The 55674-nt window shown below is 66.1% G+C and carries 59 protein-coding genes and 1 tRNA gene (2 of these 60 running past the window's edge); 36 read left to right on the top strand and 24 right to left on the bottom strand.

The annotated features are described in order from the left end of the window. Window positions 1-961, bottom strand: the 5' portion of a protein-coding gene (hflK, locus tag WC729_RS02775; RefSeq protein ID WP_372849292.1) for a protease modulator HflK. The gene continues 194 nt to the left of window position 1, outside the view; 961 of the gene's 1155 nt are visible here — the first part of the coding sequence; it begins with the start codon at window positions 959-961; its stop codon lies beyond the left edge, outside the window. Window positions 962-1031: 70 nt separating this feature from the next. On the opposite strand from hflK, the gene WC729_RS02770 reads away from it, so the two are divergent. The 5 genes from WC729_RS02770 to WC729_RS02750 all read left to right on the top strand — a co-directional run bounded on the left by WC729_RS02770 (window position 1032) and on the right by WC729_RS02750 (window position 3746). Then, a complete protein-coding gene (locus WC729_RS02770; protein ID WP_372849290.1) occupies window positions 1032-1994 on the top strand; it encodes an Mrp/NBP35 family ATP-binding protein in 963 nt (320 codons plus the stop codon). Between the two features lies 1 nt (window position 1995). Beyond that, a complete protein-coding gene (locus tag WC729_RS02765; protein ID WP_372849288.1) occupies window positions 1996-2427 on the top strand; it encodes a CoA-binding protein in 432 nt (143 codons plus the stop codon). Window positions 2428-2484: 57 nt separating this feature from the next. Next, the gene (locus WC729_RS02760) at window positions 2485-2958 is read left to right on the top strand and encodes a hypothetical protein (protein ID WP_372849286.1); all 474 of its coding nucleotides are present in this window, start codon (window positions 2485-2487) and stop codon (window positions 2956-2958) included. After that, window positions 2955-3299 carry a hypothetical protein gene (locus WC729_RS02755; RefSeq protein ID WP_372849284.1) on the top strand — a complete coding sequence of 115 codons (345 nt, stop codon included), beginning with the start codon at window positions 2955-2957 and terminating at the stop codon, window positions 3297-3299. The genes WC729_RS02760 and WC729_RS02755 overlap by 4 nt, the downstream gene beginning before the upstream one ends. Window positions 3300-3365: 66 nt before the next feature. Continuing rightward, window positions 3366-3746 (top strand): hypothetical protein, encoded by a 381-nt coding sequence (locus WC729_RS02750; protein WP_372849282.1) that lies wholly within the window; start codon window positions 3366-3368, stop codon window positions 3744-3746. Between the two features lie 7 nt (window positions 3747-3753). On the opposite strand, the gene WC729_RS02745 is transcribed toward WC729_RS02750, so the two are convergent. Further along, on the bottom strand, window positions 3754-5043 hold the full coding sequence (locus WC729_RS02745) for a homoserine dehydrogenase (protein WP_372849280.1): 1290 nt from the start codon (window positions 5041-5043) through the stop codon (window positions 3754-3756). Between the two features lie 250 nt (window positions 5044-5293). After that, a complete protein-coding gene (locus WC729_RS02740; protein WP_372849278.1) occupies window positions 5294-6247 on the bottom strand; it encodes an isopenicillin N synthase family dioxygenase in 954 nt (317 codons plus the stop codon). A 215-nt stretch (window positions 6248-6462) separates the two neighbouring features. On the opposite strand from WC729_RS02740, the gene WC729_RS02735 reads away from it, so the two are divergent. Next, window positions 6463-7176: a carbonic anhydrase gene (locus WC729_RS02735; RefSeq protein ID WP_372849276.1), complete on the top strand. Its 714-nt coding sequence runs from the start codon at window positions 6463-6465 to the stop codon at window positions 7174-7176. 40 nt (window positions 7177-7216) lie between these two features. Here the strand turns inward: WC729_RS02735 and WC729_RS02730 are convergent, their stop codons facing one another. Further along, the gene (locus WC729_RS02730; protein WP_372849274.1) at window positions 7217-7726 is read right to left on the bottom strand and encodes a hypothetical protein; all 510 of its coding nucleotides are present in this window, start codon (window positions 7724-7726) and stop codon (window positions 7217-7219) included. Window positions 7727-7846: 120 nt separating this feature from the next. Between WC729_RS02730 and WC729_RS02725 the strand changes: the two genes are divergently transcribed. From WC729_RS02725 to WC729_RS02690, 8 genes are all read left to right on the top strand, one after another. Further along, entirely contained in the window at window positions 7847-9073 is a 1227-nt protein-coding gene (locus tag WC729_RS02725) for a multidrug effflux MFS transporter (RefSeq protein WP_372849272.1), read from the top strand. A 121-nt stretch (window positions 9074-9194) separates the two neighbouring features. Then, window positions 9195-9524 (top strand): DNA primase, encoded by a 330-nt coding sequence (locus WC729_RS02720; RefSeq protein ID WP_372850981.1) that lies wholly within the window; start codon window positions 9195-9197, stop codon window positions 9522-9524. A 71-nt stretch (window positions 9525-9595) separates the two neighbouring features. Next, a complete protein-coding gene (locus WC729_RS02715) occupies window positions 9596-10189 on the top strand; it encodes a YdeI family protein (RefSeq protein ID WP_372849270.1) in 594 nt (197 codons plus the stop codon). A gap of 124 nt (window positions 10190-10313) precedes the next feature. After that, complete coding sequence (locus WC729_RS02710; RefSeq protein ID WP_372849268.1) at window positions 10314-11738, top strand: hypothetical protein; 1425 nt, start codon at window positions 10314-10316, stop codon at window positions 11736-11738. 41 nt (window positions 11739-11779) lie between these two features. Next, window positions 11780-12184: a hypothetical protein gene (locus tag WC729_RS02705; RefSeq protein ID WP_372849267.1), complete on the top strand. Its 405-nt coding sequence runs from the start codon at window positions 11780-11782 to the stop codon at window positions 12182-12184. Window positions 12185-12250: 66 nt separating this feature from the next. Continuing rightward, window positions 12251-12694, top strand: coding sequence for an ExbD/TolR family protein (locus WC729_RS02700; RefSeq protein ID WP_372849265.1), 444 nt, complete (start codon window positions 12251-12253; stop codon window positions 12692-12694). Between the two features lie 85 nt (window positions 12695-12779). Further along, a complete protein-coding gene (locus WC729_RS02695) occupies window positions 12780-13703 on the top strand; it encodes an MliC family protein (RefSeq protein WP_372849263.1) in 924 nt (307 codons plus the stop codon). Window positions 13704-13906: 203 nt separating this feature from the next. After that, entirely contained in the window at window positions 13907-14242 is a 336-nt protein-coding gene (locus tag WC729_RS02690) for a DMT family protein (protein ID WP_372849261.1), read from the top strand. Here the strand turns inward: WC729_RS02690 and WC729_RS02685 are convergent. Both WC729_RS02685 and WC729_RS02680 read right to left on the bottom strand, forming a co-directional pair. Continuing rightward, the gene (locus WC729_RS02685) at window positions 14239-14385 is read right to left on the bottom strand and encodes a hypothetical protein (RefSeq protein WP_372849259.1); all 147 of its coding nucleotides are present in this window, start codon (window positions 14383-14385) and stop codon (window positions 14239-14241) included. The genes WC729_RS02690 and WC729_RS02685 overlap by 4 nt on opposite strands. Window positions 14386-14507: 122 nt before the next feature. After that, on the bottom strand, window positions 14508-14693 hold the full coding sequence (locus WC729_RS02680) for a hypothetical protein (protein ID WP_372849257.1): 186 nt from the start codon (window positions 14691-14693) through the stop codon (window positions 14508-14510). 69 nt (window positions 14694-14762) lie between these two features. On the opposite strand from WC729_RS02680, the gene WC729_RS02675 reads away from it, so the two are divergent. Beyond that, the gene (locus WC729_RS02675; protein WP_372849255.1) at window positions 14763-15470 is read left to right on the top strand and encodes a Crp/Fnr family transcriptional regulator; all 708 of its coding nucleotides are present in this window, start codon (window positions 14763-14765) and stop codon (window positions 15468-15470) included. A gap of 36 nt (window positions 15471-15506) precedes the next feature. Here the strand turns inward: WC729_RS02675 and WC729_RS02670 are convergent, their stop codons facing one another. Next, the gene (locus WC729_RS02670; protein ID WP_372849253.1) at window positions 15507-16187 is read right to left on the bottom strand and encodes an RBBP9/YdeN family alpha/beta hydrolase; all 681 of its coding nucleotides are present in this window, start codon (window positions 16185-16187) and stop codon (window positions 15507-15509) included. A gap of 264 nt (window positions 16188-16451) precedes the next feature. Between WC729_RS02670 and WC729_RS02665 the strand changes: the two genes are divergently transcribed. The 6 genes from WC729_RS02665 (at window position 16452) to WC729_RS02640 (ending at window position 21533) form a co-directional block, all read left to right on the top strand. Then, window positions 16452-17201, top strand: a complete 750-nt coding sequence (locus tag WC729_RS02665) for a TlyA family RNA methyltransferase (RefSeq protein ID WP_372849251.1) — start codon at window positions 16452-16454, stop codon at window positions 17199-17201. 139 nt (window positions 17202-17340) lie between these two features. Continuing rightward, a complete protein-coding gene (locus WC729_RS02660) occupies window positions 17341-17898 on the top strand; it encodes a TspO/MBR family protein (RefSeq protein WP_372849249.1) in 558 nt (185 codons plus the stop codon). Window positions 17899-17920: 22 nt separating this feature from the next. Next, window positions 17921-18199 carry an accessory factor UbiK family protein gene (locus WC729_RS02655; protein ID WP_372849247.1) on the top strand — a complete coding sequence of 93 codons (279 nt, stop codon included), beginning with the start codon at window positions 17921-17923 and terminating at the stop codon, window positions 18197-18199. Between the two features lie 113 nt (window positions 18200-18312). After that, complete coding sequence (locus WC729_RS02650; RefSeq protein WP_301087995.1) at window positions 18313-18813, top strand: YbjN domain-containing protein; 501 nt, start codon at window positions 18313-18315, stop codon at window positions 18811-18813. A gap of 4 nt (window positions 18814-18817) precedes the next feature. Continuing rightward, complete coding sequence (proC, locus tag WC729_RS02645; RefSeq protein WP_372849245.1) at window positions 18818-19618, top strand: pyrroline-5-carboxylate reductase; 801 nt, start codon at window positions 18818-18820, stop codon at window positions 19616-19618. 178 nt (window positions 19619-19796) lie between these two features. Then, window positions 19797-21533: a di-heme-cytochrome C peroxidase gene (locus tag WC729_RS02640; protein WP_372849243.1), complete on the top strand. Its 1737-nt coding sequence runs from the start codon at window positions 19797-19799 to the stop codon at window positions 21531-21533. 14 nt (window positions 21534-21547) lie between these two features. Here the strand turns inward: WC729_RS02640 and WC729_RS02635 are convergent, their stop codons facing one another. Beyond that, entirely contained in the window at window positions 21548-22036 is a 489-nt protein-coding gene (locus WC729_RS02635) for a MarR family winged helix-turn-helix transcriptional regulator (RefSeq protein WP_372849241.1), read from the bottom strand. Between the two features lie 72 nt (window positions 22037-22108). On the opposite strand from WC729_RS02635, the gene WC729_RS02630 reads away from it, so the two are divergent. Next, entirely contained in the window at window positions 22109-23227 is a 1119-nt protein-coding gene (locus tag WC729_RS02630) for a branched-chain amino acid aminotransferase (protein WP_372849239.1), read from the top strand. 91 nt (window positions 23228-23318) lie between these two features. Further along, window positions 23319-23393 (top strand) — tRNA-Gln (locus WC729_RS02625). A gap of 30 nt (window positions 23394-23423) precedes the next feature. On the opposite strand, the gene WC729_RS02620 is transcribed toward WC729_RS02625, so the two are convergent. Both WC729_RS02620 and WC729_RS02615 read right to left on the bottom strand, forming a co-directional pair. Continuing rightward, window positions 23424-24167, bottom strand: coding sequence for a 2OG-Fe dioxygenase family protein (locus WC729_RS02620; RefSeq protein WP_372849237.1), 744 nt, complete (start codon window positions 24165-24167; stop codon window positions 23424-23426). Between the two features lie 97 nt (window positions 24168-24264). After that, on the bottom strand, window positions 24265-26913 hold the full coding sequence (locus WC729_RS02615; RefSeq protein WP_372849235.1) for a PAS domain S-box protein: 2649 nt from the start codon (window positions 26911-26913) through the stop codon (window positions 24265-24267). Window positions 26914-27196: 283 nt separating this feature from the next. Between WC729_RS02615 and WC729_RS02610 the strand changes: the two genes are divergently transcribed. The 7 genes from WC729_RS02610 to WC729_RS02580 all read left to right on the top strand — a co-directional run bounded on the left by WC729_RS02610 (window position 27197) and on the right by WC729_RS02580 (window position 35420). Further along, a complete protein-coding gene (locus WC729_RS02610) occupies window positions 27197-27817 on the top strand; it encodes a CerR family C-terminal domain-containing protein (RefSeq protein ID WP_372849233.1) in 621 nt (206 codons plus the stop codon). Continuing rightward, a complete protein-coding gene (locus tag WC729_RS02605; protein ID WP_372849231.1) occupies window positions 27814-28821 on the top strand; it encodes an HlyD family efflux transporter periplasmic adaptor subunit in 1008 nt (335 codons plus the stop codon). Before WC729_RS02610 ends, WC729_RS02605 begins: the two co-directional genes overlap by 4 nt. Window positions 28822-28826: 5 nt before the next feature. After that, entirely contained in the window at window positions 28827-30563 is a 1737-nt protein-coding gene (locus WC729_RS02600; protein WP_372849229.1) for an ATP-binding cassette domain-containing protein, read from the top strand. Beyond that, complete coding sequence (locus WC729_RS02595; RefSeq protein WP_372849227.1) at window positions 30560-31693, top strand: ABC transporter permease; 1134 nt, start codon at window positions 30560-30562, stop codon at window positions 31691-31693. Before WC729_RS02600 ends, WC729_RS02595 begins: the two co-directional genes overlap by 4 nt. Continuing rightward, window positions 31693-32799: an ABC transporter permease gene (locus WC729_RS02590; RefSeq protein ID WP_372849225.1), complete on the top strand. Its 1107-nt coding sequence runs from the start codon at window positions 31693-31695 to the stop codon at window positions 32797-32799. The genes WC729_RS02595 and WC729_RS02590 overlap by 1 nt, the downstream gene beginning before the upstream one ends. Window positions 32800-32804: 5 nt before the next feature. Next, entirely contained in the window at window positions 32805-34202 is a 1398-nt protein-coding gene (locus WC729_RS02585) for an efflux transporter outer membrane subunit (protein WP_372849223.1), read from the top strand. A gap of 135 nt (window positions 34203-34337) precedes the next feature. Beyond that, entirely contained in the window at window positions 34338-35420 is a 1083-nt protein-coding gene (locus WC729_RS02580; RefSeq protein ID WP_372849221.1) for a serine hydrolase domain-containing protein, read from the top strand. Window positions 35421-35429: 9 nt separating this feature from the next. Here the strand turns inward: WC729_RS02580 and WC729_RS02575 are convergent, their stop codons facing one another. Beyond that, window positions 35430-37019 (bottom strand): DHA2 family efflux MFS transporter permease subunit, encoded by a 1590-nt coding sequence (locus WC729_RS02575; RefSeq protein ID WP_372849219.1) that lies wholly within the window; start codon window positions 37017-37019, stop codon window positions 35430-35432. A 61-nt stretch (window positions 37020-37080) separates the two neighbouring features. Between WC729_RS02575 and WC729_RS02570 the strand changes: the two genes are divergently transcribed. The 3 genes from WC729_RS02570 to WC729_RS02560 are packed head-to-tail and all read left to right on the top strand — an operon-like array spanning window position 37081 to window position 39223. After that, entirely contained in the window at window positions 37081-37674 is a 594-nt protein-coding gene (locus tag WC729_RS02570) for a TetR/AcrR family transcriptional regulator (RefSeq protein WP_372849217.1), read from the top strand. Continuing rightward, window positions 37671-38117: a PaaI family thioesterase gene (locus tag WC729_RS02565; RefSeq protein ID WP_372849215.1), complete on the top strand. Its 447-nt coding sequence runs from the start codon at window positions 37671-37673 to the stop codon at window positions 38115-38117. Before WC729_RS02570 ends, WC729_RS02565 begins: the two co-directional genes overlap by 4 nt. A 2-nt stretch (window positions 38118-38119) precedes the next feature. Further along, window positions 38120-39223, top strand: a complete 1104-nt coding sequence (locus tag WC729_RS02560; RefSeq protein WP_372849213.1) for an HlyD family secretion protein — start codon at window positions 38120-38122, stop codon at window positions 39221-39223. Between the two features lie 35 nt (window positions 39224-39258). On the opposite strand, the gene WC729_RS02555 is transcribed toward WC729_RS02560, so the two are convergent. Continuing rightward, on the bottom strand, window positions 39259-40407 hold the full coding sequence (locus tag WC729_RS02555) for an isovaleryl-CoA dehydrogenase (protein ID WP_372849211.1): 1149 nt from the start codon (window positions 40405-40407) through the stop codon (window positions 39259-39261). Window positions 40408-40523: 116 nt separating this feature from the next. Between WC729_RS02555 and WC729_RS02550 the strand changes: the two genes are divergently transcribed. After that, window positions 40524-41960: an amino acid permease gene (locus WC729_RS02550; RefSeq protein WP_372849209.1), complete on the top strand. Its 1437-nt coding sequence runs from the start codon at window positions 40524-40526 to the stop codon at window positions 41958-41960. 15 nt (window positions 41961-41975) lie between these two features. On the opposite strand, the gene WC729_RS02545 is transcribed toward WC729_RS02550, so the two are convergent. From WC729_RS02545 to acnA, 8 genes are all read right to left on the bottom strand, one after another. Beyond that, entirely contained in the window at window positions 41976-42254 is a 279-nt protein-coding gene (locus tag WC729_RS02545; protein WP_372849208.1) for a response regulator transcription factor, read from the bottom strand. A gap of 59 nt (window positions 42255-42313) precedes the next feature. After that, window positions 42314-43453 carry a hypothetical protein gene (locus WC729_RS02540; RefSeq protein WP_372849206.1) on the bottom strand — a complete coding sequence of 380 codons (1140 nt, stop codon included), beginning with the start codon at window positions 43451-43453 and terminating at the stop codon, window positions 42314-42316. Window positions 43454-43480: 27 nt separating this feature from the next. Next, window positions 43481-45199, bottom strand: a complete 1719-nt coding sequence (locus WC729_RS02535; RefSeq protein ID WP_372849204.1) for a hypothetical protein — start codon at window positions 45197-45199, stop codon at window positions 43481-43483. A gap of 2 nt (window positions 45200-45201) precedes the next feature. Continuing rightward, a complete protein-coding gene (locus WC729_RS02530) occupies window positions 45202-46530 on the bottom strand; it encodes a hypothetical protein (protein WP_372849202.1) in 1329 nt (442 codons plus the stop codon). 5 nt (window positions 46531-46535) lie between these two features. Continuing rightward, a complete protein-coding gene (locus WC729_RS02525; protein ID WP_372849200.1) occupies window positions 46536-47636 on the bottom strand; it encodes a hypothetical protein in 1101 nt (366 codons plus the stop codon). Window positions 47637-47702: 66 nt separating this feature from the next. Further along, the gene (locus WC729_RS02520; protein ID WP_372849198.1) at window positions 47703-48629 is read right to left on the bottom strand and encodes a hypothetical protein; all 927 of its coding nucleotides are present in this window, start codon (window positions 48627-48629) and stop codon (window positions 47703-47705) included. Between the two features lie 240 nt (window positions 48630-48869). Continuing rightward, a complete protein-coding gene (locus WC729_RS02515; protein WP_372849196.1) occupies window positions 48870-49241 on the bottom strand; it encodes a hypothetical protein in 372 nt (123 codons plus the stop codon). A gap of 11 nt (window positions 49242-49252) precedes the next feature. Beyond that, complete coding sequence (acnA, locus tag WC729_RS02510) at window positions 49253-51937, bottom strand: aconitate hydratase AcnA (RefSeq protein ID WP_372849194.1); 2685 nt, start codon at window positions 51935-51937, stop codon at window positions 49253-49255. Between the two features lie 137 nt (window positions 51938-52074). Here acnA and WC729_RS02505 point away from each other — a divergent pair, with 137 nt between their 5' ends. Continuing rightward, window positions 52075-52212: a hypothetical protein gene (locus tag WC729_RS02505; protein WP_372849192.1), complete on the top strand. Its 138-nt coding sequence runs from the start codon at window positions 52075-52077 to the stop codon at window positions 52210-52212. A gap of 194 nt (window positions 52213-52406) precedes the next feature. Here the strand turns inward: WC729_RS02505 and WC729_RS02500 are convergent, their stop codons facing one another. The 4 genes from WC729_RS02500 to WC729_RS02485 form a co-directional block, all read right to left on the bottom strand. Continuing rightward, window positions 52407-52607, bottom strand: a complete 201-nt coding sequence (locus tag WC729_RS02500) for a hypothetical protein (protein WP_372849190.1) — start codon at window positions 52605-52607, stop codon at window positions 52407-52409. Window positions 52608-52695: 88 nt separating this feature from the next. Beyond that, complete coding sequence (locus tag WC729_RS02495; RefSeq protein WP_372849188.1) at window positions 52696-53004, bottom strand: hypothetical protein; 309 nt, start codon at window positions 53002-53004, stop codon at window positions 52696-52698. Beyond that, the gene (locus WC729_RS02490) at window positions 53001-54539 is read right to left on the bottom strand and encodes a murein L,D-transpeptidase (RefSeq protein WP_372850979.1); all 1539 of its coding nucleotides are present in this window, start codon (window positions 54537-54539) and stop codon (window positions 53001-53003) included. Before WC729_RS02490 ends, WC729_RS02495 begins: the two co-directional genes overlap by 4 nt. A gap of 121 nt (window positions 54540-54660) precedes the next feature. Further along, a complete protein-coding gene (locus tag WC729_RS02485; protein WP_372849186.1) occupies window positions 54661-55425 on the bottom strand; it encodes an energy transducer TonB in 765 nt (254 codons plus the stop codon). A 152-nt stretch (window positions 55426-55577) separates the two neighbouring features. Between WC729_RS02485 and WC729_RS02480 the strand changes: the two genes are divergently transcribed. Continuing rightward, on the top strand, window positions 55578-55674 hold the start of the coding sequence (locus WC729_RS02480) for an HAD family hydrolase (protein ID WP_372849184.1). It continues 2279 nt past the right edge of the window; only the first 97 of its 2376 coding nucleotides appear in the window; the start codon lies at window positions 55578-55580; the stop codon falls past the right edge of the window.

The raw sequence follows: 55674 nt of genomic DNA, 5'->3' as shown, positions 1-55674 counted from the left end.
GCTTGTACTGTTCGTACACCTTGTCGAACGCAGCGGCTTCGCCCTGGGCATGCGCCAGCACTTGCTGGGCATAGCCGCGCGCCTGGTTGGTCATGCCCTGTGCTTCCTGCTGGGCGGCCGAGACCGACTTGAAGTCGTCCATCACCTGCGACGGGGGCGCAGCCTGCTTGATCGCGACGCCCTGGATGCGGATGCCGGCATTATAGCTGTCGAGGATCTGCTGCATCGTGTCCTGCACGCGTAGCTCGATCGCATTGCGGCCCGATCCGATCGCGTCGTCAAGCGCGGTCGTCGCGATCACGGCGCGCATCGCACTTTCGGCGGTAGCGCGCACCGTCTCGACCGGCTTGGCGATCTGGAAGGCGTAGTCCTGCGGATTGCTGATGTCCCAGCGAACCGAATAGTTGAGATCGACGATGTTCTGGTCTGCGGTGAGCATCAGATTCTCGCCTCCACCGCCATCGGCCGGGAAGGTCTCGGTGTTGATCTTGCGCACATCGACCTTGGTGACGCTGGCGAACGGCGCGGGCGGGGTCAGGCGGATGCCCGGCTCGATCGTGCCGGCATAGCGGCCGAGATAGGTGACGACGCCGCGCTGCTGCGGGCCGATCGCGTGGAAGCTCGTGAAGACCAGCCAGACGAGCACGATCAGGCCGACGCCGATCATCCACAGGGTCCGGGCATTGGGTGTGCCGGGGAGGTGCGGGCGACCGCCGCCCGATCCGTTGCCGCCGCCACCGCCGCGGGCACGGCGCAGGAACTCGTCGAGCGCGCTCGGCCCGGCGCCGCGCGGGCGGCCCTGCGGGGGCACCGACCAGGGGTTGCGCGGGCCGCCGTCATTGCCGTCGCCGGAGCCGCCTCCGGAGCCAGCCTTGTCCGGACCACCGCCGCCCCAGGGGCCTTTGGGATTGTCGGACTGAAGGATGGTGAAGCGCTGTAGCCAGCGGGGAAGGGTCGTCATGACTCCTTTATAGGACCGTAGCGGCGGAAAAACAGTGGCAAGCACCGTTAACCGCCCTATCTGCGCAACGATGACCGATATTGCCGCACTGAACGCCGCCCTCGACCCCATCGCCGGAAAGCGCGCGACCGCGCGGATCGAGGGCGACAAGGCCAGTATCTTCCTCGACGTGACCGGGTTGGACGAGGCCGGACGCGAGGCGATGGAGGCCGATGTGCGCGCCGCAGCCGAGGGTATTCCTGGGATTGCGACCGTCCGGATCGCGCTGACCAGCCAGCGCACACGGCGCCTGCTCATCGCGGTGGCGAGCGGCAAGGGCGGGGTGGGCAAATCGACCGTATCGGCCAATCTCGCCATCGGCCTGCAGGCGCTCGGGCGGCGCGTCGGGCTGGTCGATGCCGATATCTATGGGCCGTCGCAGCCGACGCTGATGGGTGTGCAGGGATCGCGGCCGACCGCGAAGGATAAATTGCTCGAGCCGGTGGCGACGCCGTACGGCGTGCCGCTGCTCTCCATGGGGCAGCTCGTCGCGCCCGACCAGGCGATCGCGTGGCGGGGGCCGATGGCGGCGAATGCGCTCGGCCAGCTGATCGACGCCGACTGGGCCGCGCAAGATACGCTGGTGATCGACCTGCCGCCCGGCACCGGCGACGTGCAGCTCTCGATGATCCAGAAGCACAAGCCGGCGGGTGCGGTGATCGTCTCCACCCCGCAGGACCTGGCGCTGATCGATGCGCGCCGGGCGATCGACCTGTTCGCCAAGGCCGGCGTGCCGGTGATCGGCATCATCGAGAATATGGCGGGTTATATCTGTCCGCATTGCGGCGAGGTATCCGATCCGTTCGGCCGGGGCGGCGCCGAGGCGGCGGCAGAAGAGCTGGGGATCGAGTTCCTCGGCCGGATTCCGCTCGACATGGCGATCCGTTCGGCGTCCGACGCGGGCGTACCGCCGGCCAGCGGGAACGGTGTCGAGTCCCTCGCGTTCTCGGGGATCGCACAGCGTGTGTTCCACTGGATCGAACAGGGAAGATAGGATGCCACTTACCAGCGATGCGGATATCAAGGCGCTGCTCGAAGGGGTGCGCACCATCGCCCTGGTCGGCGCGTCGGACCGGCCCGATCGGCCTTCCTACCGGGTGATGCAGTCGCTGCAGGCGCATGGGTACCGCGTGATTCCGGTCAATCCGCAGATCACCGGCGAGCATATTCACGGCGAGTTCGTGTTCCGTGAGCTGTCGCAGCTCGGTGATCCGATCGACATGGTCGATATCTTCCGCAATTCCGCGGCCGCCGGCGAGGCAGTCGACCAGGCGATCGCGGTTGGCGCCAAATCGGTATGGATGCAGCTTGGTGTGATCAACGAGGAAGCCGCGGCGCGGGCCGAGGCGGCGGGGTTGAAGGTGGTGATGAACCGCTGCCCGGCGATCGAAATTCCCCGGCTCGGCGTGGCGCCGATCACCGACTGAACTTGCGTGAGGGTTGGTGGCACTGCATGATGACCGGGACTTCGGGAGTCGCGGATCATGCTGGCATTGCTCACGATTCTGGCGCTCCAGGCGGCGCCGGCCACCAAGGCCGAGCCTGAACGTTGGTCGATCCTCGTACCCGTTCCGGACGAACCGTGCCGGCCGTCCCGTAAAAACGACAATGCGACCGGAAGCGACACCGCCCAGACCAGCAGCAACGGCGATGTGGTGGTGTGCGGCGACGCGCTGCCGAGCCAGCGGCTGCCGCTCCCCGGGGAAGCCGTGTCCGAGGGGCCGGTGCCCTCCAATCGGGAATTGACCGGCCGTGGCGCGCTTGCGGCGGCGGGGACGCCGTGCGCGGCGCGGCAGGGCGGGTGCCAGACGAGCTTCGGGCCGCCGATCATCCCGATGATCGTGGGCGCGGCCGGGCTGGTGAAGGATGCGCTCAGGAAGCACCCGGACAAATCGGGCCGGATTGCCATTCCCCTCGACGATCCTCAGCCCGCGACGACTGCGGAGCCGGCGAAATGATGGCCGCGGCGCTGCTGATACTGCTCCAGTCGGCCCCGGACGCTGCGATGGAGCGCTACCGCGAGAAGACCGCTGCCGGCCCGCATTGCGCTGCCGCCGCTGACGCGAACGAGGTGACCGTGTGCGGGCGGCGCGATGCCGATCGCTACCGCGTACCCCTGATCGAGCGCGATCCCGCCGACCCGAAGAACGAAGGCGTACCGATGGAACGCGAGCGGATGCTCGCGCGCACCTCCAATTGCGAGGAAAAGTCGATCTTCCTGATCGGATGCGGGAAGGCGGGGGTGTCGGTCGGCACCGGCGGATTCCATCTCGCCGGCGAACGTCCGCTCGCACCCTGAGGGACCGCGCAACCTATTGGTAGCTGGGCGGTTGTGATTCCCATAGGCGAACAGGGGAATTCGACCATGATTGTGCTCACCATGTTGTTGATGGCGGCTCCACCGGTTGCGGATCGCGTGGCGGTGAAGCGGCCCGCTCCCGTGGTGCGCAAGATCAAAGTCGTGCGCAAGGCGCGACGGCTCCGCAAACCCATCTCGATGTCAGTGATCAAGCCGCGGACGCTCGGCTGCGCTGGCGATCCAATCTGCGTCACCGGGAACCCTCAGTCGCGTTATCGCCTGACCTTGCCGCAAACGATGGAGCCGACCACCAAGGACATGGCGTTGGCCGAGGACGGCACGCGCTGCGCGCTGGTCGGCCAGACCATCTGCCCACGCCGGACCCGTACGATCATCCATATGGGCGAAGCGGCGCCGGGGGTGCCGGCATCTGCCGTGATGAAATGACCTCGTCTCAGCCGAGGATGTGCATCCACATCGGCTGACCGGCGAGACTTTGCGAACCGCGTAACTTCTCCAGGGCCTGGGCGACGGCGCGCTCGGGTCCTTCGTGCGTGACGATCGCGACGAGCACGCTGCCGTCGGGCATCGCACCGCGCTGCATCAGGCTTTCGATCGAGACGCCGGCGTCGCGCATCGCTGCGGCGATCTCGGCCAGCACGCCTACCTTGTCGGCGACGGTGAAGCGCACATAAGCGCGGCCGCGGCGTTCGCCCGTGTCAGCCGGCTTGTGCACTGCCAGCGCCTTTGCCGGCATGGCATAGGCCGGGCCGAACTCGCCGCGGGCGATGTCGATCAGGTCGGCGACCACTGCGGACGCAGTCGGGCCGTCGCCCGCGCCGGCGCCCTGGAACAGCAGGCGGCCGACAAAATTGCCCTCGGCCACCACGGCGTTGGTCGCGCCGGTGACGTGCGACAGCGGGTGGCTGGTCGGCACGAGATGCGGATGGACGCGCTGGAACAGCCCGCCCGGACCGTCCTCGGCGATACCGATCAGACGCACACGATAACCGAGCGCCGCTGCCTCGGCGATATCGGCGCCAAGCAGGTGGCGGATGCCGCTGGTGGCGACATCGGCAAAGGCCGGGCGCGTGCCGAAGGCGAGGCTGGCAAGGATCGACAGCTTGTGGGCGGCGTCGACGCCGTCGATGTCGAAGCTGGGATCGGCTTCGGCGAAACCGAGCGCCTGGGCTTCCGCCAGGACTTCGGCGAAGTCGCGGCCTTCAGCTTCCATCTTGGACAGGATGAAATTGCAGGTGCCATTGAGGATGCCGTAGACGCGCGCGATCTCGTTGGCGGCGGCGCCTTCGCGCAGGCCCTTGATGACCGGGATGCCGCCGGCGACCGCTGCCTCGAACTTCAGCGCGACCTTGGCGGCTTCGGCTGCCTCGGCCAGCTCGAGCCCGTGATGGGCGAGCATGGCCTTGTTGGCGGTGACGAAGCTCTTGCCGCCGGCGAGCGTTGCACGGGCAAGGGCGAGGGCCGGGCCGTCCGATCCGCCAACCAGCTCGACGACGACGTCGGCATTCTCGTAATGAGCGAGCGCGCTGGTATCGTCGACCCAGTCGAACCGGGAGATGTCGACACCGCGGTCCTTGGCGCGGTCGCGCGCGGAGACGGCGACGATCTCGATCGGGCGGCCAGCGCGGCGCGCGATCAACGTCCCGTTCGCGTCGATCAGCCGGATCACGCCGCCGCCAACGGTGCCGAGCCCGGCAAGTGCGACGCGTAGCGGTTTGGTCATCAAGGTCCTCCTTGCGGAGGCGCCTAACGGCAGACCGGGGGGTAACGCAATCCTCCCCGGCACGGGGAGGGGGGCCAGCGAAGCTGGTGGAGGGGGGCTTCCTCGGGCGGTGCGCTTGGGGATATCCCCCTCCACTACGCGCTGAAGAAGCGCGTGTGCGAGCGAGATCGTGTCTCCCGGACACGATCTTGGATTGCCGGGGGCAATCCAAAGCTCGCACACCCCCTCCCCGTGCCGGGGAGGAGTAACTTTACTTCTTCACCAGGCCGATCTCGACCAGCCGCTCATGGAGATAATCATGCGCGGTGATCGGGGTTGGGTAGCGGTTCGGGTTTTCCGCGGTGATGCAGCCCGGCAGCGTCTCGATCAGGAAATCGGGCGCCGGGTGCAGGAAGAAGGGCATCGAATAACGCGAATGGCCGCGGCGCTCGGGCGGCGGGTTGACGACGCGGTGGGTGGTCGAGGGCAGGACATGGTTGGTCAGACGCTGGAGCATGTCGCCGACATTGACCACCATCGCGCCCTCGGGCGGACGGATCGCCAGCCAGCGGCCGTCGCGATCGAGCAGTTCCAGCCCGGCCTCCTCGGCGCCGAGCAGCAGGGTGATGAGGTTGATGTCCTCATGCGCACCGGCACGGACGCCCTCGGCATCCAGCGGGATCGGCGGGTAGTGAAGCAGGCGCAGGATCGAGTTGCCGTCCTCGACCGCGTGATCGAACCAGTTGGGCGCGAGTCGCAAATGGCGCGCGATCGCCGAGAGCAGCCGGTCACCGGCCCGGTCGAACGCGGTGAACAGCTCAAGGAAGGTCGATTCGAAGCCCTCGGGCCGGGTGGGCCAGATATTGGCAGGCATGTCCCCGGCGAAACGGTGATCGGAGGGAAGCTGGCGCCCGACATGCCAGAATTCCTTCAGGTCGACATGCTTGGCGTCCTTGGCGATCTCCGTCTTGAACGGCGTGTAACCGCGCTGGCCGCCGCCGGCCGGGGTGAAATAGCTGCGCTTTTCCTCTTCGGGCAGCGCAAACAGTTCGGCGGTCTCTTTCCAGGCGCGGTGGATCAGGTCCTGCGGGATGCCGTGATCGGCGATGACCGCGAAGCCAAAGCGTTCGAACGAGCCGCCGAGCGCGGCCGCGAAGGCATCGGGATCGGCCACGTCGTCGTTGAGCGAGAGCGCGGGAACCTGGGCGGAAGGGGTATCGAGCATGACTGGTGTCCGTGATGGGGGATGGACCATGATAGCGTCATCCCCGGGACACGAACAGTGCGGGGATCGGGAGGTTCCGCCTGCGCAGCCTCAAATCGCGTGGGGCAGCTACAACCGATCTGGGGCTGAAAGCGGATTGCGGAACTGCTTTGGATCAAGGAGTCTGCCAGGACGCGATCCTCATCGCATGGACAGTCAGTCGAAAGGACGGCGCCATGATCAGGCATTCCGTTTCCCGTCGTTCCCTGCTTGCCGGCGCAGCGTTGGCAGCGGTCGCGCTCGAGGTGCCGTCATTCGCGATGGCAGCCGACCCAAAGCGGAAAACGACGCTGACGGCGGCGCAGGCCCTGGCGAAGCTGAAGGCTGGCAACGCCGATTTCGTCGCCGACAAGCCGACTGAATCGGACCTTTCGACCGAGCGGCGTCTCGCCATCGCGGAAGGTCAGGAGCCGTTTGCGACCGTCGTGTGCTGCTCGGATTCCCGTGTCGGACCCGAGCAGCTGTTCGGTGCGGGGCTCGGAGAGCTGTTCGTGGTGCGGTCGGCGGGCAATACGCTCGATGTCACCGGGATCGGGTCCGTCGAATATTCCGTCGGTCAGCTCGGCGTGCCGCTGATCGTGGTGCTGGGGCACGAGAAATGCGGGGCGGTCGATGCCGCGGTCGATCTCGTCCTGCGCGATACGCTGTTCCCGGGCGCCATCGGCGACATGATCGAGCCGATCATCCCCGCGGTGCTGACCGCGCAACGGATGAAATCGGATGAAAGCCTGGTCGAACGCTCGATCGAGGAGAATGTCAGGCGCGTGGTCGAGCGGCTGCGGCGTTACGCCGAGCCGGTATTGCTCGAGCCGCAGCGTGCGGGAAAACTGCTGATCGCCGGCGCGGTCTATTCGCTCAAGACGGGTGCGGTGCGCTGGCTCGAAAGCTGAGCATCACCTTGCGTCCGAACTGAAGCGATGATGCGCGCGCCTAGTTGAGGGTGATGACGCCCTTCGACTTGTCGCTGCCGTCGGCGGTCAATTCCATCTTGAACGGTTTCTTCTCGTCGGTCGTGCCGGTCAGGCCGTTGCCGTTCGGCACGACGTTGAAGCCCGCGCCGTTGAGCTTCTGCTGGAACCAGTCGCGCACCGTCGCCGGGGCGGCCGGGCTCTGGAAGGAGACGCGGACACTGTCCTTGTCGTCGCTCTTGCCGGCCTCGTCATGCGACTCGACATTCATCCCGGAAATGGTCGAGCCCGGATAGAGGCGCACGCCGTTCATCTCGAAATCGTCGGCGTCGAGATGGATCTTGGGCAGGTTGAGCTTGCCCGAGAAGCCGGGCACGTTGATCGCGACCGCACCGGTATTCCCGTCCATGCTCGCCACGACGTTGCCGTCGGAATCGGTACTGTTGATCGAGATGGAGGTGCCCGTCTTCGAATCGTCGCAGGCGGACAGCGTGGTGGCGAGGAGGATCGCAGCAGCCAGGGGACGATACATGAGGTGGTCTCCAAGGGTGAATTAGTCAGGTAATACACTAAAGCCGAAGGCGGCGAGCGTCAAGCATTTCCCGCTAAACTGGGGGTGACCTTCGCAAGCGCATCTGCGACAGGCCACCGCATGACTGCCGCCTCGTCTCCCGACTCCCGCAATACGGCACCGTTCGGCTTTCGCGAATTCGTCGTGATGGTCGCGTCGCTGATGGCGCTGGGCGCGATCGGGGTCGACACGATGCTGCCTGCGCTGCCGGCGATCGGCGAGCGGCTGGGCGTCGCGACCGAGAATGAGCGGCAATATGTCATCGCGATCTACCTGATCGGGCTCGGTGCGGGGCAGTTGATCCATGGGCCGCTGGCCGACCGGTTCGGACGACGGCCGGTGATGATGTGGGCGCTGTTCCTCTACGGTGTCGGCAATGCCGTGGCGGCGGTGTCGGGCAGCTTCCATCTGCTACTGCTCGCCCGGCTGCTCGGGGGCGTCGCGGTGGCGGCGACGCGGGTGGTGACGATTGCGATCGTGCGCGACTGCTATTCAGGGCGGCCGATGGCACGGGTGATGAGCCTTGCGATCATCGTCTTCATGATCGCGCCGGTGCTCGCGCCGACCCTGGGGCAATTCATCCTGTTCTTCGGGTCGTGGCGGCTGATCTTCAGCGTGATCGCAGTGTTGACCGCGATCGTGCTGGTCTGGTTCGCGCTGCGCATGCCCGAGACATTGGCCGGCGAGCGTGTGCCCTTCTCCGTCGGGCGTCTGGCGGAGGGCTATCGCACGACGCTCACCGATCGCTGGTCGCTCGGCTATACGCTGGCGGGTACCGCGCTGCAGGGCGCGCTGTTCGGCTATATCACGTCGGTGCAGCAGATCGTGACGACGGTGTTCGATGCGGAGAAGCATCTGAACCTCGTCTTCGCCGGTACTGCGGGCATGATGGCGGCCGCGAACCTGCTCAACTCGCGCCTGGTGATGCGGCTCGGCTCGCGATTCCTGTCGCACAGTGCCGTGGTGTTCCTGATCCTGATTTCGACGGTGAATGTGGCGAACTGGTTCCTCGGCGGCGAGAGCCTGATCCTGTTCGTCATCCTGCAGGCACTGACCATGGGCTGTTTCGGCCTGGCCAACGCGAATTTCAACGCGATGGCGATGCAGGACATGGGCGAGATCGCCGGCACGGCCTCCAGCATTCAGGGCTTCATCAGCGTGACCTTCGGCGCGGTGATCGGCATGTCGATCGGCCAGTCCTTTGCGGGAACGACCCTGCCGCTGCATGTCGGCACGCTGTGCTGCGCGCTGGTTACCCTCGCCGTCATCGCCGTGACCGAGCGCGGCAGGCTGTTCCGGCCGCATTGAGCGCGCTTCGTCGCAAGACGGGGGAACCGCTTTGATGTAGTCTCGTTCGCCTGAATGACTCCGCGATTCCGCGGAGCCTGAGCGAGTCCGCGATTCCGCGGCTGGGAGACGGACGATGAGCATGGGCGGCTATCAGGTGCCTGGCGAAGGCACCGGCGACGACGGTTTCGACGAGGAAGGCTATGACGAGAGCCAGCGGGCGGAGATCCTCGAGGTCACGCGCGACGGCCCGACCGACGGCACGATCCTGACCGATCTCAGCCCGGACATCGGCGACGACGATGACGACGACGATCCCGAGATGGAGAGCGACGAGATCGGCGATGAAGACCCCGATGCCGACGAGGATGAGGACGATCTCGTCGAGGACGAACTCCAGGAGGATTTCGACGACGACGATGTCGACGAGGAAGATCTGGGCGATGCGGACGACGCGACGCTGAGGCCCTGATGATTCCTGGGTGGGCGGATTGACCGGCCCTCCCGGTGCTGAATAGGATCGTCAGCGGAGGGAATTCCGCCATGCCGACCGACCCCCGCACCGACGCCTATATCGAGAAGCAGGCCGACTTCGCGAAGCCGATCCTTCGGCACATCCGCGCGCGGATGCACGCGGCTTTGCCCGAGGTGGTCGAGACGGTGAAATGGAGCCGGCCATTCTTCGATTACAAGGGGCATCCGCTGGCGATCATGTCCGGGTTCAAGGCGCATGCGAGTTTCGGTTTCTGGCGTCGCGACGCGCTGAGGACGGGCCAGGAAGGCGAGGCGATGGGGCAGTTCGGGCGGCTGACCTCCGTTGCCGATCTGCCGGATGACGCGGAACTCGATGAGATGATCCGGGCGGCTGCCGCACTCGTCGATGCGGGCGAAGGGGCCATCAAGCGCAAGGCCAAGCCGGCAAAGGCCGAACCGGGCGTCCCGCCGGAACTCGCCGAGGCGCTGGCAGGGGACGCCGCCGCTACGGCCACGTTCGATGGCTTCCCGCCGAGTTGCCGCCGCGAATATTGTGAATGGATCGGGGAAGCCAAGCGCCCGGAGACCAAGGCCAGGCGCGTGGCGGAAGCGATCGGCATGCTGCGCGAGGGCAAAAGGCGGCATTGGAAATATGAACCGTGACGGGTGCGCGCGATCCGGCCCGTCTGAAGCTTCCGCAGCGCCCGATCTAAACGTTTCGTTGAGAGCCGCTTCCCGCGGAATATGCTTCAAGGCGCCTCGAGGTTCATCAGAGGAGTCGGGTCCCGTGACGCTCACCGCTACGCAGCAGTCAGCCTATAACGACATCCATGGCAAGCTGGACAGTTCAGGCTGGTTCAACACCGTCACCCATGACGAGGTGAACGACGTCGCCGCGCGGCTCAAGGGCCTGAGTGCGGCCGATGCCGATGCCGTGATCGACGAGATGCAACGCACCGGCGAACTCGCTCGCTTCGCCTCCGAGGCGGTCGACGGGTCGTGGTTCGGCAATGGCGGCTACAGCGATGGCGAGCGGCGCGACCTGTTCACCGACCTTGCAGGCAAACTCGACGGCAACAGCCTTGCCAGCGTGAGCAACGCCTTCGCGAAGGCGTCGGGCGGCGAGGACGGCTATAACCGCGTCGGCGAACTGGCCGATGCCGTCTCCACCCACGCCGCCGCGTCGACCAAGGTCGACTATGTGAAGGCGCTGGCCGGCCAGACCGACGGCAAGGGCCTGACCGGCACGACCTTCGGCGGATCCTGGTCGCGTGAGGTGGACGCGGAGGCCTCGGCGATCGGCAAGGTGATCGGATCGATGCGCGGCGCCCAGGCCGAGGCCGCACTGGGTGCGCTCAGCCAGGACCAGCTCCGCGCGGTGCTGAACACCGGCATCGACCAGAGCAACCAGTTCTCGCAGAGCGGCGTCATCACCAGCTTCGATGCCAAGGGCTTCCAGTCAGTGATGAATGCGGCCGCCAGCATCTCGGACGCCGACCTCAAGGCGCGGATCTTCGATGCGGGCGCCGATGCGCTGCGCACCGTGCGCGACACCCAGGCAGTCGGCCTGGGCCAGAATTCACCCGACCGGAACGCGACGCTATCCGCCGTCACCGATTCGATAACGAAGCTGCTCGACAGCGACACTACCGGCATCACCCGCGAGTTGACCTACAATACCGAGACCCAGGACGGATCGGACCTGGCCGCCTATGCCCAGGTGATGATCGCCGATCACAAGGAAGCGAAGCTTGGCGAGCAGATGGCGAAGCTTCAGTTCGGCAACGACCTGCAAGGAGACCCGATCGCCCGGCTCAACCAGACGACGACGGTCAACGGGCAGGAACGCCGCGAGAATGCCGGTACGCTTGGTTATTTCACCGGAGCGATCTACGCCGGTGCCGCTGCCAATTCGAAGGATGTGAAAGCGCAGCAGGAGGTAGTGACGGCAGTGCTGAAATCGGTGCTCACCGTGGTCGACAAGGCAGGCGTTGGCGGCAGGGCCGTCGGCACCGCGGCGAGCGTCGGCAAGGAATGGGTGCAGTTCGCGGTGCGCGCCGCGATCGCCGATCCCGGCGCGACGGCAGCGCAGAAACTGGAGCGAGCGGCCCTGCCGCAAGATCCGAAGAGCGGCGAGCTTGGTGTGGGCGATCCGGTCGCCGATGCGTTCAACACGGCGCTGAGCCGCGTGCAGCGCACCGCAGAGCCGTGATTGGTCGACACCTCTGGTTGATGGGGCCATTTGCCGCCTTGATGCTGGCCGCATGCCAGAAGGAACCGACCGCCATGACCCTGCCCGACCCGCCAGCACCGATCGTCCGGCCGGCGGAATATGCGTTCGGCGACCATATCGCGAGTGCCGAGGAGCATCTGGTCGGACAGATCGACCAGTCGCTCCGTGGGCGCTTCGACAAGCCGGTCGAGGCGCATCTCAGCGCGCCTGCCGAGACCGATTTCGCGGCGGTGCGCCGTTGGTATGGCGAGCGGGCCGAGGGGTGGCAGGCATTGCCCGATGTCGAGGCGGTCGCCAGGGCCGGTGGCGGGCAGGGGTTCGGCTTTGCGCGCGACGGCCAGGCCTTTGTGATGCTGTGGCTGGCGCCCGACGCGGCGAAGGGCGCGAGCCCGGTCACCATCCTGCGTTACGGGAAGCCCGGCTAGAATCCACGCTTGTCGCGCAGCTCTTTCATGTTATGGTGTAACGTCACTACAACAAGGGAGGACCTGATGAGCGCACGAGCCCTGGCCTATCGGCAATCACGCGTCGACGATTCCGAGCCGCTGTCGGCGTTGAACATCACCCCGCTGATCGACGTGCTGCTGGTGCTGATCGTGACGATGATCATCACCATCCCGATGATGACGCACAAGGTCCCCATCGACCTGCCGACAGGCGGCATTCCCACCACCGAAACCAATGTGATCCACCGGATCGATCTCAACGCGGCTGGCCAGATCGCACTCGACGGCACACCCGTCGACCTGGTCGGGCTGCGGTCGCGGCTCGATGCGATCCGGGCCGATCCCAACGTCCAGCTGCAATTCAGCACTGACGGCGCGGCGCGCTACGAGCGGTTCGACCAGACGCTCGCGGTGATCAAACGCGCCGGCATCACCAGGCTCGGCTTTGTCGGAAACGAGCGGTTCCGGAATTTCGACGCGGTCGAGTAGCGTTCGGCGAACGGGGTTGTCGGGGAACGTTGCCGCGTGGCACGGCGTTGGGGCGTTCCCCTGCAATCGACAAGGCTTTCTTCCCATGCGGTATTTCGTCGTGCTCCCATTGCTCCTCGCGGCAGGCTGCTCGCCCGACAAGCCCGTCGACAATGCGGTCGATATCAATGCGGCCGCGGAGCAGGCGCAGGGCAGCGTCGACGCCTATGCCAACAGCCAGGCGAATGAGACTGCGCCGGTTGCCGAGGCTGCGCCGGGCGCGGTGGCGACGCCCGCACCCCTGGCCCCGCCCGAGCCCGGCACGCCCGGCGGCTTGCCCGATGATCGCACGCCGATCTCCGAGGCGCCCTTCACCCCCGACAGCGCGCAGGGCGCGGCGAACGTGGTTCAGATTTACTATGCGCTGCTTGGCGAGGGCAAATACCGCCAAGCCTGGGCGCTGTGGGACGATGGCGGCAAGGCATCGGGGATGAGCGCCGACGCGTTCGTCGCCAGTTTCGCTAAATATTCCGAGTATCACGCCAATATCGGCGCGCCGGGCGAGATCGATGCGGGTGCCGGGCAGCGCTATGTCACGGTGCCGGTGCAGGTTTACGGCCGGCTGAAGCAGAGTGCGACGCCGGTCTATATGCTCGGCAGCGTCACGCTGCACCGCGTTGGCGATATCGACGGTGCCACTGCGGCACAAAAGAGCTGGCATATCCGCAGCGCCGATATCAAGCCGCGCCCGGGCGGGAAGGCGACGCCGGTCGCCGGCGATGCGGCGCCCGAGGTCGTCACGGCCAGCTATCGCTGCGTCGATGGCAGCCGGCTCAATGTCCGCTTCGATAATGGCGCGGACACGGCGACGGTGCGGTCAGGTGGCAAAGTGCTCGCGGTGCTCAAGGGTCAGCGGCCGGCCTCGGGCATCTGGTATGCCGCGCGGGGTTACGAGTTGCGCGGCAAGGGGCAGGACGCCACCTTCACCCAGCCGAAAATGCCGCCGCTGGCGTGCCGCTCGAACCAATAGAGACTTCGTCATACCGGACTTGTTCCGGCATCCATGTCTCCGCGAATGCAACATCTGTTGCGTTGCGGCGCGATGGACCCCGGAACAGGTCCGGGGTGACGGTTGTGGGTGGGCAAAGGCCTGCTTCGCATGCCAGCATAGAATGCTCTCCCGCGACATTCGGCCCATGCTAGGCTCGCCGGATCATTTCTCGGATCCCGCTCATGCCGACTCTCCTGCTTCTCGTCGCCTCCAACTGCTTCATGACGATCGCCTGGTACTGGCATCTGAAGGGCGGGATGACCAAGCCGCTGATCTGGGTGATCCTGATCAGCTGGGGCATTGCGCTGTTCGAATATTGCCTTGCCGTTCCGGCCAATCGGCTCGGCTATGCCTCGGGCTGGAGCGGTGGGCAGCTCAAGGTCGCGCAGGAGGTGATCACGCTGCTGGTGTTCGGCGTGTTCATGGTCGCGGTGCTGGGCGAGCCGCTGAGCTGGCGCCATGCGGGTGCCTTCCTCTGCCTGATCGGCGCTGCTGCCTTCCTGTTCGCGGGGCGTTAGTTCGCGTTCAGGGCGGCGGCGAGAGCGACGAGATCGCTGTTCTGGACGGCTTCTCCGGTCGCGTCGGTCGGCGCAGTGATGGCGGCCTGATTGTCGGGCTGTCGGGACGGGGCGTATCCGGCGACGTCAACCGCAGTCCACAAGATGCCGCCCGCCCAGATCAAGGCCGCCCAACGGCTTCGGAAGAGTCTGGCGAAGGGCATTGGCGCATGATGGAGCGCAGGCGGTTAAGGCCGTCCTCGCCGCCATGGTAAATGCGCACTGCCTATTTCGGCCGTTTTTCCCTGCTCGACTGAAGCTGCGCCTCGTTCGCCGCCGCTGCCATGGCGTTTGCGGATTTCGACGCCGCGTCAGGCGTGAAGGAAACGGCGAGGCCATCGGGCCCGTCGAGCATCACTTCCCCTTCCTCCGCGGTCACCGTGGTGGGGATGTCATGGACCTTGATCGACATGGCGAAATAACCTTTCCCGGATTAACAAAAACGCAGGCGCGACCGGGACGGTTCCGATAAGGTGTGGGCATGTACACGCGAAATTTCCTGAAAACCCACCAGACCCCGAAACTTAGCGATGCCGAAGCGGCGTCGCTGGAGGCGGCGGTAGGCCGCACCGCGGAGTTCCGCGCGAAGCAGATCATCGTGCGCCAGCAGGTGCCGCTGAGCCAGTGCACGCTGTTGTTGGAAGGGTTCGTCGAGCGCTACAAGGACACGGCGGAGGGGCGGCGCCAGATCCTGGCGATCCATGTGCCGGGCGATTTCGTCGATCTGCACAGTTATCCGTTGAAGCGGCTCGAACATTCGGTCGCGGCGCTGACCGCAGTGAAAGTGGCATTGTTCCCGCACCCGGCGATCCGTGCACTGACCGAGCAATCCTCGACGCTGACGGAACTGCTGTGGCGTTCGACCCTGATCGATGCGGCAATCAACCGCGAATGGATCGTCTCGGTTGGCGCGCGCTCGGCCGCGGTGCGGCTCGCGCACCTGTTCTGCGAGATGTACATGCGGCTCGAACGCGTGGGCCTTACCGACGGCCTCCGCTTCGCCTTCCCGCTGACTCAGATCGATCTGGCCGACGCCACCGGGCTGACCCCCGTCCATGCCAACCGCATGCTGCGCCAGTTGCGTGAGCAGGGGCTAGTCGAGTTTCGCGCGGGCAGTGCCACGATCCTCGACTGGCCCGGACTGCGGAGCTTCGCCGAGTTCGATCCGGGATATCTGTTCCTGGATTGACCCTGCTCGCCTCCCCCGGAGGGGAAGGGCCCCAGATCAACGAGCGTCCCCACCCAGATAATGGGTCTGCGCTGCGTCGGTCGCATTGACGGCGAGGATCGAGCGCGCGTCGCCGGGCGGGCGGGGGCGGCCCTTGCGGTCGCCGGCCGCGTGGATCACGCGGTCGAGCAGTTCCTGTCCCTCGCTCCACCAGCCGATCCCGCTGGCCGCGTTGATATGGCCCTGCTCGCCCGCATCGACGAAATGGCTGCCCCATGTCGCCGCGAGACTGTGCGCGCGTTCGATCGTGATCCACGGATCGTCGCGGCTGGCGACGAGGATCGACGGGAAGGGCAATGGCGCGATCGGCGTCGGCGCGAACGCCTGCAGGTCGCTCTGTGCATCGGGGCGATCGACATCGGCCGGTGCGACGAGCAGGGCGCCGGCAACCGGCCAGCCATAGGGCTGGCGCGTCAGTTCCGCCCACCAGGCGACGGCGAGACAGCCAAGGCTATGGGCGGCAAGGATGACCGGTGCCTGGGCCGAGCGGATCGCCTGGTCGAGCTTGGTGACCCAGGCGTTGCGATGCGGGGTATTCCACATGCCGAGTTCGACGCGAACCGTATCCGGCCGAGCGCTTTCCCACAGGCTTTGCCAGTGCGAAGGTCCGGATCCGCCCAGACCGGGGACGGTCAGGATTGTCGGTTGGGCCGGGTCGTGGGGCGAAAAGCTTCCCATGATGCGCACTCCTTGAAGCGGGGCCTTGAAGAGGCGAGAGGCGTGGCCGCGCGAAGCTCTAGGGGACGCCGGGCGACCACGCCTCCCAAGGTGAAAAGTTATTCCTACTATTTAGATAGGCAATAGCCCCTGCGACCAGCTGAACAGGCGTTGCGACGATCCGAAACGGACCCATGATCCGGTCGCAAAAAGGACCGGCTTCATTCGTTCCAGGTGCGATCGGGAGAGGCTATCGCGGCGCGACTCGGGTTGGTAGGGCGGGGCATGGCCAAGCTTCGCGCCGATCAGATGCTCGTCGATCGCGGCCTCGCCGAGAGCCGGACGCGTGCGCAGGCGCTGATCATGGCGGGGCTGGTCTTTGCGGGCGATCGCAAGATCGACAAGCCGGGGCAGCAGCTTGCGGAAGATGCGGTGCTCGATGTGCGCGGACGCGACCATCCCTGGGTGTCGCGCGGCGGGATCAAGCTGGCGCACGGGCTCGATCATTTCGGCCGGGACGTGACGGGCGCGGTGGCGATCGATGTGGGCTCCTCGACCGGGGGCTTCACCGATGTGCTGCTCACGCGCGGCGCGGTGCGGGTCTATGCGGTGGATAGCGGCACCAACCAGCTTGCCTGGAAGCTGCGCCAGGACCCGCGCGTGATCGTCCATGAACAGACCAGCGCGCGTATCCTCACGGCAGCGCATATCCCCGAACGGGTCGACCTTATCGTGTGCGACGCCAGCTTCATCGGTCTCGCCAAGGTGCTCGAGGTACCGATGGGCTTCGCGAAGGACGAGGCGCGCCTGCTCGCACTGATCAAACCGCAGTTCGAGGCTGGGCGCGAAGAGGTCGGCAAGGGCGGGGTGGTGCGCGATCCCGCGATCCATGCCCGCGTCTGCGCCGAGGTTGCTGCCTGGGTGGAATCGCGCGGCTGGCAAGTCGAGGGCGTCGTCGAGAGTCCGATCACCGGGCCCGAGGGCAATATCGAATTCCTGCTGGCTGCGAAACGATCGCCTGGCGACCTGGCCTGAATCGGCGCGGGACAGATTCTGTTCGCAGGTGCGAAATTTATCCGAGGATTTGTGTCCACCTTATTCTATAGTGGACTATCATTTGTTCGCCCGATCGCACCGTCATCATCGGTGCGCGGGACTGGAAGGGCTTGGAAGCTTGAGGGAAATCGCATCGAAACAGCAGCTCCGGCTGGCGTTCATGCGCTGGGCGGTCGTGACGGTTCCGTTCATCCTGCTGCTGGGGTTCACCTCGGCACGGCTGGCGCCGAGCGGATCCGCCAACAGCTGGTATGCCGCGCTGGTCAAGCCTGCCGAGACCCCGCCCGACTGGGCTTTCCCCGCCGCCTGGACCACGATCTACATTCTGCTCGGCCTGGCGCTGGCGATGATCATCCATGCGCGCGGATCGCGCCTGCGCGGGCCCGCAATCGCGCTGTTCGCGGTCCAGATGGTGGTGAACCTGATCTGGTCGCCTTTGTTCTTCGGCATGCATCAGGTGACCTGGGCGCTGGTGACGATCGTCGTGATGTTCGTCCTGGCCTTTGCGACGACCATGTTGTTCGGCCGCATAAGAGCCGGCGCGGCGTGGCTGCTGGTGCCGTATCTGGCATGGCTGGTCTATGCCGGGCTGCTCACCTATCGCATCTCGGAGCTCAACCCCGGGGCGGAAACCCTTGTGCCGTCGTCCTCGACGTCCCAGATCATCAATATCTGACACGAACTTACGGGATCATCCGATGCAGTCCGACAACAAGATTTTCGACGATTTCGCGAAGTTCATGAACGGTGCCGCGGGCACGCTGGCCGGCATGGGCCGCGAGGCGGAGCAGGGCGCGCGCGCCAAGGCGAAGGAGTGGATCGGCGGTCTCGACTTCGTCAGCCGTGACGAATTCGAAGCGGTCAAGGCAATGGCCGCGGCCGCTCGCGACGATGCCGATGCATTGCGGGCGCGGCTCGATGCGCTCGAAGCGGCCGCGAAGCCCGCTACCCCGAAGAAACCCAAGGCAGGAGCCTGAACGATCTTTTCCACAGTTTTTTCTACAGGCCTATCCACCATCGCCTTGTGCGCCCTGCCGGATCGCGGCACCACATCTGGTGTCACCGTGGCAGCACGGGAAGGGATGGCGTGATGCTCGACGAAGCCGATTACGAACGCGACGACGCCGCACCCATCGACATGCTCGAAAGCTATTTCGCAGCGCATGGCTGGGAGCATGAGCGTCAGGACGACGAGGTCATCGCCAAGGTAAAGGGCAGCTGGACTCAATATGAGCTCCGGGCGCTGTGGCGCGACGAGGACAGCGTCATCCAGTTCCTCGCTTTCCCCGACATCCGCGTCACCGACGAACGCCGCAGCGCGATCTACGAGGCGATCGGGCTGATCAACGAGCAGCTCTGGGTCGGCCATTTCGAATTGTGGTCGTCGAGCGGCATCCTGCTCTATCGCCACGCCGCGATGATCGAGGGCGAGAACGGCACCATGTCGCTCGGCGCCGCGGAATTGCTGGTGGAATCGGCGATCGACGAGTGCGAACGTTTCTACCCGGTGTTCCAGTTCGTGCTGTGGGGCGGCAAGACGCCGAAGGAAGCGCTTGCTGCGGCGATGACCGAGACCCAGGGCGAAGCTTGATCCGGTGACCATCGACCGGATCTGGCTGATCGGCTGCGGCAATATGGGCGGCGCGATGCTGCGTCGCTGGATCGCCAGCGGCGTGATCTCGGCCGACCGGGTCGATGTGGTCAACCGCGCCGATCGCGACCTTCCCGAAGGGGTGCGTCAGGCACGTAACCTGCCCGAAGGCCCACTGCCCGACATGGTGATGCTGGGCATGAAGCCGCAGCAGATCGACGAGATCACCGGCCGCTATGGCGACCGGCTGGCGGGCGTACCGGTGCTGCTGTCGATCCTTGCGGGTGTCGAGAACGCAACGCTGGCGAAGCGCTTCCACGCCGGGGCGATCGTGCGGGCGATGCCCAACCTGCCCGTCGGCATCGGCAAGGGCGTGGTCGGCCTCCATTCGGACGATGCAGGCGAGGCGGCGCACGATGCGGTCTCCGCGTTGATGGCACCGCTCGGGCTGGTCGAATGGATGTCGGATGAGAGCCTGTTCGATGTCGTGACGGCGTTGGCCGGGAGTGGGCCGGGCTTTCTCTATCGTGTCATCGACGCGCTGGCCGCAGGGGGCGCGGCGCTCGGCCTGCCCGACGACCAGGCGCAGCGCATGGCGATCGCAACAGTCGAAGGATCGGCGATGCTGGCATCGGCTGCGGATGTGTCGCCAGCGGTGCTGGCAGACCGCGTCGCGAGCCCGGGCGGATCGACCCGGGAGGGGCTTAACGTGCTCGACCGCGACGACGCGTTGAAAGTCCTGATGCGCGAGACCCTGGCCGCAGCGACGCGCCGCAACGCTGAAATGGCGGCGGCGGCACGCTAGGTTTCAGCTGTTCGGGAGCGCATCCTCCCGAATTGGTTTCAACTCCGATTGCCCGAATCCATTGGACATGATGGAGTCCCGATCGGAAGCGCGCGGCTTTTTCCGCCCTTCCCGGACTTGCCGAAATCTCGTTCGGCCGGCCGCGTATTGCGTAGGCATTTTTGTCCGGGGATCGGTGATGCGCAAAGTCTTTCTGAAAAGCTGTGTCTCGGCGTCGTTGATCGCGGCGAGTTTTGCCCTGCCGGTCGTCGCGGGCGGCCAGGTGACCTATGTCGATCAGGGTGCGGCCTGGACCGATGCGACGCGCAGCGATTTCTACTCGCGCGACCAGGGATCGCAGATGATCCCGCTCTCCTGGCTGAACGCGCTGACCACCGCTGAGGGTCAGCCGTTCCTGGGCGACCAGTTCGCGCGCTACGGCTATCTGCCCAATCCGGGCTCCGACCTGCCGATCGGCTTCACCAAGGCTGGGACGCCGGGGCAGGAAGTGGCGGGGATGACCTGCGCCGCCTGCCACACAAGGCAGATCGTCGTCGGCAGCCAGCAATATCGCATCGATGGTGGCCCGGCACTGGTCGATTTCCAGGCGCTGCTGACCGATCTGGTCGACGCGGTCGGCCGGGTGCGGGCGACCAATGCTTCGTTCACCATTTTTGCGACGGCGGTGCTCGGGCCCAATCCGTCGGCGAAGAAGATCAAGCAGCTCCGAACGGACGTTGACCTCTGGTATCTCCGCGAGAATGCGATGCGGAACAACGCCTTCCCGACGCCCTTATGGGGTATCGGGCGGCTCGATGCGGTCAGCATGATCTTCGATCGGCTGACCGGGCTCGATCTGGGCAAGCCGCCGAGCTACCTGATCGAGTCGAACATCAAGATCGCCGACGCGCCGGTACGCTATCCCTTCCTGTGGAACGCGCCGAAGCAGGATTACACGCAGTGGCCGGGCTTCTCCGCCAATGGCAGCGACATTTACGGCCTGGCGCGCAACACCGGTGAGGTGATGGGCGTGTTCGGCACCTTCCGGCCGAAGAAATCCTTCTTCCATCTGTTCGGCATCGACTTCATCGGCAAGGGCACCTCGCACCAGCAATCGACCGATTTCGACGGGCTGCTCAAGCTGGAGGATCTGGTGCAACTGATCGGCGCGCCGAAATGGCAATGGCCGGTCGACCGGACGCTCGTCGCGCGCGGGCAGGAAATCTACAACTGGTCGCAGGATCAGGGGGGATGCGTCTCCTGTCACGGCCAGACGCCGGGCAAGAAACGCCTGCCCAACCAGGCGACCTGGGCGACCCCGCTGCTGGATGTCGGCACCGACTCGCATGAGTACGACATCCTCGCGCGCGAATCCGATCCGGGCGTGCTGACGGGCGCGCATATCCCATTCCTGATGCCGCCGATCAAGAATCCGGCGACCTCGTTCAGCCTGCTCGGCGTCTCGGTCGGCGGGTCGATCCTGCAGAGCGGATCATGGGTGCCGGCGATCTGGGGCAATCTGATCGCGAAGCAGCAAGGGCCGAAGGGGCCGGCCCCGTCCGACCAGGTGAAGCAGGCGCTGAACGATTCCTTCGACGACGACGCGGCGGCGCCGACCGACGGCAAATATCGCTATGAGTCGCGCGTGCTGTACGGCATCTGGGCGGCAGCGCCCTATCTGCATAACGGGTCGGTCGCCACGCTGGCCGATCTGCTCAAGCCGGCCGATCAGCGCGCTGCCTCCTTCCAGGTCGGAGCGAATTACGACACCCAGGCAGTCGGCCTTGCCGCTGCCCAGCCTGGCCTGAGCGGCATGCGAGTGACGACCGGATGCGACCAGCGCAATTCCGGCAACAGCCGGTGCGGGCATGAATTCGGCACGACCTTGCCCGCGGCGGACAAGCTCGCCTTGCTGGAATATCTGAAAACGCTTTGAAGGGGAGGGGAGGGTTAGTCCCGCAGGCTCTCGACCCGGGGGCGTTCATGTTCCGGGATGAGCCCTTCAAGCACGGCCCAGAAGCCGCTCACGGCGGACTGCCCGGCGCTGGCATAAGCGGCGGAGAGGCGCTCGCGCAGCGCCTCGAACAGCTCACTCTCGAGCGCGCGGCCGGCGTCGGTCAGGCGAAGCAGGCGCTGCCGCCGGTCGCGCTCGCCGGGGCGAGTCTCGAGCAGGCCGCGGTCGCCCAACTCGGTCAGCACGCGACCGAGCGATTGTTTGGTGATCGCGAGCAGCGCAAGCAACTCGCTGACGGTCATGTCCGGCTGACGGGCGATGAAATAGAGCGCGCGGTGGTGCGCGCGGCCAAGGCCCTGCGCTGCGAGCCCGCGATCGATCGCGCGCGTGAGGTGACTGTTGCCGAAATAGAGTAATTCCATTCCGCGGCGAAGTTCGGGCTCCCGCAGGAAAAGCGGGGAAGCGGACGTTGACGGGGCTGCCATGTTGACCGGATTTGGCGCCTTCCCTACTAGGCTTCAACCCCAGAAATTGTATCAAATTGTAAGAATGGAACCATGCTCGATATAACGACCGACGGGAGCACGGGCACCGGCCTGACCTTCACGCAAGAACCACACCCCGGTCTCGTCGACGCGAACGAGCGTGCGCGCCTGTTGGAGAACCCCGGATTCGGGCGCGTTTTCACTGACCATATGGTGACCATTCGCTACAGCGAGGCGGAAGGGTGGCATGATGCCCGGGTCCAGCCGCGCGCGCCGTTCCAGATGGATGCCTCCTCCGCGGTGCTGCACTACGCGCAGGAGATTTTCGAGGGCATGAAGGCCTATCGCCTCGCCGATGGCGGGACGGCCCTGTTCCGGCCGCAGGCCAATGCGGCGCGATTCCGCAGCTCGGCTCAGCGCATGGCGATGGCCGAACTGCCCGAGGAACTGTTCCTCGAATCGATCCGTCAGTTGGTGAAGGTCGACCATGACTGGATCCCGACCTCGGATGGCGGCTCGCTCTATCTGCGGCCGTTCATGATCGCGAGCGAGGTTTTCCTCGGGGTGAAGCCCTCAGCCGAATATCTCTATGCGGTGATCGCATCCTCGGTCGGTGCCTATTTCAAGGGCGGCGCGTCGGCGGTCACTTTGTGGGTGTCGGAGGATTATACCCGCGCCGCGCCCGGCGGCACCGGTGCCGCGAAGTGCGGCGGTAACTATGCCACAAGTCTGGTCGCCCAGAAGGAAGCGATCCTCCAGGGATGCGACCAGGTGCTGTTCCTCGATGCGGCCGAGCGCCGTTGGATCGAGGAACTGGGCGGCATGAACATCTTCTTCGTGTTCGACGACGGCACGATCTCGACGCCGCCGCTGACCGGCACGATCTTGCCCGGCATCACCCGTGATTCGATCCTGAAGCTGGCGACGGACATGGGCCTCACCGCGCGCGAAGAGCCCTATTCGATCGACCAGTGCCGCGCGGATGCGGAAAGCGGCCGGTTGCGCGAGGCGTTCGCTTGCGGCACCGCTGCAGTGGTCGCGCCGATCGCGCAGATGAAGATGCGCGGCGGCGATTTCACCATCGGTACCGGTGGCCCCGGCCAGACCACGCTGCGCATGCTGAATGCGCTGACCGACATCCAGCGCGGCAAGGCACCCGACCCGCACGGCTGGGTGGAGCGGCTCGACTAGGCCGACGATCACGCCCGTTGCGGGAATCGGCTGGGGTGCCTAAAGGCCTCCGCTCACCGGTTCCCGTCGGGTCGTTCTGACGGGTTCTCACTGGGGCGTCGCCAAGTGGTAAGGCAGCGGCTTTTGATGCCGCCATTCGCAGGTTCGAACCCTGCCGCCCCAGCCAATTCCTTGATACCGAATTCATCGTGCGGAGCTACGCGATCTCCGCGAGCCAGGTGACCACCAGCGCATCCCGCCAAGCCGGTTCGCCTGGATCGATCGGCCGGATCGGCGTGACGCCGTGCCGGATGCGGTGATCGTCGAGCAGCACGCCGTCACCGGGTGTGGCGAGGGTGAACTCTCCGATCCGCCTGCCCTCCTCGTCGCCGATCTCGGTCACGCCATCGGAGACGTTCCGGCGATCGACCAGCATCACGAACACCCAGTCAACGCCGTCGCGGTGAAGCCCTTCGGGTGTCGGTCGCCCGGTCTCCGCTGGCGAGGTCTCGATCCGGAACTGGTGAAGCTCGACGTGCCAGGCCTGATCGGCCGGATGCCCTCCCGCAGCCGAGATGACGGGCGTCCAGGCAGCCAGGATCGCCTGCAGGACGGGATTGGCGAGCGTTTCGGGCAGGACCGGTTCGAACCATCGCTGCACGTCGCCGTTCAACGCATTATAGTCGCGGCTCTGGAAATGAGGCTGGCGCGGCTTGGGAGAGATCGCGTCGCCGGAAACCCCGAGAGCGGCATGCCGCCGCCGCCGGTACCGGCCGCCATCGGCCATATAGAGATCGGGCCCAAGCGCGTCCCAGGAGAGGGCGAACTCCCTCCAGGCCTGGCGCGCCATCGGGCCAAGATGCGCAAGCACGGTGTCGGCGGAGAGGCAGACATACCCATCCTCTGCTAGTGCCGTTGTCAGGATGTCGGCAGGTCCCGTCAGGTCCGCGATCTCAGTCAATCATTGCCTCTTTCCCGGGCGCCCATCTTCCGGCGAAGTTCCTCTATACCGAGGGACGAGTGACAGAAAGGGGCGAAGGTATCGACGATCCCCGACATCACCCCTCTTCGCCAGACAGCTCTTCCGGGATGGGCAGGGTGAAACGGAAGGTCGCGCCGCCACCGGGCCGGTTCTTGCCCGCCAGCGTGCCGCCATGCGCCTCGATGATCCTGCGGGAGATCGACAGGCCGATGCCCATGCCGCTGTCGGGTTTGGTGGTCGAGAAGCGCTCATAGAGATTGTCGAGGATTTCCTTCGGGATACCAGGCCCGTTGTCGCTCATTTCGATCTCGACCATCCCGTCGTCCACGCGCCGCGAGACGATCGAGATGAATCGTTTGGCGCGCGGCTGGTCGCGTAGCGCATCGATCGCGTTGCGCAGCAGATTGACGAGGACCTGCTGCACCTGAACCCGATCGGCGAAGACGCGGGGCGCCGCCGGATCGAAATCGAAATCGAGGCGGATGTCGAACGGGCGCGTCCCGACCATGACGAGATCGACAGTGTCGCGGATCAGGTCGGCGAGCGGCTCGGCGCGCATGTCGACATCGCGCTTGGCCATGAACGCGCGCAGGCGGCGGATGATCTCGCCGGCGCGGAGCGTCTGCTCGCCCCCCATCTTGAGCAGGTCGATGATCCCCGCCGGATCGTCGCCGCGTTCGGTCATCATGCGGGCTGTAGCGATGAGGTTGGACACCGCGGCGAGCGGCTGGTTCAGCTCATGCGCGAGATCGGCCGCAAGCTCGCTCATCGCCCCTTGGCGCGACATGTGCGCCAGCTCGTTGTTGAGATCGCTCATCCGCTCCTCGGTGACGAGCCGCTCCGAGATGTCGGTGAAGAACATGGTGACGCGCAACTCGCCGCCCGACCGGGAAACGCCGACCTGAATCTCCGCGGGGAACACACGCCCGTCCGCGGTCAGGCCGGTGCCCGGCACCGTCCGGCCAATCGCGGTGGTCTGCCCGGTGTCGATATAGTTGCTCAGTGCGGTCGCATAGCGCTGCCCTTCTTCCTCGGTGGCGAGCATCCTGAAGTTCCGGCCGAGCACCTCATCCGCCCGATAGCCCCACATCCGTTCGGCCGCGCTGCTGAAGCTCTGGATGTCGCCATGCTCGTCGATCACGACCATGGCCTCCGGTACCGTCTCGAGGATCGAGCGGAGCTGCGCCTCGCGCGCGCGCAACGCCGTTTCGCGCGCTTCGCGCTCGGTCGTCTCAAGGCAGACGCCGACGGTGCGGATCAGATTGCCCGCATCGTCATAGATGCATTTGGAGGACCCCTCGATCGAGCGGGAAAAGCCGTCGACCGGCCGGAGCCGATAGCGGAAGCTGAACTTCTCGGCACGGGAGGCGATTGCATGAGTCATCGAATCGAGCACCCGCTGTTCGTCTTCAGGTTCGATCAGCGCACGCCAGCTTTCGAGATCGCGCATCGTGCCGCTTTCGAAGCCGAGCCGCTGCTCGGCGCCCGGCGACCAGTCGATGACTCCCGTCGTGACGTCCCATTCGAACACGCCGACCTCGTGCGCGGCCATGGCGAGCGCGAGCCGTTGCTCGCTGGACCGGAGCGCCGCTTCGGCGTCGATTCGCTCGGTGATGTCGAGCAGGGTCAGGATGATCATCGGTTCGCGATCCGCCATGTCGGCGGGCTGTTGCTGCTCGATCACGCAGACTTTCGCCCCATCCCGGCGAACCTCGACCAGATCCTGCTCGTAGTCGGCGCCCATCAGCGACAGGAAGGGCGCTCCGAAATCCGAGCAACGCGACTGAAGCAGCTCGTATTTCCGGCGCCCCACCGCCTCCTGCCGCGAATAGCCGTACAGCCGTTCGCAGCCGACCGACCAATGGGCGATCACCCCGTTCGGCGTGACGAGTGCCACGTTCGATGTATCGAGCGCCCGAGCCAGATAGGACAGTTCGCTCTGCTGCTGCAGGACGCGCGACGTGGCCCAGGCGATCAGACCGCCGACGATCAGGATATTGCCCGCAACCACTGCGATATCAGCACCCGCCTCCGGCAGCAGTCGGTGCCGCACGATCCAGGCTGCCGCGAGCGAAGGCACGATGGGGAGGATCAGGATCGCTGGAATGGCTCTGCGGAAGGACCCCCATTCGTCGCCGCCGCCGGAAAGGAGGGCCGCCCAACCGAGCGTCGATCTTGGGAGGATCGCCGCGAGGGCGATCGCCATGCCGATCAGGCTGGCGGGCAGCGAGCTGAGGAATTCGGGCGAGGCGCCCGCCTGGAGCGGGGCGAAGAGGATGATGACGCTGCCGGTCACCGCGACCAGTAGCGCCGTGCCGGCGAGCAGGATGCTGATATCGTCCACCCTGCGAAGTCGACGCGGGGCGAGCATGATCGACAGGGAGAGGAGCAGGAAGGAGAGAGCAGCGCCGATCGAGGGAAGGCCCGGGTTCGGCAGGCCGGTGCGGGCTAGCTGGTCCGGAAAGAAGGGATGGGGAAACTCGATCTGGATCACGCCCATGTAACGAAGCATCGTCCAGGTTGCGATCAGGCAGGGGAAAGCCGCCAACATGACCGCCAGGCGCCTCTTTTCCAGGAGTGAGGCAATGGTCGCTACGGCGAGAAAGGCATAGCCGACCGAGGCCCAGGGCCGGATCGGGAAACCGGGAATGCCGAAGGTTTTCAAGGGTTCGTTATCGATGACCCAGCCGCCAAAGCTTGCCACGGCAAGCAACAGGGCGAGCACGGCAAATCCCCCAGCTGCAATCCTGGTTTTCAGAATCCCCCCGATTCCGCGACCACCATGCGGTTCACTATGCGCCCCCAATCGCCCACGATGATAACCGATCAGGAAAATCTTTCGAGGGCGAATTACTTCTTTGCCTTTATTCAGGAAAAGCGCGTCGCTTCGCATACGTAAATATACGGAAGCCATACGAATTCAGAACGCCCAGCACGCCGTCATGCCGAGTGCCGCGTCCGGATTTCAAATGTTGCACAGTTCGTTCGAACGAACTAATAGACGAGTCGTGAAAAGCGAACCTCTCCTCGACACGGCCATCGAGCAATTCGGTCGGCACGGCTTCGAAGGCGCGAGCACGCGTCAGATCGCCAAGGCATCGGGCGCGGCGATGTCGTCGATCACCTATCATTTCGGCGGCAAGGAGGGGCTCTACCTCGCCGCTGCCGACCGGATTGCCCAGGGCATCTCGGAGATCCAGGCGCCGCTGTTCACCGCAGCGCGCGCGGCGGCGATCGAATCGCGCGAGCAGGCAGTGGAATGGCTGCTGCGGTTGATCGACGGGTTCGCCCAGATGATGCTGCGCCCGGAGACGGAGATCTGGGCGCGCTTCATCATCCGCGAGCAACTCGACCCGACGGAGGCGTTCGATCGCCTCTATCGCGGTGCGATGGAGCCGCTGGCAGAAACCTTCGTCGCCTTGCTGGGCCGCATCCGCACCGACCTGGGCGACAAGGACGTACGCGCCCTGGCGCTGCTGTTCTTCGGCCAGTCCCTGGTCCTGCGCGCCAGCCGCGCCTCGGTCTGCCGTCTCATGGGTGTCGAGCGGATCGACGAGGACACCGGAAACCTGTTGCGCGCCCGGTTGCGCGCGAACGTGCACTGCATCCTGATGGAGAAGCTGGCATGAACCGCCGCATCATCGTGTTGATCGTCGTGGCCGCCGGCCTGGTGATCGCCGCCGTCGCTACCCGCGGCTTCGGTATCTTCCCGCGCGCCGGTGACGGCGCGCTGACCCTGCACGGCAATGTCGATATCCGCGAGGTCGACATGGCTTTCCGCGTCGGTGGCCGGATCAGTACGATCGCGGTGGAAGAGGGGGCCAAGGTCACGCAAGGCCAGCCACTCGCCGTGCTCGACACAGCGACGCTCGACAGCCGGATCGGCCAGGCGGATGCGCAGCTTGCCCAGGCGCAGGCGCAACTCGCAAAGCTGCGTAACGGCAATCGCAGCCAGGACATCGCCCAGGCCCGCGCCCGCGTTGCCGCGGCTCAGGCGGTGGTCGAAAATAGCGAGCGCGACTATCGCCGCCGCGAGCCGCTGGTCGGCCCCGGCGCGATCAGCCGCGATGTCTGGGATCAGACGGTGGCCGATCGGGACCGCGCCCGCGCCCAGCTTGCCGAAGCCCGCCAGGGCCTGTCGCTGCTGGTTGCGGGCACGCGGCCCGAGGATATCGATGCGGCACGCGCGCAGGTGCAGGCGGCGGCCGAGGGGCGGCGCAACGCGGCGACCGACCTGTCGGACACCCGGCTGATCGCCGCCTCTGCTGGCACGGTGGTGACGCGTGCCCGCGAGCCGGGCGCGATCGTGCAGCCGGGTGAGACGGTGCTGACCCTGTCGATCGACAGGCCGCTCCGCGTGCGTGCGTACATCGACGAATCCGCGCTCAGCCGGATCAGCCCCGGCATGGTGGTAACGGTGACTGCGGACGGCAATCCGAAAACCTACCGTGGGACCATCGGCTACATCTCGCCGCGTTCCGAATTCACGCCGAAATCGGTCGAGACCGAGAGCCTGCGGACCGACCTGGTCTATCGCCTGCGCGTCATCGTGTCCGACCCCGACGACGCGCTCCGCCAGGGCCAGCCGGTAACGGTGCAGGTGACCGGCGCCCGCCCGGCGCATCGGAACTGATCCGGGTGGCCGATGCCGTCGCCAGCGTCGAAAATCTGGTCAAGCGCTTCGGCGCGGGGCCGGCGGCGCTCGACGGCGTCAAGCTGTCGGTCGTGCCGGGGCGGCTGACCGGGCTGGTCGGGCCGGACGGTGCGGGCAAGACCACCCTCATTCGCATCCTGGCGGGGCTGATGGCGCCGACCGAGGGCAAGGTAGAACTGCTCGGCAAGGCGCCGACCGACGCGCTCGACGATCTCGGTTATATGCCGCAACGCTTCGGCCTTTACGAAGACCTGACCGTCCTTGAGAATCTGACGCTGTACGCGCGGGTCCGCGGCTTGCCCGAGGACGAGCATCGCGCGACTTTCGACCGGCTGCTCGACTTCACCGATCTGCGGCGCTTCCAGGACCGCCTCGCGGGCAAGCTGTCGGGCGGCATGAAGCAGAAGCTGGGCCTTGCCTGCGCGCTCGTCCGCACGCCGAGGGTGCTGTTGCTCGACGAGCCAAGCGTGGGCGTCGATCCGGTGTCGCGCCGCGAGCTTTGGTCGATGGTGGGCGAACTGACCGGCGAGGGCATCGGCGTGCTCTGGTCCACCGCCTATCTCGACGAAGCGGAGAAATGCGACTGGGTCTATCTGCTCAGCGAAGGCAAATTGCTGTTCGAGGGACCGCCCGCCGAACTGACCGGCAAGGTGAAGGACCGACTGATCCGGGTGAGCGGTTTCGAGGAGCGGCGGCGCCAGTTCCTGACTCATGCACTCGACCGGGGCGATGTGATCGACGGGTCGATCCAGGGCCGGTCGGTGCGGTTGCTGATCGCCGACAAGGCGCCTGTGCCCGATGCGGCGGCGTTCGACGCCGGGCCGAAGACCAGGGTCGAACCGGCCGAGCCGCGGTTCGAAGACGGCTTCATCGAGATACTCGGCGGCGGACCGCCGGGCACGAGCAAGCTCGCTGCCGCCTATCGCACGATCGAGCAGAGCGACCGGCCGGCGATCGAGGCGAAGGGGCTGACCCGGCGTTTCGGCGACTTCACCGCCGCGCACGACATCAATTTCGAGATACCGCGCGGGGAGATCTTCGGGCTGCTCGGGCCGAACGGCGCGGGCAAATCGACCACCTTCAAGATGCTGTGCGGGCTGCTGACCCCGACCAGCGGGACCGGATCGGTCGCGGGCAACGACCTGCGCTCCGCCCGCGCCGACGCGCGCGCTTCGCTTGGCTATATGGCGCAGAAATTCTCGCTTTATGGCGATCTCAGCATCCGGCAGAATCTCGATTTCTTCGCCGGCGCCTATGACCTCGACCGCGCACGGGCAAAGCGCGCGATCGAAGCGATGACCGAGATATTCGGGCTGGGCGCACATATCGACGAGAATGCCGCGTTGCTGCCGCTTGGTGTGAAGCAGCGCCTCGCGCTCGCCTGCGCGGTGATGCACGAGCCGCCGGTGCTGTTCCTCGACGAGCCGACCTCGGGTGTCGATCCGGTGATGCGGCGCGAATTCTGGACTCACATCAACGGCCTGGTCGAAAAGGGCGTGACCGTGCTCGTCACCACCCATTTCATGGACGAGGCCGAATATTGCGACCGGGTGACCCTGATCTACCGCTCGGAGCAGATCGCGACCGGCACGCCCGATGTGCTGAAGGCTGAGGCGGGCAAGATCGCCGGCCTCGACGATCCGACGATGGAGGATGCCTTCATCGCGCTGATCGAGCAATCGGACCGCAACCGCGACGCGGCGGAGCCCGAGGCGGCATGAGCGGCATCCGCTTCGATCCGCGCCGGCTGGCCGCGCTGGTGCGCAAGGAAGGCGCGCAGATCCTGCGCGATCCCTCGACCTTCCTGATCGCCTTTGTCCTGCCGCTGATCCTGCTGTTCCTGTTCGGTTATGCGGTGTCGCTCGATACGCCGCGCACGCGGATCGCGTTGGTGCTGGAGGACAGCAGCGCCCCGGCGCTCGGCCTTGCACAGGCCTATCAGAATTCGCCCTATTTCGACGTGGCGATGGCGCGATCGGTGGCGAGCGTACGCGGCATGATGGTCGACGGGCAGGTCCGTGCGATCATCGTCATCCCGCAGGATTTCGGCCAGGGCGTGAAGCGCGGCAAGGCGCCGTCGGTTCAGATCATCACGGACGGATCGCAGCCCAACACCGCCGGGTTCGCCGCGGCCTATGGCGAGGGCGTGCGGGCGAGCTGGGCGGCAGCCGAGGGACTGGGGCCGAATGCGAGCCGGGCGGCCCCGCCGATCTCGGTCAACCCGCGCTATTGGTATAATCCGGGGCTGCGCAGCCGCTTCTTCCTCGTGCCCGGATCGATCGCGATCGTGATGACGATGATCGGCACCTTGCTGACCGCCCTGGTCGTCGCGCGCGAGTGGGAACGCGGCACGATGGAGGCGATGATGGCGACGCCGATCAGCATGGTCGAGTTCGTCGCCAGCAAGGTCATCCCCTATTTCCTGCTCGGCCTCGCCTCGATGGCCTTGTGCAGCGTGATCGCGGTGGTGGCGTTCGGCGTGCCGTTCCGCGGATCGATCTTCGCCCTGTTCGTCATCGCTTCGGCCTTCCTGCTGCCGGCACTTGGCCTTGGGCTGTTCATCTCGGCGGCAACCAAGAACCAGTTCGTGGCGAGCCAGATCGCCTTGCTCGCCGCGTTCCTGCCGACATTCCTGCTGTCGGGCTTCCTGTTCGAGATCGCGTCCATGCCCTGGCCGATCCAGCTGATCACCTATGCCGTACCGGCGCGCTACCTGATCCCCTCGCTCCAGACCGTCTTCCTGGCGGGGGACATTTGGGGGCTGATCCTCCCCAACATCTTCATCATGCTCGGCTTTGGCGGGTTGTTCTTCTTCCTGACCTTCCGTGCCACCCGCAGGAGCCTCGACTGATGGGCCGGCTAAGGGCGATGATCGTCAAGGAAATCTGGGCGCTGCTGCGCGATCCCAAGGCGCGGCTGGTGCTGGTGGTGCCTCCGCTGCTCCAGCTCTTCATCTTCACCTATGCGACCACGCTCGAGGTTCGGAACGTCGATATCGGCGTGCTCGACCGCAGCAGCGGCGCGCACAGCGCCGAGATCGTATCGCGCATCGCCGGAAGCCCGAATTTCCGGAAGATCCGCCGGCTGGACTCGCCCCGGGCGCTGGAGGAGGCGATCGACCGGCAGGAGGTGATTGCAGCCGTCGTGATCGACGAGGATTTCGACCGGGCGGTGACGGCGCACCGGCCGGCGACGATCGGCGTGGTGCTCGATGGCCGGCGATCGAACGCGGCGCAGATCGTGTCGGGCTATCTGTCGCAGATTGCCGGCGGCGTCGGTGCCGATCTTGCGCCCAGCGCTCGCGGCAGCGACGTCAGCGGCGGCACGGTGGTGACCAACTGGTACAATCCGTCGCTCGATTATATCTGGTTCACGCTGCCCTCCCTGGTCGCGATCATCACCTCGGTTGCCGGCCTGTCGATCACCTCGCAAAGCGTGGCGCGCGAGCGCGAGCTCGGCACCTTCGACCAGTTGATGGTCTCGCCGCTGCGGGTGCACGAGATATTGATCGGCAAGATGATACCGCCGCTGCTGGTGGGGTTGTTCAACGGTACGCTCTATCTGATCGTCGCGCCGCTGGTCTTCGGGGTGCCCTTCACCGGATCGCTGATCCTCTTCTACCTCTCGTTGACGGCCTATATGCTCGCCCTGATCGGGGTGGGGATGCTGGTGTCGGCCGCTTCGGCGACTCAGCAACAGGCCTTTCTCGGGTCCTTCCTGGTGACGACGCCGCTGATCCTGCTGTCGGGCTATGCCAGCCCGATCGACAACATGCCTGGCTGGCTGCAGATCGTGACCTATGCCGATCCAGCCCGATACTTCCTGGTCATCGTCCAGGGACTGTTCCTCAAGGCGATGCCTGCGGGTGCGGTGTTCCACCAACTGTGGCCCCTCGTCCTCATCGCCTGCCTGACCCTGAGCGCGGCCGCCTGGCTGTTCCGCGCCCGCATGGAGTGATTCCAATGCCTCGCCTTCTCCCCCTGCTCCTCGCAGGCGCCGCGCTTGCCGGCTGCACCGTCGGACCGGACTATCAGCGCCCGGCCACGCCCGGTTCGACGGCGGGCTGGGTCGAGCCCGGTACGCCGGGCGCGGTGGACCTCGCCTGGTGGAATCGGTTCGGCGACGCGCAGCTTTCCGCGCTGGTCGCACGGGCGATCGAGAATGGGCCGGATCTTGCCGAAGCCGAGGCGCGGCTGGCCGAGGCGCGGGCTAACCGTAGTGCCGTTGCGGGCACGAACCTGCCGACGGTGACGGCGAAGGGTTCGGCGACCGAGAATGTGCTGAGCAGGAACGGGCAATTGCCCATCGGCCAGATACCCGGTTTCCAGCGCGAGTTCCGGTTGTTCGACGGCGGCTTCGACGCAAGCTGGGAGATCGACCTGTGGGGTCGCCATGTCCGCCAGGATCAGGCGGCCAATGCGCGCGAGGAGGCGGCCTTGTTCGCGCGGCGCGATGTGATGCTGACGCTCATCGCCGAGGTGGCGCGCAACTATCTCGATCTGAGGAACGCGCAGGCCACCGCCGCGACGGCGAAGGCGACGGCGGAGGCGGACACCGATCTTGCGCGGCTGACCCGGCTGCGGTTCGATGCCGGCGAGACCTCGCGGCTGGATGCGGAGACGGCGGAGGGTGCGGCCCGAGCCAGCGCAGCGGCGGTACCGGATGCCGAGGCAAGCGCGACGGCAGCGGCTTATCGTATCGCGACCCTGGTCGGATCGACCCCCGAGGATGTCGGCGCGATGTTGCGGGCGCCGGCGCCGCTGCCGGCCAGCCCGGACGAGATCCTGGTCGGCGTGCGCTCCGAGCTGCTCGAGCGGCGCCCGGACGTGCGCCGCGCCGAGCGCGAGCTTGCCGCCGCGACCGCCGATATCGGTGTCGCGACGGCCGATCTGTTCCCGCGCTTCAGCCTGTTCGGCAGCATCGGCCAGCAGGCGCGCAATCCCGGCGACCTGTTCTCCAGCGACAGCACGCGCCTTCAGATCGGGCCGAGCATTTCCTGGCCGATCTTCTCGGGCGGCACGATCCGCGCGCAGATCCGCGGCGCCGATGCGCGCGGGCAGGGCGCCGCGGCGCGCTACGAAAAGGCTGTGCTGGGCGCGCTGTCGGACAGCGAAACCGCGATCAACCGCTTCCTGAATGCGCGGATCGCGGCGCAGGAGGCGGGTGCCGCGTTGGAACGGGAGCAGGCGGCCTTCTCCCTTGCCGAACGGCGCGTAGCGAGTGGCGAGGATGACCGGCTGGCCCTGGCACGCGGGCGCAAGGCGGTGCTGGTGGCGGAACGCCGCGAGAGCGACGCCGCAGCGCGCAAGGCGCAGGCGGCGGTGGCGTTGTTCAAGGCGCTCGGTGGAGGGTGGAGCTAGGTCCGGGACTAAGGGTCGGTATCGACGATCTTCGCTTGGACCTATTGTGGACCCTCGTTCAGACGGGGTTCAATGCGGCAGCGAAACATTCCGGGCCTCATACTGATCGACGGATATATGAGGTCATGGGTAACGATGCTGCGGCTTGATCGGCGTACTTTCGTGTGGGCTGCTGCGAGCAGCCTGCTTGCGGCCCCGCTTCGGGCAGCTGATCTCGGCGCAGCGAGTTTGGTGCAATCCGCTGCCGATGCCTTTGTGAAGGCGAACAGTTTCAACGGCCTGATCCATCTTGTCAGGGGAGGGAAGACGGTCTTCTCCCAGGCCTATGGCATGGCCGATATCGAGGCGGGGCGCCCAGCCTCAATCGATACGCTTTATCCGCTGGCGTCGATCTCCAAATGGTTCAGCAGCGTCACCGTGTTGAGGCTGGTCGATCAGGGCAAGCTCAGGCTCGATGGCGCCATTTCCGATTATCTCCCTTCCTATCGCACCGATACCGGTTCCAGGGTCCGGCTGACGCATCTGTTGTCCAACGCCAGCGGCATTCCGAACCTGTTCGGGCCGGCGGTGACGGCCGATCCTGGAATCTGGACAAAGGCCTTCACCACCGATGAAGCCATCAAGGCCTTTTGCTCGGGCGATCTGGCGTTCGAACCCGGTAGCCATTTCTCCTACGATTTCACCAACTGGATCATCATCAAGGGCGTGGTCGAAGCCGTCACGGGCGAGGATTTCGCGAAAACTGTACAGCGGCTGGCGCTCGCCCCGCTCGGGCTGACGACGATCGTGCCAGGGTACGAGCCGGAAGCACGGGAGCGGGCCGCGGCGGGCTATGCGTCGATCAATCCGCCCGTCCGGAAAATGTACCCGCAGAGCGTCTATTCACTCGCCTCGGGCGGCTATTACGGCACGGCGCCTGACCTGCTCCGCGCTGCCCGGGGCGTTTATGGCTCTGGCCTGCTGAGCGCGACGGCGCGCAAGGCGCTGACCACCGTGCTGGTGCCTGAGGAAGACTATGCGCTGGGCGGCCGCGTGAAATCGCTGGATATCGGCGGCAGGTCGCAGCCTTTCGCGTGGGAGACCGGTCGCGTGGACGGTTATCGATCGCTGCTCGTGCATCGTCTGGACGGCGAAGCCAGCCTGATCGTGCTCAACAACACCAATATCGGCCAGAGGGAAATCGACCTGTTGGCCGAAGCGCTGCTGAAGGTCGGGTGACGCCCGTTCTCAATGCGCGTCGACCGGTGCCGCGCTCACCTGTTTCGGCGGACGGCAGAAGGGCACCATCACCAGTGCGGCGATGAAAAGCCACGCCATGATGCGGAACACGTCGTTGAACGCCAGCGTCAGCGCCTCGCGCGCGACGACGCGGCCCATCACCGCTTCCGCCATCAGCATCGCGCGGGCGGGGTCGGGCGTAATCGACTGCATCATCCGGGTCAGCTCTCCGAGCGTATCGGTCGCAATGCGGGAGGAGGCGCCGAGCGCCTCGCTCATCCGGAGCGCGTGGAAGCGGCTCATGTCCTGCAGCCAGGTGGTGACCAGCGCGATGCCGATCGCGCCGCCCAGGTTGCGCATCAGGTTGAACAGGCCCGAGGCATAGCGCAGCTCCGGTCCGGCAAAGCCGTTGAGCGCGAGGCCGACGCTCGGGACGATGCACAGCATGATCGCGAAGCTGCGCACGGCCTGCGGCACGAGCAGGGCAGCGAAGCCCCAGTCGGGCGTCATGTAGGAAAAGAGCCAGAGTCCCGCTGCAAACAGGCCGAGGCCGAAGGTGATGACGATGCGCTGGTCCACCCGTTGCGAGAGAGCGGCGGCGATCGGCACGCCGCAGAGCTGGACCAGGCCGGCGACGAACACGGTCGTGCCGATCTCGTTCGCATTGTAGCCGCGCACCCGGCCGAGGAAGAGCGGCACGAGATAGGTGCCGGCATAGAGGCCGAATCCGATCACCAGGTTGAACACGCAGGCGAAGACGAAGGTGGGTTTGCGAAAGGGCGAGAGCTTCACGATCGGGCTGCTCGAGCGGAAGGAGCGTTCGAGGAACAGCAGGAAGGCGATAAACGCCACCCAGGCGGCCGCGGCGATGCTGGTGTCGCCGAACCAATCATTCTTCGGACCTTCCTCCAGCACATATTCGAGGCCGGCGAGGAACACCGCCATGGCGGCGAGATGGACCCAGTCGATGCGTTTCAGCATCGAGATATCGGCGCGGTCGACCTTGATGACGACAAGCGCGAGCATGGTGACGAGCGCGCCCGGCAGGACGTTGACGTAGAATACCCAGCGCCAGCCTGCCGCATCGGTGATCCAGCCGCCGAGCGTTGGGCCGAGCGTCGGGGCGAGGACTGAGACCATGCCGAGGATCGCAGGGATCATCGCGCGCTGCTTGCCCGAGAACATCGCGAAGCCGGTGGCAAACACGGTCGGGATCATCGCGCCGCCGACGAACCCCTGCAGCGCGCGAAACGCGATCATCGATTCGATGCTCCACGCCAGGCCGCATAGGGCGCTCGCCAGAGTGAACAGGCCGGCGGAGAGCGCGAACAGCCAGCGGGTCGACATCGACTGGGCGAGGAAAGCAGCGAAGGGGATCATCACCAGCTCCGCCATCAGATAGGCGGTCTGCACCCAGCTGATCTCGTCCGGCCCGGCGGAGAGCCCCGCCTGCACCTCGTTGAGCGAGGCAGCGACGATCTGGATGTCGATCAGCGCCATGAACTGGCCGAACGCCATCACCCCGAAAATCAGGAACTTGCGCTTGTCGGGCAGCGCCATCGGATCGATCGGCGCGCCGACGATTGGGGTATCTGACATCGGCGCTTGTCCTTGGCGGTCTTTATATTATATGCGTCATATAAAGGAGGTCGGCAAGGCCATGCGGTACGACAGCGATCACAAGAGCGAGACGAGACGCCGCGTCCTGAAGGAGGCGGCTCGCGAAATCCGTGCCAAGGGCCCGGGTGGCGTTGCCGTTGCCGGGGTCATGGCGCGGGCAGGACTCACGCATGGCGGTTTCTATGCGCATTTTGAATCGAAGGACGCGCTGATCGCCGCGGCGATCGAGACGATGTTCGAAAACGCGGGGCGTCGGTTTGATCTGGTCAATGCCGACGGCGATCCGCGCGCGACGCTGATCGCCTATGTCGATTTCTATCTGTCGCCCGAGCATCGCGATTCCCGCGAATATGGCTGTCCGCTACCGGCACTGTCTGGTGATCTGGCCCGGCTCGATCCGGAAGCACGGGTGCGCTTTGGGCAGGGCGTGGCGGGGCTGACCGGGCGGCTGGCCGGTTTGCTGGGTCGCTATGGTGTGGCCGAGCCGGATAGCGCTGCAGGATCGATGCTGGCCGAGATGGTAGGTGCGGTGACGCTATCTCGCGCGGTTGCCGACGCTGCGCAGTCCGACGCGATTCTCGCCCGTGCGCGGCGCTCGGTGAGCGAGCGTTTCGGGCTGGAGAAGGCGCAATGACCGACATTCGGGATCGCGCCGCGATGAGCGGCATCGAGCAGCTGCGCGCCATGCTCGAGACGAGTCGTCAGCCACCGATCGGCGAGACACTGGGTTTCTCGCTGGTCGAGGTCGAGGAGGGTCGCGCGGTGTTCGAAGGCAACCCAGACCACCGGGTCTACAATCCGATCGGCAGCGTGCATGGCGGTTATGCCGCGACCCTGCTCGATTCCGCCTGCGGAATCGCCGTGCATTCGAAGCTGGCGCCCGGGCAGGGCTATACGACGCTCGAGCTCAAGATCTCCTATGTCCGCGGCATGACGGTCGACACCGGCGTGGTGCGCGCCGAGGGAACGGTGATCAGCATGGGGCGCCGCGTCGCCTTTGCCGAGGCGAAGCTGACCGATGCGGCGGGCCGGATCCTCGCGACCGCTACTTCCACCTTATTGGTGATCTCGTCGTGAACATGGCCGCGACGATCGACGTGCCGATCGAGGCGAAGCCGCGCCGCCGTATCAGCCGCAACCCGCTGATTGCGGCTGCGGTTGCCATCCTGATTGCAGTGGCGGGTGTCGCCTGGCTGCTCTCGCCGCGCACGGCGGAGAGCACCGACAATGCCTATCTCAAAGCCGATAGCAGCTCGGTTGCCCCCAAGGTCGGCGGCCTTGTGTCAGCGGTGCTGGTGCGCGACAATCAGGTGGTAAAGGCGGGCGATCCGCTGGTGCAGATCGACGCGCAGGAATTCGACGCGAAGCTCGCGGCGGCACAGGCGGCGGTCGCGGACGCCGATGCGGGTGTCGCTACCGCCCGGGCTGCGCTGGCCGGACTGAACGCGGACGAGGGCCTTGCCGCCGCACAGGTGCGGGCGGCGCAGACTTCGATCCAGTCGGCCGATGCAGAATATAGCCGCGCCGCAGCTGATCGGACGCGCTTCGAGGCGCTGGTGGTGCAGGGCTTCGCCACGCGGCGCGATGCCGAGCGTGTCCGCGCCACCGCGATCGGTGCCCAGTCAGCTCGGGAGCGTGTGCTGGCGGATCGCGATGTGACGAGCGAGCAGGCAGCGGTGACTCATGCCCGTCGCCCGGTGCTGCTCGCGCAACTGGCGCAAGCCGAGGCTGCCGCGCTGCGGGCACGGGCCGCGCTCGAGCTGGCCCGGCAGGACCAGGGACACACCATCATCCGCGCGCCGATCGATGGGGTGGTGGGCAACCGGCAGGTCCAGACGGGCGACTTCGTCCAGCCGGGCTCGCGAATGCTGACCCTGGTGCCGTCGCGGGCGCTCTATGTGGTGGCGAACTTCAAGGAGACGCAGACCAGGGCGATGCTTCCGGGTCAGGTCGCGACGATCAAGGTCGACGCACTGGACGGGGACAGGTTGACCGGCAAAGTCGAGAGCTTCGCGCCGGGTTCGGGATCGGAATTCACCCTGCTGCCGTTCGAACCGGGATCGGGCAACTTCACGAAGATCGTACAGCGGGTGCCGGTACGGATCCGGCTCGATCCGGGGCAGGCGGCAGTGGCACGGCTGCGGCCTGGCCTGTCGGTGACGGCGAAGGTTAGCTTGCGGTAATACTTCTCCCTCTCCTCAAGGGGAGAGGGAGAAGGTCACGCCCCGATCAATTCCCGCCCAATGAGCATCCGCCGGATCTCGTTGGTCCCAGCGCCGATATCGAGCAGCTTGGCGTCGCGCAGGAAGCGTTCGACCGGCCAGTCCTTGGTATAGCCTGCGCCGCCGAGCGCCTGGACGGCTTCGCCCGCGACGCGGAAGGCGTTTTCGCTCGCGAGCAGGATCGCGCCGGCCGCGTCGAAGCGGGTGGTCTTGCCCGCGTCGCAGGCCCGGGCGACCGCATAGACGTACGCACGGGCCGAGTTGAGTGCGACGTACATGTCGGCGACCTTGGCCTGCATCAGCTGGAACGCGCCGATCGGTTTGCCGAACTGTTTGCGCTCGCGAAGGTAGGGGATGACCACGTCGAGGCACGCCTGCATGATGCCGAGCTGGATGCCGGCGAGCACGGTGCGCTCATAGTCGAGGCCAGACATCAGCACGCCGACGCCGCCGTTGAGCGGGCCCATGATATTCTCTTCGGGCACTTCGCAGTCGTTGAAGACGAGCTCGGCGGTGGGCGAGCCGCGCATGCCCATCTTGTCGATCTTCTGGCCGATCGAGAAGCCCGGCATGTCCTTCTCGATCAGGAAGGTGGTGATGCCGCGGCTGCCCTCCCCGGTCTTGGCGTAGACGACGAGCGTATCGGCATAGGCGGCATTGGTGATCCAGAATTTGGTGCCGTTGAGCACATAGCCGCCCTGGACCTCGTCGGCGCGCAGCTTCATCGAGACGACGTCGGAACCGGCGCCGGCTTCCGACATCGCAAGGCTGCCGACATGCTCGCCCGAGACCAGCTTGGGCAGGTATTTCGCTTTCTGCTCGGGATTGCCCCAGCGGCGGATCTGGTTGACGCAGAGGTTGGAATGAGCGCCGTAGCTGAGGCCGATCGAGGCCGAGGCGCGGCTGACTTCCTCGCAGGCGATGACATGCTCGAGATAGCCGAGGCCGAGGCCGCCATATTCCTCCTCGACGGTGATGCCGTGCAGGCCGAGTTCGCCCATGGCCGGCCACAGTTCCTTCGGGAACCAGTCCTCGGCGTCGATCCTTGCGGCGAGCGGGGCGATCTTGTCGGTCGCGAAACGCTGGGTCACGTCGCGGATCATGTCGGCATTCTCGCCGAGGGCGAAGTCCAGCGTCATGTCCATATTCGTCTCTCCTGAAACCTGTTGATCGGCCTGTAGCGTTCCGCAATCGCGCGCGCCAGCATTGCGCCCGTGCCGCCAAGAGGCCTAGGTTTGCGCAAAATCCCCGGGGGAATGGAATGCACAGCCTGTTCAGATTGAAGACCATCGTCGCGGCGGAGGATCAGCCGGTAGAGCATCGCATGGCACGAACCCTGTCCTGGCCGCACCTGGTCGCAATGGGCGTGGGCGCGATCGTCGGGACTGGCATCCTCACGCTGATCGGCGTCGGTGCGGACCGGGCGGGGCCTGCGGTACTGCTCAGCTTTGCGGTCGCCGGAGCGATCTGCGCGTGCGCGGCGCTCTGCTATGCCGAGATGGCGACGATGATCCCGGCCTCGGGCAGCGCCTACACGTACAGCTATGCCGTGCTGGGCGAGATCATCGCCTGGTTCGTGGGGTGGAGCCTGATCCTCGAATATTCGCTGGTGGTATCGACCGTCGCGGTCGGCTGGTCGGGCTATGCGGTCGGGTTCCTGAAGGGGCTGGGCATCATCCTGCCCGACTGGATGACGCATGGACCGACCCTGGTGACCGAAGGCGGCATGCATCTCACCAATGCAGGGATCAACGTGCCGGCGATCCTGATCATCGCGGTGGTGGCGGGGTTGCTGATGCTCGGGACGCGGGAGAGCGCGCGGATCAACAGCGCGCTGGTGCTTCTGAAGATCGCGACGCTGACCCTGTTCGTCGCAGTGGCGCTGCCGCATTTCGACCCGGCCAATCTCCATCCGTTCGCGCCGAACGGCTTCGGCAGCGTGCCGGACGATCACGGCGTGAAATATGGCGTGATGGGTGCGGCGGCGATCATCTTCTTTGCCTTTTACGGCTTCGACGCCATCTCGACCGCGGCGGAAGAGGCGAAGAATCCGGAGCGCGACCTGGCGATCGGGATCGTTGGGTCGATGCTGGCCTGTACGCTGATCTACATCATCGTTGCGGCGGCGGCGGTCGGGGCGGTGCATTACACCGTCTTCTCGAAGAGTGCCGAGCCGCTGGCGCTGATCCTGCGCGAACTGGGCAGCGGAGGCGTGGCGACAGTGGTCGCGGCCGCGGCGGCGATCGCCTTGCCGACAGTGTTGTTGGCGTTCCTCTACGGGCAGAGCCGCATCTTCCTGGTGATGGCGCGGGACGGGTTCCTGCCGCCGTCGCTCGCTGCGATCTCCAAGCGGGGGACGCCGGCGCGGATCACCGCGGTGACGGCAGTGTTCGTCGCGATCCTGGCCGGATTGCTACCGCTCGATGTGATCGCCTCGCTGGCCAATGCCGGGACGCTGGTTGCCTTCATCGCGGTGGCGGCATGCGTGCTGGTGTTGCGGCGGCGCAGCCCCGATGCGCGGCGGCCGTTTCGCACGCCTTTGGCCTGGGTGGTGGCGCCGGGGGCGATCCTGGGGTGCTGCTATCTGTTCATGAGCCTGCAGCATGTGACTCAGGTGTCGTTCCTGGTGTGGAACGGGGTCGGGTTGCTGGTCTATTTTCTCTATGCGCGGGCGCGGGCGGTGGAGGGACAGGGCTGACTCCCTGCGCTCCGGCTACCCGGGCAGGCGCGGTGCATTCTCGTTGGTGACGAGTCGGCAAAGCTCGACGCGGCGATTGATATCGAGCTTGGCGAAGACGCGGCGCAGATGCGTGGACACTGTCCAATGGCTGATGCGCAACGTTTGGGCGATTTCCTTGTTCGACAGGCCGCAACTCACCAGTTGGGCGATTTCCCTCTCCCGCAGCGAGAGCAACTCGGCCGTGGAGGCGACCCGCGGGACGTTCGGCGGTGCCTCGCGGCCGGATGCCCTCCGCCCGGTCGCGTTGGGCATCCATCGTTCTGGTTCAAAGGCACGGAGACCTGCAGACATCGAACCGTCCCCGCGAATAGTTAATTAGAAGAGTAACGTTTTGCCGTGCGGACCGCTGGCCGTAACGTGACAACATTATCATCGGTCAGTCCCGGTTGTTTTCGTAAGCCCAGCGACTCCGCGCTCGTCAGCCAATCGTCGCACGCGTCGACAATAGCTTCAAGCAGAGACTCGAAATCTATCCTCACTGTGGTGAGAAGATAGTCTTCGGACAACCAGCGAAGAATATCGCGCCCGGTCACTGCCATACGACTGCGTTGGGACGTGACGGGGATTTCGTGGAGATAGCGCTTCATTACTTCTTCCAGGACATCCCAACCGCTGTCCGCGCCGAACAGGTTGATGATGTCGGGCGAGCCCAGGATATCGAACGCTTCCTGAAGCAGCGACAGGACTTCGCTGCGAAGCACTGCGACATGGCCGTAGGAGACGTGCTTGAGGTTCTGGCGCAGGTCGAGTCCCGACCGCCGCACCACCGCCATGCTGCCGAACGTCTCGCGCCCGCCATCGGGGCGCAGCACCTCCGAGACGCGCTTGTCCTCGAAGAAGCGCGAGACGTGCTGGCAGAAAGTGCTGAGCAGCGCGTGGAAGGCGATGTTCGGCTCGGCGCCCGCCGGTGGCATGGATTCGGTGTAGCCGAACACCTTGCGGTATACGGAGCGTCGTTCGCGCTGGGTGTAGCGTAGCACGCGCTTGCGATCGAACTGGTAGAGCGACAGGGCCCCCGGCCCGTCCGACAGCCGCACTTCGCCCGACTGGAAGAGCTGCTGGAGCTTCAGGACAGCGCGGAACACGCCGGCGCGTTCATGCTGATAGATGTAATAAAGGTCGCCGACCGCCGTCAGGCGCTCGCGGCTGATCTGGTCGTCATAGGTGGGCACCAGGCCCATCGGACGGACATCGTCGAGCCGCGACGCGACATTGTCGCCGAGCCCGATCAGGCGGGCCAGGCCGTTGTCGCTCTCCGGCGCGCCGGCGGCGGGCTTGAGCGCGTCCATCAGCAGCGTCTCGGCATCGCTGATATATTGGTTGATCAGCTCTGCTTGGGCCGGCGTCTTGGCGAGCTCGTCGCGGGCATCGCGTACCATCGAAGCGCGGAGCGCCTGTAGCGACGCAAGCAGATCGTTGAGTTCACCCAGGGTTTGTGGATTGTTGGCCATGGCGGTCTCTCCGGTGCGTGGGTCGGATCAGGCGGTGAAGGAATGGAGGTCGCGCGCGTCTCCGGCGAGCGCCCTGGCATTGTCGGCTGCGGTGAGGAGATAGCCGATGAGCTCGACAAGCTGCTGGTGCACGACCAGGCGGGCGACACCCATGCTCCGCGCCGCATGCTTGAAGCCTTCGGCCGCCCTGGTGAGCGAGGCCAGCTCGAGCGCGAGCAGTACCGCTTCGCTGTGCCGCAATGTCGCGGCGCGGTTGCCGGCCTGGGCAAAGGGACGCGACACGCTGTCCACCCAGCGCAGGAACTGGCCGATCGACAATTGAGTCCGGGTCCCCTCGCCGCGCGACAGGAACTGAACCTCCTGCTCCCCCATGTCGGTGCCATATTGTTCGAGCGCCGCCTCGAGCTGATCCACGCTGTTGAGGGCGCAGGTGAGCTGCGCCTCGAGCCGTGCGGCGTAGAGGCCCAGGCGGTGCCGGTGCGAATCGCGAGTGAGACGGCCGCCGATCGACACTAGCAACTCGAACAGATTGGCGATTTCAGCGCGCAGCTCCTCATCCTCGACAGCACTGGTCGGCGCGCGCACATCCTCGTCGCGGAAGCGCGATACCCATTCGAGGATCTCCTCGATCGGGGAGCCTGGTGCGATATCGAAAGACCGCGTCCGGGGCAGCACTTCGCCCTCGTGCAGATAATGCAGGGTCGCGAGCACGAGCCGATGGAACTGGAAAGTCGCACGCGAGGCATTGATCCCCATGGGATCGCGCGCGCTGGCGATCAGCCCGCGAAGCTCCTCATGGATCGCTGCCCGGGCCTGAGCCGGGCCGCCTTCGGCCCCGCGGGCGAATTCGAAGCGCGCCATGATAGGCAGGCGGCTGATGATATCCTCGACAGCATCCGCCTCGGCTTCGAGCAGATCGGCGTTCACGCGCTGCCCACCGCGCAGCAGATCGGCATCGCTGGTGCTGCCTCGCGCCACGGCCTGACGGTCCGTCCGGTAATAGACGCGGAAGCCCTCCTGTTCCCTGAAGCTGAAATTGCGCTTGAGCGCGTCAATCAGGCGCTGTCGCTTGGCGTCCGGATTGCCCATGTCGTCGAGTTGGGGAAAGCCGGCGGCATCGAGCGAGGCGACCATCTGGTCGGTGACGGTGGCGAAGCTGCCAACGCCCCGCGCCCGGGCCGTCGAGGGTCCTCCCGCGATCATCGTCGCCAGGGTGATGCCGAGTTCACCGATCGCCGCGGCGGTTTCGCTGTCCGATTCCATGATGCCTGTCTCCTTCGCGTCGATGCTGTGCGAAAAGTCCATCGCCGCCTCGGCGAGGGACCCCGCCGCGTCGGTCAAATCCCCGAATTGTCGTTCCGTCTCGCTCCACAGGCGCTGGCGCTTTGCCGAACCCGATCCTTCGACGGCCTCGGTCAGCTCGCGGTCCAGTTCGTAGACGAAGTCGCTGCTCAGGACGCTGCCGTCCAGCGCCTCGCGCAGGCCCATATAGGCGGCGATCGCATCGCCCCGGTCCCCCGCCGCGAGGCTGTCGAGCGCCGCCGTCGCATGCCGCTCCGCCGACGCCAATCCATCCAGCGCCGTGGTCAGCAGCCGAGTCTCGCCATCGCCGCCGAGCTTGGCGACCGACTGGCGCGTCGTGGTCACCCGCGCGAGCAAAAGGCGCAATTGCTGTTCGAATCGGTTCCGCGTTGCGGTCGCCGGGTCGCCATCGTCAGGGGGTTCGGCGTCGAAATCCGTCACCATGGTCAGCACCTCCCCAGCGCGTCGTAGAAGTTGCGATGGATCGTCGCTGGCGAGACCCTCGCCCAGGCCAGGGCCTGGCGCGCGGCGGCGATGAGGAATCGTTCGGGCAGCACGCCGGTATCGGTGCCGGTCTGGAGACGTTCGGCGGCTTCGCGCACCAGTTCGGCATGCTTGGGCTCGAACCGGATGACATCGGCAAGCGCCTTGCCGCCATATTCATCGAAGCTTTCGAAGCAGACTGCGTCGAGCACTGCGTCGATCTGCTCGGGCAGCCGTGCCCGTACCCACGACGGCACTGGTTTCCAGGCGCTGGCCGGATACAACGTGTCCCAGGCGCGGCGGAAGGCGGCGGCATCGCCGGCGAAGCCGATCCGCTCGAGCAGGCGGATGTTGAGCGGGACGCGGATGATCGGGGTGGGATGCACCGCCTCGTCATTCCATGCCGCGGTCGAGGCGCGGGAGCGGCCGACCACGTCCATCAGTGCGCCGACATAGGCCGGGCCGATCAGCAGCAGGCCGGCGAGATCGGCATAGGTTTCCTTGTGCCAGCGCTGCCATACCTCGGCATTGCGCGGGGGAAGCTTGCGCGCGGCGAAGGCTGCGCCGATCCGCCGGGGCATCAGCTCCCACAGGCCGAGGTCGCTTTGCAGGTTGTGCGAAACTTCGTGAGGGACCGCACCCAGCGACCAGGGGTTGAGCAGCCGGTGGTAGGGCACCTTGACCAACGGAAAGGGGTTGAGCTGCTGACCGAGCTTGCTGAGGCGCACGCCGCGGCGGAAAGTGGCTGGGCCGAACCCCGTCTCCATATAGGCGAGCGGCGCCGGCGATGGGATCGAGCGGGCCTTGCCCAACCCCATATACACTGCCTGATAGCAATCGAGCGCGATGCGATCGAGCGCGCCGAGCCAGGGTGCGAATGAGCCGGTGCGCTGACCGAAAACGTTCAGGTAGAATTCCCAAATCTGCTCGGTCTCGCGTGCCTTGGTCTCGCTGCGCTCCTTGAGATCGAGCAGCCGGGCGCAGCCCCTGTCGCCGGCGCCAGCGAGATCGTTGGCATGGATGGCAAGACCGCGTTCCTCGACCTGCTGGCGCTTGCGGGCCGCGTCGATCAGCGCGTTGACTGCCTTCAGATGCGCGCGGTCGGGGGCATTCGGCCCGCGCCCGAATTCTCCCTCGCGGAAGGACCGCATGCCGCTGATATAGCGATCGGCATTCACCGCGGTCCGCCAGGCGAAATAGGGCAATGCGCTTGCCCCGCCGACCGGCTTGGCCGGCGCGCCCGCACCAGCCCCGGCACCCGCCGCAGCGGCGTCGAGTTCAAGAAAGGCCATGGCGGTCATGGCGCGAGCTCGGCCTGACGCTTGCCGCCGCTTTTGCGGCCGGTGGCGAGGACGGCCACCGTCGCCAATATCTTGAGCGCGGGCGAGAGCTCCGACGCAACTACGCCGTTGACCGCCTTCGCGATCGCGGCGGTATTGACCTGATCGACGATGCCGAGTTCGGTCGCGGCCGATGCCACCGCGGAGGCAATCGTTGCGCTGACGATCGTGCTGTCGAGCGAGCCGCCGCCGTCGGACGAGCCGACCAGGCTGACGATCTGTTGGACGAAATTGCCGCCGGCCAGGCTGGCCAACTTCCTCACAATCTCCGGCGTCACATTCCCGTTCGGGATCACGATCGGCATGATGGCGTTGTTGAAGATGGCCGGCGTACGGTTGCGGATCAGCGCGATCGCCGCCTGGCGAGCGCGGGAACGATCTTCGGCGCCCTTGACGCGCTGCTGGGCCCGGGCCGTCCTCGTCCGGTCGACGCGGATCGCCTCCTGCTTGTTGGCGCGCGCGCGCTTCGAGGTCGGGTCCATGGCGTGATCGGCCTCGGACTCGGCCGACATGCCCTGGCGAAGGCGTGCGATCGCTTCCGTCGCCGCCTGGCGCAAGGAGGCGAGCTCGTCGGGACCGACCATCGGCGCCGCGCCATTTGGCCGTACGGCGCCGTTCGGGCGCGCGACGTCGATTGGGCGGGGCGATGCCGCGCCGGGCCGCGCGATGGCACCGGGGCCCGGCATCGTTGGGGGGCGTGGCGTCGCTGGATTGGGTCTCGGACCTGGTGGCGCCTTGACCCCCGGCACCGGACGGACGACCGGGCCGCGGGCGTCGAGCTGCGCAAGCGCGGCAAGGATCCGTTGCAGTCCGGTCAGCGTGGTGCGTAGTTGGGGATCGGCGCGACCGGCCGGGGTCGCGGCAACGGCGAAGCCTGCCGCCGCGAGCTGGTGGGCGCCGGCTTCGGCGCGGTGGACATCGGCGAGGAAGCGATGCCGCGCCATGGGTGGTGCCTTCGCCCAGGACGCTGCGCGCCACTGGCGCAGCCGGATCGCCTGCTGCCCTAGCGCCTCCGCCTTGACCTTCAGGGCCGGCATCGTTGGAACCGGGTTTGCCATTGCACCTCTCCACGGATCAGCGGTCGGGGGCAGGTGGCGCGGATTGCCCGCGCCACCCGTCACGTGTCAGAAGAAGCGCTCGGCCCCTGCAACGGCGCGGCGATCGATGCCGCGCTTCTTCGCCGCATTCTGGGCAAGCGCCTTGGCGATCGCCTGAGGGTTGGCGAGGGTGCGGCTGGCGTGCCGGGCCATCACGCGCACTGCGGTCTTCGGCGTCACCGCCCGGCCGGTCTGCGCTTTCTGGGTGAGGGTCGCGACGGTCCGCTTCTGGATCGTCGGCAGCATGCGGATCAGCGCCTTGGCGCGCGGATCGCCTGTCGCGGCAAGGCGACGCGCGACGTCGCTGCCTGCCTTGGCCAGCACCGGCACCACTGCCTTCACCGCCAGTGGTGCGCGGCTGGCAATCGTCACCGTGATCGCGGAGCCGAACATGCCGGCGTCGTTCGGGTTCGAACGAGTTGCGGCGACCGCCATCGATTCGGAGAGCTGATCGTCGTCGCGCGCGACACGGACGGGAGCGTTCAACTCGTCCTCGGTCTCGCCCTCTTCCTCGCCCTCCATCTGCTTGACGAAGCCGCCGAGCTTGCTGCCGAGCATGGCGCCGGCCGGACCGCCGAGCGCGCCGCCGATCACCGATCCGATCTGGGGCGCGAATTTCTTGGCGATCGGAGCGACGATCTTCGCGGCCTTCTTGGCGGCGGACCAGATCTTGCCGAAGAATTCCTCGCCTTCCTGGTCGCCAAAGGGATCGAAGCCATCGCCTTCGAGCTCGCCTTCCCAGTAATTGTCGCCGCCGGCATATTGATCGAAGCCGTCGCTCAGCTGGTCGAAGCCGTCGCCATAGTGATCATAGCCGTCACCGGCGAAATCCTCGAAATCGCCGCCAAAGCCCTCGCCTTCATATTCGGCGTTCATGAAGCCATAAGGGCCGACTTCGTTCAGCTCGAACGGGTCGGCTTCCAACTCGCCGAAATTCTGCTGGTTCTCGTACATGGCTCGCCTCCTCGCGAAGTCTCGACCCCGGGCAGCGCCCGGCGCGGGTCTGCCTCCAGGTCCGCGGGAGAATATGAACATGTTCGGGTGGGCGGCGGGTAGTCGCGCGCATCGACTACCATAAGTGGGGTAGCATGTTTGGACCGGCGGCGGCCGTTCAGCGCGGGAGCGCGCAATCCATCACGAGTATCGTGTGCGGTACGAATGGCACTTGAACGGGCCTCTGGGGCTTCGTTCAGATCAGCCCGCGCAGACCAGCGCCGCGATCTCGTCGCCGGAGGGTTGATCGCTCATCGGTTCGATGAACGGCTTGGCCGGATCGGCTTCGCGGGTCCCGGTCTGGACGCCATTATTGTAGAGCGCGACGCGACCGAGCATCAGCATCTTGCTCGGGCAATCGAGGATGGCGTCGGCGATCGCCATATGGGTATCGCCGACCTTGCCCAGCCGCAGGCGAAACGCACGCTGCGCGCCCGCCGTCTTGATCGACCCGGTCTCGACGGCACTCGCATAGCCGTCGGCCGTCACGAATGTCTTCCAGTCGTCCTCCGCCGCCGCGACGGGCGCGGCGGCGATCGAGAGGGCGAGCGACCAGAAAATCGCCTTATGCATGTGTACCTTCCTCAAGCGGCCAGCTTGCGCAGGACATATTGCAGGATGCCGCCGTTGAGGAAATATTCCAGCTCGTTGATCGTGTCGATCCGGCAGCGGGTCAGGAAAGTCTCGCTCGAGCCGTCGGCGCGGGTGAGGATCACCTCGACATCCTGGCGCGGGCGGATTTCCGCGACGTGCTGGATGGTGAAGCTCTCCGATCCGTCCAGGCCGAGCGTCTGGCGCGTGATGCCGTCCGCGAACTGGAGCGGCAACACGCCCATACCGACCAGGTTCGAGCGATGGATTCGCTCGAAGCTTTCGGTGATGACCGCGCGCACGCCGAGCAGGTTGGTGCCCTTGGCTGCCCAGTCGCGCGACGAGCCGGTGCCATATTCCTTGCCGGCGATGACGACGAGCGGCGTGCCATCCGCCTTGAAGCGCATCGCGGCGTCGTAGATCGGCATGACCTCGCCCTCGTATTTCGACATGCCGCCTTCGATGCCCGGGACCATTTCGTTCTTGATGCGGATGTTGGCGAAGGTGCCGCGCATCATCACGTCATGGTTGCCGCGGCGCGCGCCATAGCTGTTGAAGTCGGCGCGGCTGACCTGATGCTCCTGGAGATAAGTGCCGGCCGGGCTGTCCGCCTTGATCGAGCCTGCCGGGCTGATGTGGTCGGTAGTGATGGAATCGCCAAGGATCGCGAGCGGGCGCGCCTCGATGATGTCCTGCACCGGTGCCGGCGTCATGGTCATGCCGTCGAAATAGGGCGGGTTGGCGACATAGGTCGAGCCGGCGCGCCAGGTATAGGTGTCCGATCCCTCGACTTCGATGCCGCGCCATTTCTCGTCGCCGGCATAGACATTGCCGTAGCGCGAGCGGAACATCGAATCGTCGATGTTCGCGGCCATCACTTCGGCGATCTCGGCGTTCGAGGGCCAGATGTCCTTGAGATAGACGTCTTCGCCGTCCGAGCCCTTGCCCAGCGGCGTTTCGACCATGTCCTCGGTCACCGTGCCCTTGATCGCATAAGCGACGACCAGCGGAGGCGAGGCGAGGAAGTTGGCGCGCACGTCGGGCGAGACGCGGCCTTCGAAGTTGCGGTTGCCCGACAACACCGAGGCAGCGACGATGTCGTTCTCGTTGATCGCGGTCGACAGCTCGCTGGCGAGCGGCCCCGAATTGCCGATGCAGGTGGTGCAGCCATAGCCGACCAGGTTGAAGCCGAGCGCGTTCAGGTCCTCGGTCAGGCCGGCCTTGTCGAGATAGTCGGTGACGACCTGCGAGCCGGGGGCGAGCGACGTCTTGACCCACGGCTTGGACGTCAGGCCCTTGGCGCGCGCCTTGCGGGCGACGAGGCCGGCGGCGACCAGCACCGAGGGGTTGGAGGTGTTGGTGCAGCTGGTGATCGCGGCGATCACCACGTCACCATCGCCGATATCGTCGACTCGGCCCTCGACCGCGGCGCGGACCGGCTGCTCCTTGTGATAGACCTTGAACAGGTCGCCGTTGAACACTTCGTCGACCTTGTTGAGCGAGACGCGGTCCTGCGGGCGCTTCGGACCGGCGAGGCTGGCTTGCACCGTGCTCATGTCGAGTTCGAGCGTGTCGGTGAAGACCGGATCGACGCTGTCCGCGTCGTGCCACAGGCCCTGTGCCTTGCAATAAGCCTCGACCAACTCGACCGTCTCGTCGGGGCGGGCGGTGAGCTTGAGATACTCGATCGTCTTGGCGTCGATCGGGAAGAAGCCGCAGGTCGCGCCATATTCGGGCGCCATGTTGGCGATGGTCGCACGGTCGGCGAGCGTCATGGAATCGAGACCCGGACCGTAGAATTCGACGAAACGGCCGACCACGCCCTTGGCGCGGAGCATCTGGGTGACAGTGAGCACGAGATCGGTGGCGGTGATGCCCTCGTTCATCGCGCCGGTGAGCTTGAAGCCGACGACTTCGGGGATCAGCATCGAGACGGGCTGACCGAGCATGGCTGCCTCGGCCTCGATCCCGCCGACGCCCCAGCCGAGCACGCCCATGCCGTTGACCATGGTGGTGTGGCTGTCAGTGCCGACCAAGGTATCGGGATAGGCGACCGTGGTGCCGTCGCCATGCTCGCCCCAGCTTGCCGAGGACCAGACGCCCTGGCCGATATATTCGAGGTTCACCTGGTGGCAGATGCCAGTGCCGGGGGGAACGACCTGGAAATTGTCGAGCGCCTTGGAGCCCCATTTGAGGAACTCATAGCGTTCGAAGTTGCGGCTATATTCGAGGTCGACATTGTCGCCGAACGCCTTGGGCGTGCCGAACTCGTCGACCATCACCGAATGGTCGATGACGAGATGGACGGGGACCAGCGGGTTGATCTTCGCCGCGTCGCCGCCGAGCTTGGTGATCGCGTCGCGCATCGCGGCCAGATCGACCACGCAGGGAACGCCGGTGAAATCCTGCATCAGCACGCGCGCGGGGCGATACTGGATCTCGCGGTCCGAGCGGCGCTCCTGCTGCCAGTCGATGATCGCCTTCACGTCTTCGGTCGTGACGGTCTTGCCGTCCTCGAAGCGGAGCATGTTCTCGAGCAGTACCTTCATCGAGAAGGGCAGGCGGCTGATGTCGCCGTACTTCTCGGCCGCATCGGCCAGCGAATAATAGTCGTACGACTTCGAGCCGACCTTGAGCGTCTTGCGGGCGCCGAGCGTATCCTGGCCAATGGCGGTCATCTGGGGCGGGTTCCTTCCCTGTCTGGCCGGGGCGCGGCGGGGAGGCGGAAGGTTCCGCGCGGGCGCGCTCCGGGATGTGCGAATGCGAAGAGTCGCGCGGGCCTTAGCAAGAGGGTGCGGGTTGGGGAAGGGTTGGGATGACGCGTTCGATAGCCATAGCGGTCGATCGGGTCCGCCGCCGGACGGCAGGCGCGGTCTGCCCGATCGGCGTGGGCGGGTTCATGGATCATGGCGCGGATAGCGGCGATCTGATCAGGGTTGAATCGAAGCGGTGAGTGTTGGGAATGTCAGTAGGGTCACTGACATTTTGGAATGATGGTGGTTCGGAGTTATTTTTAATAATATCAATAGCTTGTTATGAATATGCTGTTGGCCGCTCGGGAGCGGCGGGGTGACATTGCCGCTCGATATCGCTTCCGACCATGGTGAGGTCGGGCGCAATAAATCACGCTGACCCCTTATTTTCTTCTCACTGCGGCAACGTCACCCACACATCGATCGGGGCGACGAACTTGCCCGGCGCGGGCTTGCCCACATCGACGCGCTGCGCGGTCACGCGTTCGCCCGTGGCGAGGACGAAGCCGGCGCCGGGGCGCGGCATGCGGCCGAAGGTCATTTTCTGGATGGGGGCGCCGGTGGCGGCGTTCATGATGGTCGCGATGATGCTCATCGCGGGGGCGATAGCCGTGGTTCGGGCGGGCTGTCGATGGGGGTTCCACGCCAAATTCTTCCCCGGCCTTCGCCGGGGAAGAAAAGATTCAAGGCGCGGTTTCGTTCGCCGGCGCCTCGTCGCGGCGCACCCGCGCGGTCATGCCGGTCGCGTCGGCATCTTCCTGCGTCTGGGCGTCGGGATCGGGCGGGGTTTCGCGCAGCTCGACGGTGGCGGCGTTGGCGGTTTCGGGTGCCGGCGTTTCCTCGGGAACGACGACATTCATCGGTTCGGCTTCGTTGGCGACATTCTCTACCGGCGCCGACGATTCGGGCGTCGAATTGTTGCACCCCGCCAGTGCCGTCAGCGCCAGCAATCCGCCAGCCAGTGCAGCGATCTTACCCCGGTTCATCGTCATGATCGTGTCATCTCCTCGAGTTCAGGCAGGACCAGCCGGCCGGACGACCGCGCCTCGATCTTGGCGGCGAGGGACTTGTCCCAGCCATAAGGGTCGGCGCGGAAATTCATCTGGCCGCTCGTGCTGGCGAACGCCGTCCAGTAAAGCAAATAGACCTCGACGGGTTTGGTCAAGGTCACCCGCAGCGTCTTGCCCTTCGCCACCTGGGCCGCGATCGCCTCGGGCGACCAGGCGGGATCGCCTTTCAGCAGCAGCGCGGCGAGCTCGGCCGGCTTTTCCAGCCGCACGCAGCCATGGCTGGCGAGGCGGCTGAAGCTGGCGAACTTCGCGCGCGACGGCGTGTCGTGGAGGTAGACCGCATAGCTGTTGTTGAAGTCGAACTTGAACCGGCCAAGCGCGCTCTGGTCGCCCGCGGCCTGTTGCAGGCGGGTGCCGTCGATCACGGTGAAGCCATTGCGCTTGAAATAGCCGGGGCTCTTCTTTTCCTTGGGCCACAGCTCCTTCGTCGCAATCGAGGTCGGCACGTTCCAGGGCGGGTTGATGACGATGCTGTTGATCGTCGAGGACAGCATCGGCGTCTCGTCGCCCGGCCGGCCGGTGACCGCGCGCATCGACATGACCGGCGTGTCGCCGTCGAACACGGTCAGCACGGCGGCGGCGATATTGACCTGGATGCGGTCGCGCGGGAGTTCCTGCGGCAGCCAGCGCCAGCGCTCCAGATTGGCCATGATCTGGTGGACCCGGTCGATCGCCGGCACATTGAGCGCGGCGAGCGTCTGGGTCGAGACGACGCCCTGCGGGTTCAGGCCGTACCGGCGCTGGGCGCGCTGCACCCCTGCAACGAGCTCGGCATCGAAAAGATCGCCGGTGGCGACGACCTGCGCATCCTCGACCGCGAGGCGCTGGCGCAGCGCGAGCACGCGGGGGCCCTTGGCGCCGAGCGTGAGATCGGGGCCGGCGGGAACCGGCTGCCAGCCGCCCGCCGCCTCGATCGCGCGATAGGTGGCGAGGCCCTTCAACAGCCCGTCATAGCCGGCATAAGGCGGCGGCAGATTGGCGATCCATGAGGCCAGCCGGTCGCGCCGGACCGCATCGGCAAAGCCCGGCAGGGGATCGAAGGGTGGGGGGCGAAGGCCCCAATCGGTATTGAAATCGGCGGTGTCGAGCCGCCCGGCATGGACGGCGCGGGCATGGTCGAGCACGGCACGGACCAGCGCGTCATTGTCGAGCTGGGGCTGCGGCGCCGGCGTTTGGGCCTGGGTGGGCGGCGCGGAGCGGAGGCCCTGAGTCATCGCATTGGCGTCAAGCACGGTGCGGAGCTGCGCGGCCTGGGCCGGCGTGAGGACCGGCAGGGGAATAGGGGCGAGCGGTTGCACCTGGGGCGCGGGGAGGGTGCGGACCACCGGCGGCGGCGCGACCGTCTGCCCGGCCTGGACCGGTGCGGCCAGCAACGCCGGCACGACAGTCAACGCTGTGAACCACCGCGCGAGCGCGCTGTCTTGCCTGTCGTTACCGAATTCGCGAGCCATTAGCATCCTGTCGTTCGTGGCGCCGGGCGCCATGTGGCACGCCGGTGATCGCCCTAATATGAATGGAATAGGGATTTCCAGTGCAGGCCGCCACCCATGGTCGGCCCCCATGGCCACCTCCTGTGCCTCAAGGCACGGGAGTCGGACTTGGTTCCGGGCGGTCGTCGATCAGCCAGCTATGGTTCTCGACGATGATCGAATCGACCGGGGTGCCGTCATCGTCTTTCGACGGCTTGAAGCGGAAGCGCTCCTTGATCAGCCGGCAGGTCGTCTCGTCGAGCTCGGTGCTGCCGCTGGATTTGGTGACGCTGCACTCGGTCACCCGTCCGCTCACCGCAACGACATAACGTACCGCGACGGTGCCGGAGATCAACGCTTCCTTCGCAGCAGCCGGATAGTCCGAATCCTTGAGGCGGCCGCGAACCCAACGCGGTGGCGTTCCGCTGCCCCCATCGCCGTCTCCGTTCCCCGCACGACCGCTGCCGGTGCCGTTGCCCACCCCGCCGGCGCCTGTGCCGGGCCCCGGCACGTCGGATGCGCCGGTCGTTGCTTGGGTGCCAGTGCCGGGTTTGAGCGCCGCGACGACGGGAGGGGGCATGGTCACCTGCACGATGGGCACCGGCGCGACGATCTCGGTCGCTTTCGAACGGAGATTGGCGGGCGAGGCGGCGCCTTCGGGCTTCGTGCTGCGGATCGGGTGTGGGGTGATCGTCTCGGGCGGCGGCGGAGCCGGGGGTGGGAGGACGCCGAACAGCGTGAGCGGGCTCTCGACGGCCCCGGGCATGCGCACCGCCAGCCCGGCGATCAGGGCATAGACCAGCAGGCCCTGCAATATCGCGGCGCCAAGCGCGGCCCTGACCCGGTCACCGGGGCTGGATTGCTGGTAGCTCATGATGGTTCGCGGGTTTCCATGGGGAAACAACGATCCGGACCACAAAAGGGATGAACCATCGCTGATCCGCCCAAAGCATCGAAAGAGGGTTAATGGCTTGATAACCAAAGATCGCGATATCCGGCAGGTCATCCTTGGCCACGGATAAACAGATGAACACCGCGCGCGCCCACGAACTCCCGACTTTGCTCGACCGGGCGCCGGAGGGGCTTCGCTATCTGTCGCTCGATTGCTTCGACACGCTGCTCT

Source organism: Sphingomonas sp. (assembly GCF_041661825.1).
Classification (GTDB): domain Bacteria; phylum Pseudomonadota; class Alphaproteobacteria; order Sphingomonadales; family Sphingomonadaceae; genus Sphingomonas.
Note: the sequence above shows the minus strand (reverse complement) of the source record. Positions and strands in the feature narration are given on the sequence as shown.

Excerpts from the sequence above, each read along its gene's own strand:
- WC729_RS02770 (WP_372849290.1), top strand. The coding sequence starts at position 1,032 with ATGACCGATATTGCCGCACTGAACGCCGCCCTCGACCCCATCGCCGGA.
- WC729_RS02765 (WP_372849288.1), top strand. The coding sequence starts at position 1,996 with ATGCCACTTACCAGCGATGCGGATATCAAGGCGCTGCTCGAAGGGGTG.
- WC729_RS02760 (WP_372849286.1), top strand. The coding sequence starts at position 2,485 with ATGCTGGCATTGCTCACGATTCTGGCGCTCCAGGCGGCGCCGGCCACC.
- WC729_RS02755 (WP_372849284.1), top strand. The coding sequence starts at position 2,955 with ATGATGGCCGCGGCGCTGCTGATACTGCTCCAGTCGGCCCCGGACGCT.
- WC729_RS02750 (WP_372849282.1), top strand. The coding sequence starts at position 3,366 with ATGATTGTGCTCACCATGTTGTTGATGGCGGCTCCACCGGTTGCGGAT.
- WC729_RS02745 (WP_372849280.1), bottom strand. The coding sequence starts at position 5,043 with ATGACCAAACCGCTACGCGTCGCACTTGCCGGGCTCGGCACCGTTGGC.
- WC729_RS02740 (WP_372849278.1), bottom strand. The coding sequence starts at position 6,247 with ATGCTCGATACCCCTTCCGCCCAGGTTCCCGCGCTCTCGCTCAACGAC.
- WC729_RS02735 (WP_372849276.1), top strand. The coding sequence starts at position 6,463 with ATGATCAGGCATTCCGTTTCCCGTCGTTCCCTGCTTGCCGGCGCAGCG.
- WC729_RS02730 (WP_372849274.1), bottom strand. The coding sequence starts at position 7,726 with ATGTATCGTCCCCTGGCTGCTGCGATCCTCCTCGCCACCACGCTGTCC.
- WC729_RS02725 (WP_372849272.1), top strand. The coding sequence starts at position 7,847 with ATGACTGCCGCCTCGTCTCCCGACTCCCGCAATACGGCACCGTTCGGC.
- WC729_RS02720 (WP_372850981.1), top strand. The coding sequence starts at position 9,195 with ATGGGCGGCTATCAGGTGCCTGGCGAAGGCACCGGCGACGACGGTTTC.
- WC729_RS02715 (WP_372849270.1), top strand. The coding sequence starts at position 9,596 with ATGCCGACCGACCCCCGCACCGACGCCTATATCGAGAAGCAGGCCGAC.
- WC729_RS02705 (WP_372849267.1), top strand. The coding sequence starts at position 11,780 with ATGCTGGCCGCATGCCAGAAGGAACCGACCGCCATGACCCTGCCCGAC.
- WC729_RS02700 (WP_372849265.1), top strand. The coding sequence starts at position 12,251 with ATGAGCGCACGAGCCCTGGCCTATCGGCAATCACGCGTCGACGATTCC.
- WC729_RS02695 (WP_372849263.1), top strand. The coding sequence starts at position 12,780 with ATGCGGTATTTCGTCGTGCTCCCATTGCTCCTCGCGGCAGGCTGCTCG.
- WC729_RS02690 (WP_372849261.1), top strand. The coding sequence starts at position 13,907 with ATGCCGACTCTCCTGCTTCTCGTCGCCTCCAACTGCTTCATGACGATC.
- WC729_RS02680 (WP_372849257.1), bottom strand. The coding sequence starts at position 14,693 with ATGTCGATCAAGGTCCATGACATCCCCACCACGGTGACCGCGGAGGAA.
- WC729_RS02675 (WP_372849255.1), top strand. The coding sequence starts at position 14,763 with ATGTACACGCGAAATTTCCTGAAAACCCACCAGACCCCGAAACTTAGC.
- WC729_RS02670 (WP_372849253.1), bottom strand. The coding sequence starts at position 16,187 with ATGGGAAGCTTTTCGCCCCACGACCCGGCCCAACCGACAATCCTGACC.
- WC729_RS02665 (WP_372849251.1), top strand. The coding sequence starts at position 16,452 with ATGGCCAAGCTTCGCGCCGATCAGATGCTCGTCGATCGCGGCCTCGCC.
- WC729_RS02655 (WP_372849247.1), top strand. The coding sequence starts at position 17,921 with ATGCAGTCCGACAACAAGATTTTCGACGATTTCGCGAAGTTCATGAAC.
- WC729_RS02650 (WP_301087995.1), top strand. The coding sequence starts at position 18,313 with ATGCTCGACGAAGCCGATTACGAACGCGACGACGCCGCACCCATCGAC.
- WC729_RS02640 (WP_372849243.1), top strand. The coding sequence starts at position 19,797 with ATGCGCAAAGTCTTTCTGAAAAGCTGTGTCTCGGCGTCGTTGATCGCG.
- WC729_RS02635 (WP_372849241.1), bottom strand. The coding sequence starts at position 22,036 with ATGGCAGCCCCGTCAACGTCCGCTTCCCCGCTTTTCCTGCGGGAGCCC.
- WC729_RS02630 (WP_372849239.1), top strand. The coding sequence starts at position 22,109 with ATGCTCGATATAACGACCGACGGGAGCACGGGCACCGGCCTGACCTTC.
- WC729_RS02605 (WP_372849231.1), top strand. The coding sequence starts at position 27,814 with ATGAACCGCCGCATCATCGTGTTGATCGTCGTGGCCGCCGGCCTGGTG.
- WC729_RS02595 (WP_372849227.1), top strand. The coding sequence starts at position 30,560 with ATGAGCGGCATCCGCTTCGATCCGCGCCGGCTGGCCGCGCTGGTGCGC.
- WC729_RS02590 (WP_372849225.1), top strand. The coding sequence starts at position 31,693 with ATGGGCCGGCTAAGGGCGATGATCGTCAAGGAAATCTGGGCGCTGCTG.
- WC729_RS02585 (WP_372849223.1), top strand. The coding sequence starts at position 32,805 with ATGCCTCGCCTTCTCCCCCTGCTCCTCGCAGGCGCCGCGCTTGCCGGC.
- WC729_RS02580 (WP_372849221.1), top strand. The coding sequence starts at position 34,338 with ATGCTGCGGCTTGATCGGCGTACTTTCGTGTGGGCTGCTGCGAGCAGC.
- WC729_RS02575 (WP_372849219.1), bottom strand. The coding sequence starts at position 37,019 with ATGTCAGATACCCCAATCGTCGGCGCGCCGATCGATCCGATGGCGCTG.
- WC729_RS02570 (WP_372849217.1), top strand. The coding sequence starts at position 37,081 with ATGCGGTACGACAGCGATCACAAGAGCGAGACGAGACGCCGCGTCCTG.
- WC729_RS02565 (WP_372849215.1), top strand. The coding sequence starts at position 37,671 with ATGACCGACATTCGGGATCGCGCCGCGATGAGCGGCATCGAGCAGCTG.
- WC729_RS02560 (WP_372849213.1), top strand. The coding sequence starts at position 38,120 with ATGGCCGCGACGATCGACGTGCCGATCGAGGCGAAGCCGCGCCGCCGT.
- WC729_RS02555 (WP_372849211.1), bottom strand. The coding sequence starts at position 40,407 with ATGGACATGACGCTGGACTTCGCCCTCGGCGAGAATGCCGACATGATC.
- WC729_RS02550 (WP_372849209.1), top strand. The coding sequence starts at position 40,524 with ATGCACAGCCTGTTCAGATTGAAGACCATCGTCGCGGCGGAGGATCAG.
- WC729_RS02545 (WP_372849208.1), bottom strand. The coding sequence starts at position 42,254 with ATGCCCAACGCGACCGGGCGGAGGGCATCCGGCCGCGAGGCACCGCCG.
- WC729_RS02540 (WP_372849206.1), bottom strand. The coding sequence starts at position 43,453 with ATGGCCAACAATCCACAAACCCTGGGTGAACTCAACGATCTGCTTGCG.
- WC729_RS02535 (WP_372849204.1), bottom strand. The coding sequence starts at position 45,199 with ATGGTGACGGATTTCGACGCCGAACCCCCTGACGATGGCGACCCGGCG.
- WC729_RS02530 (WP_372849202.1), bottom strand. The coding sequence starts at position 46,530 with ATGGCCTTTCTTGAACTCGACGCCGCTGCGGCGGGTGCCGGGGCTGGT.
- WC729_RS02525 (WP_372849200.1), bottom strand. The coding sequence starts at position 47,636 with ATGGCAAACCCGGTTCCAACGATGCCGGCCCTGAAGGTCAAGGCGGAG.
- WC729_RS02520 (WP_372849198.1), bottom strand. The coding sequence starts at position 48,629 with ATGTACGAGAACCAGCAGAATTTCGGCGAGTTGGAAGCCGACCCGTTC.
- WC729_RS02515 (WP_372849196.1), bottom strand. The coding sequence starts at position 49,241 with ATGCATAAGGCGATTTTCTGGTCGCTCGCCCTCTCGATCGCCGCCGCG.
- acnA (WP_372849194.1), bottom strand. The coding sequence starts at position 51,937 with ATGACCGCCATTGGCCAGGATACGCTCGGCGCCCGCAAGACGCTCAAG.
- WC729_RS02505 (WP_372849192.1), top strand. The coding sequence starts at position 52,075 with ATGACGCGTTCGATAGCCATAGCGGTCGATCGGGTCCGCCGCCGGACG.
- WC729_RS02500 (WP_372849190.1), bottom strand. The coding sequence starts at position 52,607 with ATGAGCATCATCGCGACCATCATGAACGCCGCCACCGGCGCCCCCATC.
- WC729_RS02495 (WP_372849188.1), bottom strand. The coding sequence starts at position 53,004 with ATGACGATGAACCGGGGTAAGATCGCTGCACTGGCTGGCGGATTGCTG.
- WC729_RS02490 (WP_372850979.1), bottom strand. The coding sequence starts at position 54,539 with ATGCTAATGGCTCGCGAATTCGGTAACGACAGGCAAGACAGCGCGCTC.
- WC729_RS02485 (WP_372849186.1), bottom strand. The coding sequence starts at position 55,425 with ATGAGCTACCAGCAATCCAGCCCCGGTGACCGGGTCAGGGCCGCGCTT.